This window comes from Fervidobacterium sp. 2310opik-2 (assembly GCF_011057735.1).
GTDB lineage: Bacteria > Thermotogota > Thermotogae > Thermotogales > Fervidobacteriaceae > Fervidobacterium > Fervidobacterium nodosum.
Genome location: NZ_LNGG01000004.1, coordinates 1 through 57,671, shown reverse-complemented (window position 1 = coordinate 57,671; position 57,671 = coordinate 1). Strand labels below are relative to the sequence as shown.

General features: G+C 34.4%; 56 protein-coding genes (1 of these 56 running past the window's edge). 47 read left to right on the top strand and 9 right to left on the bottom strand.

Annotation, left to right across the window (positions count from 1 at the left end):
• The 29 genes from leuS to AS161_RS02025 all read left to right on the top strand — a co-directional run.
• Nucleotides 1-118, top strand: partial view of a leucine--tRNA ligase gene (gene leuS, locus AS161_RS02165; RefSeq protein ID WP_164541635.1) — the final stretch only. 2,342 nt of this gene lie to the left of the window's left edge; only the last 118 of its 2,460 coding nucleotides appear in the window; the start codon falls outside the window, past its left edge; the stop codon is at nucleotides 116-118.
• A 44-nt stretch (nucleotides 119-162) separates the two neighbouring features.
• Nucleotides 163-1,149: a peptidylprolyl isomerase gene (locus tag AS161_RS02160; protein WP_164541634.1), complete on the top strand. Its 987-nt coding sequence runs from the start codon at nucleotides 163-165 to the stop codon at nucleotides 1,147-1,149.
• A gap of 60 nt (nucleotides 1,150-1,209) precedes the next feature.
• Nucleotides 1,210-2,253 (top strand): potassium channel protein, encoded by a 1,044-nt coding sequence (locus tag AS161_RS02155; protein WP_241241313.1) that lies wholly within the window; start codon nucleotides 1,210-1,212, stop codon nucleotides 2,251-2,253.
• A 31-nt stretch (nucleotides 2,254-2,284) separates the two neighbouring features.
• On the top strand, nucleotides 2,285-3,337 hold the full coding sequence (mtnA, locus tag AS161_RS02150; RefSeq protein WP_164541633.1) for an S-methyl-5-thioribose-1-phosphate isomerase: 1,053 nt from the start codon (nucleotides 2,285-2,287) through the stop codon (nucleotides 3,335-3,337).
• Entirely contained in the window at nucleotides 3,337-4,617 is a 1,281-nt protein-coding gene (gene serS / locus AS161_RS02145) for a serine--tRNA ligase (protein ID WP_011994666.1), read from the top strand. The genes mtnA and serS overlap by 1 nt, the downstream gene beginning before the upstream one ends.
• Before the next feature lie 45 nt (nucleotides 4,618-4,662).
• Complete coding sequence (gene dxs, locus AS161_RS02140) at nucleotides 4,663-6,558, top strand: 1-deoxy-D-xylulose-5-phosphate synthase (RefSeq protein WP_164541632.1); 1,896 nt, start codon at nucleotides 4,663-4,665, stop codon at nucleotides 6,556-6,558.
• On the top strand, nucleotides 6,555-6,884 hold the full coding sequence (locus AS161_RS02135) for an Asp23/Gls24 family envelope stress response protein (RefSeq protein ID WP_011994664.1): 330 nt from the start codon (nucleotides 6,555-6,557) through the stop codon (nucleotides 6,882-6,884). The genes dxs and AS161_RS02135 overlap by 4 nt, the downstream gene beginning before the upstream one ends.
• A gap of 69 nt (nucleotides 6,885-6,953) precedes the next feature.
• Entirely contained in the window at nucleotides 6,954-8,525 is a 1,572-nt protein-coding gene (locus AS161_RS02130) for a DAK2 domain-containing protein (RefSeq protein WP_206518747.1), read from the top strand.
• Nucleotides 8,526-8,545: 20 nt separating this feature from the next.
• Nucleotides 8,546-8,998, top strand: a complete 453-nt coding sequence (locus tag AS161_RS02125) for a SoxR reducing system RseC family protein (protein ID WP_164541631.1) — start codon at nucleotides 8,546-8,548, stop codon at nucleotides 8,996-8,998.
• 38 nt (nucleotides 8,999-9,036) lie between these two features.
• Nucleotides 9,037-9,789, top strand: coding sequence for an alpha/beta hydrolase (locus tag AS161_RS02120; RefSeq protein WP_011994661.1), 753 nt, complete (start codon nucleotides 9,037-9,039; stop codon nucleotides 9,787-9,789).
• A 55-nt stretch (nucleotides 9,790-9,844) separates the two neighbouring features.
• A complete protein-coding gene (gene fliW, locus AS161_RS02115) occupies nucleotides 9,845-10,285 on the top strand; it encodes a flagellar assembly protein FliW (RefSeq protein ID WP_164541630.1) in 441 nt (146 codons plus the stop codon).
• Nucleotides 10,286-10,306: 21 nt separating this feature from the next.
• A complete protein-coding gene (gene csrA, locus AS161_RS02110) occupies nucleotides 10,307-10,558 on the top strand; it encodes a carbon storage regulator CsrA (protein WP_011994659.1) in 252 nt (83 codons plus the stop codon).
• Nucleotides 10,539-10,826, top strand: a complete 288-nt coding sequence (gatC, locus tag AS161_RS02105; RefSeq protein WP_011994658.1) for an Asp-tRNA(Asn)/Glu-tRNA(Gln) amidotransferase subunit GatC — start codon at nucleotides 10,539-10,541, stop codon at nucleotides 10,824-10,826. The genes csrA and gatC overlap by 20 nt, the downstream gene beginning before the upstream one ends.
• 1 nt (nucleotide 10,827) lies before the next feature.
• Nucleotides 10,828-11,220 carry a YraN family protein gene (locus tag AS161_RS02100; RefSeq protein ID WP_238374582.1) on the top strand — a complete coding sequence of 131 codons (393 nt, stop codon included), beginning with the start codon at nucleotides 10,828-10,830 and terminating at the stop codon, nucleotides 11,218-11,220.
• Nucleotides 11,217-11,666, top strand: a complete 450-nt coding sequence (gene smpB, locus AS161_RS02095; RefSeq protein ID WP_011994656.1) for an SsrA-binding protein SmpB — start codon at nucleotides 11,217-11,219, stop codon at nucleotides 11,664-11,666. The genes AS161_RS02100 and smpB overlap by 4 nt, the downstream gene beginning before the upstream one ends.
• A 45-nt stretch (nucleotides 11,667-11,711) precedes the next feature.
• Entirely contained in the window at nucleotides 11,712-12,437 is a 726-nt protein-coding gene (gene deoC, locus AS161_RS02090) for a deoxyribose-phosphate aldolase (protein WP_011994655.1), read from the top strand.
• Between the two features lie 60 nt (nucleotides 12,438-12,497).
• A complete protein-coding gene (gene glgD / locus AS161_RS02085; protein WP_011994654.1) occupies nucleotides 12,498-13,613 on the top strand; it encodes a glucose-1-phosphate adenylyltransferase subunit GlgD in 1,116 nt (371 codons plus the stop codon).
• 13 nt (nucleotides 13,614-13,626) lie between these two features.
• Complete coding sequence (locus AS161_RS02080; RefSeq protein ID WP_164541629.1) at nucleotides 13,627-14,874, top strand: glucose-1-phosphate adenylyltransferase; 1,248 nt, start codon at nucleotides 13,627-13,629, stop codon at nucleotides 14,872-14,874.
• Between the two features lie 34 nt (nucleotides 14,875-14,908).
• Nucleotides 14,909-15,895 (top strand): DUF4899 domain-containing protein, encoded by a 987-nt coding sequence (locus AS161_RS02075; RefSeq protein ID WP_164541628.1) that lies wholly within the window; start codon nucleotides 14,909-14,911, stop codon nucleotides 15,893-15,895.
• 42 nt (nucleotides 15,896-15,937) lie between these two features.
• Nucleotides 15,938-16,918, top strand: a complete 981-nt coding sequence (locus AS161_RS02070) for a 2-C-methyl-D-erythritol 2,4-cyclodiphosphate synthase (protein WP_164541627.1) — start codon at nucleotides 15,938-15,940, stop codon at nucleotides 16,916-16,918.
• A gap of 26 nt (nucleotides 16,919-16,944) precedes the next feature.
• Entirely contained in the window at nucleotides 16,945-17,499 is a 555-nt protein-coding gene (gene frr, locus AS161_RS02065) for a ribosome recycling factor (protein WP_011994650.1), read from the top strand.
• Nucleotides 17,499-18,215 (top strand): isoprenyl transferase, encoded by a 717-nt coding sequence (locus tag AS161_RS02060; protein ID WP_164541626.1) that lies wholly within the window; start codon nucleotides 17,499-17,501, stop codon nucleotides 18,213-18,215. The genes frr and AS161_RS02060 overlap by 1 nt, the downstream gene beginning before the upstream one ends.
• A 1-nt stretch (nucleotide 18,216) precedes the next feature.
• Nucleotides 18,217-19,074, top strand: a complete 858-nt coding sequence (locus AS161_RS02055) for a phosphatidate cytidylyltransferase (RefSeq protein ID WP_164541625.1) — start codon at nucleotides 18,217-18,219, stop codon at nucleotides 19,072-19,074.
• A gap of 37 nt (nucleotides 19,075-19,111) precedes the next feature.
• Nucleotides 19,112-21,715, top strand: a complete 2,604-nt coding sequence (gene alaS, locus AS161_RS02050) for an alanine--tRNA ligase (protein WP_164541624.1) — start codon at nucleotides 19,112-19,114, stop codon at nucleotides 21,713-21,715.
• Nucleotides 21,715-22,728: a rod shape-determining protein gene (locus AS161_RS02045; RefSeq protein ID WP_164541623.1), complete on the top strand. Its 1,014-nt coding sequence runs from the start codon at nucleotides 21,715-21,717 to the stop codon at nucleotides 22,726-22,728. Before alaS ends, AS161_RS02045 begins: the two co-directional genes overlap by 1 nt.
• Entirely contained in the window at nucleotides 22,725-23,432 is a 708-nt protein-coding gene (locus tag AS161_RS02040) for a hypothetical protein (protein ID WP_164541622.1), read from the top strand. Before AS161_RS02045 ends, AS161_RS02040 begins: the two co-directional genes overlap by 4 nt.
• 2 nt (nucleotides 23,433-23,434) lie before the next feature.
• Nucleotides 23,435-24,016, top strand: coding sequence for a diguanylate cyclase (locus tag AS161_RS02035; protein WP_011994644.1), 582 nt, complete (start codon nucleotides 23,435-23,437; stop codon nucleotides 24,014-24,016).
• A 42-nt stretch (nucleotides 24,017-24,058) separates the two neighbouring features.
• Complete coding sequence (gene murA / locus AS161_RS02030; RefSeq protein ID WP_164541621.1) at nucleotides 24,059-25,330, top strand: UDP-N-acetylglucosamine 1-carboxyvinyltransferase; 1,272 nt, start codon at nucleotides 24,059-24,061, stop codon at nucleotides 25,328-25,330.
• Nucleotides 25,327-27,147: a nucleoside-diphosphate sugar epimerase/dehydratase gene (locus AS161_RS02025; protein WP_164541620.1), complete on the top strand. Its 1,821-nt coding sequence runs from the start codon at nucleotides 25,327-25,329 to the stop codon at nucleotides 27,145-27,147. The genes murA and AS161_RS02025 overlap by 4 nt, the downstream gene beginning before the upstream one ends.
• An 11-nt stretch (nucleotides 27,148-27,158) precedes the next feature.
• Here the strand turns inward: AS161_RS02025 and AS161_RS02020 are convergent, their stop codons facing one another.
• Complete coding sequence (locus AS161_RS02020; RefSeq protein WP_164541619.1) at nucleotides 27,159-28,028, bottom strand: Hsp33 family molecular chaperone HslO; 870 nt, start codon at nucleotides 28,026-28,028, stop codon at nucleotides 27,159-27,161.
• A gap of 127 nt (nucleotides 28,029-28,155) precedes the next feature.
• Here AS161_RS02020 and AS161_RS02015 point away from each other — a divergent pair, with 127 nt between their 5' ends.
• The 11 genes from AS161_RS02015 to AS161_RS09300 all read left to right on the top strand — a co-directional run bounded on the left by AS161_RS02015 (nucleotide 28,156) and on the right by AS161_RS09300 (nucleotide 40,456).
• Nucleotides 28,156-28,764, top strand: coding sequence for a hypothetical protein (locus tag AS161_RS02015; protein WP_164541618.1), 609 nt, complete (start codon nucleotides 28,156-28,158; stop codon nucleotides 28,762-28,764).
• Between the two features lies 1 nt (nucleotide 28,765).
• Complete coding sequence (locus tag AS161_RS02010; protein ID WP_164541617.1) at nucleotides 28,766-30,304, top strand: capsule assembly Wzi family protein; 1,539 nt, start codon at nucleotides 28,766-28,768, stop codon at nucleotides 30,302-30,304.
• A gap of 199 nt (nucleotides 30,305-30,503) precedes the next feature.
• On the top strand, nucleotides 30,504-31,223 hold the full coding sequence (locus tag AS161_RS02005; protein ID WP_011994638.1) for a response regulator transcription factor: 720 nt from the start codon (nucleotides 30,504-30,506) through the stop codon (nucleotides 31,221-31,223).
• 7 nt (nucleotides 31,224-31,230) lie between these two features.
• The gene (locus tag AS161_RS02000) at nucleotides 31,231-32,499 is read left to right on the top strand and encodes an ATP-binding protein (protein ID WP_164541616.1); all 1,269 of its coding nucleotides are present in this window, start codon (nucleotides 31,231-31,233) and stop codon (nucleotides 32,497-32,499) included.
• A gap of 27 nt (nucleotides 32,500-32,526) precedes the next feature.
• A complete protein-coding gene (locus AS161_RS01995; RefSeq protein WP_164541615.1) occupies nucleotides 32,527-33,831 on the top strand; it encodes a pyrimidine-nucleoside phosphorylase in 1,305 nt (434 codons plus the stop codon).
• A gap of 86 nt (nucleotides 33,832-33,917) precedes the next feature.
• Nucleotides 33,918-35,504 (top strand): phosphodiester glycosidase family protein, encoded by a 1,587-nt coding sequence (locus AS161_RS01990; protein WP_164541614.1) that lies wholly within the window; start codon nucleotides 33,918-33,920, stop codon nucleotides 35,502-35,504.
• Between the two features lie 161 nt (nucleotides 35,505-35,665).
• A complete protein-coding gene (locus tag AS161_RS01985; protein WP_164541613.1) occupies nucleotides 35,666-36,025 on the top strand; it encodes a metalloregulator ArsR/SmtB family transcription factor in 360 nt (119 codons plus the stop codon).
• A gap of 88 nt (nucleotides 36,026-36,113) precedes the next feature.
• Entirely contained in the window at nucleotides 36,114-37,295 is a 1,182-nt protein-coding gene (locus AS161_RS01980; RefSeq protein WP_164541612.1) for a permease, read from the top strand.
• A gap of 32 nt (nucleotides 37,296-37,327) precedes the next feature.
• Nucleotides 37,328-37,567: a thioredoxin family protein gene (locus tag AS161_RS01975; protein WP_164541611.1), complete on the top strand. Its 240-nt coding sequence runs from the start codon at nucleotides 37,328-37,330 to the stop codon at nucleotides 37,565-37,567.
• Nucleotides 37,568-37,791: 224 nt separating this feature from the next.
• Nucleotides 37,792-39,228 carry a glycosyltransferase gene (locus AS161_RS09305; protein ID WP_241241312.1) on the top strand — a complete coding sequence of 479 codons (1,437 nt, stop codon included), beginning with the start codon at nucleotides 37,792-37,794 and terminating at the stop codon, nucleotides 39,226-39,228.
• 205 nt (nucleotides 39,229-39,433) lie between these two features.
• On the top strand, nucleotides 39,434-40,456 hold the full coding sequence (locus AS161_RS09300; protein WP_241241311.1) for a class I SAM-dependent methyltransferase: 1,023 nt from the start codon (nucleotides 39,434-39,436) through the stop codon (nucleotides 40,454-40,456).
• Nucleotides 40,457-40,778: 322 nt separating this feature from the next.
• Here AS161_RS09300 and AS161_RS01965 read toward each other — a convergent pair whose 3' ends face one another.
• Both AS161_RS01965 and AS161_RS01960 read right to left on the bottom strand, forming a co-directional pair.
• A complete protein-coding gene (locus AS161_RS01965; protein WP_164541610.1) occupies nucleotides 40,779-41,753 on the bottom strand; it encodes an AI-2E family transporter in 975 nt (324 codons plus the stop codon).
• A gap of 6 nt (nucleotides 41,754-41,759) precedes the next feature.
• Nucleotides 41,760-42,170 (bottom strand): methylglyoxal synthase, encoded by a 411-nt coding sequence (locus tag AS161_RS01960; protein WP_164541691.1) that lies wholly within the window; start codon nucleotides 42,168-42,170, stop codon nucleotides 41,760-41,762.
• Between the two features lie 161 nt (nucleotides 42,171-42,331).
• On the opposite strand from AS161_RS01960, the gene AS161_RS01955 reads away from it, so the two are divergent.
• The 7 genes from AS161_RS01955 to sdaAA all read left to right on the top strand — a co-directional run bounded on the left by AS161_RS01955 (nucleotide 42,332) and on the right by sdaAA (nucleotide 51,515).
• Nucleotides 42,332-43,087 (top strand): acyltransferase, encoded by a 756-nt coding sequence (locus tag AS161_RS01955; protein WP_164541609.1) that lies wholly within the window; start codon nucleotides 42,332-42,334, stop codon nucleotides 43,085-43,087.
• Between the two features lie 139 nt (nucleotides 43,088-43,226).
• Nucleotides 43,227-44,396: a flagellin gene (locus AS161_RS01950; RefSeq protein ID WP_164541608.1), complete on the top strand. Its 1,170-nt coding sequence runs from the start codon at nucleotides 43,227-43,229 to the stop codon at nucleotides 44,394-44,396.
• A gap of 224 nt (nucleotides 44,397-44,620) precedes the next feature.
• Nucleotides 44,621-45,784, top strand: a complete 1,164-nt coding sequence (locus AS161_RS01945) for a flagellin (RefSeq protein WP_164541607.1) — start codon at nucleotides 44,621-44,623, stop codon at nucleotides 45,782-45,784.
• A gap of 179 nt (nucleotides 45,785-45,963) precedes the next feature.
• Nucleotides 45,964-48,597, top strand: a complete 2,634-nt coding sequence (locus tag AS161_RS01940; RefSeq protein ID WP_164541606.1) for a glycosyltransferase family 2 protein — start codon at nucleotides 45,964-45,966, stop codon at nucleotides 48,595-48,597.
• Nucleotides 48,598-48,642: 45 nt separating this feature from the next.
• Nucleotides 48,643-49,818, top strand: a complete 1,176-nt coding sequence (locus tag AS161_RS01935) for a flagellin (RefSeq protein ID WP_164541605.1) — start codon at nucleotides 48,643-48,645, stop codon at nucleotides 49,816-49,818.
• A 165-nt stretch (nucleotides 49,819-49,983) separates the two neighbouring features.
• Nucleotides 49,984-50,646, top strand: a complete 663-nt coding sequence (sdaAB, locus tag AS161_RS01930) for an L-serine ammonia-lyase, iron-sulfur-dependent subunit beta (RefSeq protein ID WP_164541604.1) — start codon at nucleotides 49,984-49,986, stop codon at nucleotides 50,644-50,646.
• Nucleotides 50,643-51,515, top strand: a complete 873-nt coding sequence (gene sdaAA, locus AS161_RS01925; RefSeq protein ID WP_164541603.1) for an L-serine ammonia-lyase, iron-sulfur-dependent, subunit alpha — start codon at nucleotides 50,643-50,645, stop codon at nucleotides 51,513-51,515. The genes sdaAB and sdaAA overlap by 4 nt, the downstream gene beginning before the upstream one ends.
• A 56-nt stretch (nucleotides 51,516-51,571) precedes the next feature.
• Here sdaAA and AS161_RS01920 read toward each other — a convergent pair whose 3' ends face one another.
• The 6 genes from AS161_RS01920 to AS161_RS01895 all read right to left on the bottom strand — a co-directional run bounded on the left by AS161_RS01920 (nucleotide 51,572) and on the right by AS161_RS01895 (nucleotide 57,504).
• Nucleotides 51,572-52,282: an ABC transporter ATP-binding protein gene (locus AS161_RS01920; protein ID WP_164541602.1), complete on the bottom strand. Its 711-nt coding sequence runs from the start codon at nucleotides 52,280-52,282 to the stop codon at nucleotides 51,572-51,574.
• Entirely contained in the window at nucleotides 52,269-53,135 is an 867-nt protein-coding gene (locus AS161_RS01915) for an ABC transporter ATP-binding protein (protein ID WP_164541601.1), read from the bottom strand. Before AS161_RS01915 ends, AS161_RS01920 begins: the two co-directional genes overlap by 14 nt.
• Entirely contained in the window at nucleotides 53,132-54,193 is a 1,062-nt protein-coding gene (locus tag AS161_RS01910; RefSeq protein WP_164541600.1) for a branched-chain amino acid ABC transporter permease, read from the bottom strand. The genes AS161_RS01915 and AS161_RS01910 overlap by 4 nt, the downstream gene beginning before the upstream one ends.
• An 11-nt stretch (nucleotides 54,194-54,204) precedes the next feature.
• Nucleotides 54,205-55,116 carry a branched-chain amino acid ABC transporter permease gene (locus AS161_RS01905; protein ID WP_164541599.1) on the bottom strand — a complete coding sequence of 304 codons (912 nt, stop codon included), beginning with the start codon at nucleotides 55,114-55,116 and terminating at the stop codon, nucleotides 54,205-54,207.
• Between the two features lie 80 nt (nucleotides 55,117-55,196).
• Nucleotides 55,197-56,309, bottom strand: coding sequence for an ABC transporter substrate-binding protein (locus AS161_RS01900; protein ID WP_164541598.1), 1,113 nt, complete (start codon nucleotides 56,307-56,309; stop codon nucleotides 55,197-55,199).
• A gap of 85 nt (nucleotides 56,310-56,394) precedes the next feature.
• Nucleotides 56,395-57,504, bottom strand: coding sequence for an ABC transporter substrate-binding protein (locus AS161_RS01895; protein WP_164541597.1), 1,110 nt, complete (start codon nucleotides 57,502-57,504; stop codon nucleotides 56,395-56,397).
• Nucleotides 57,505-57,671 lie beyond the last annotated feature (167 nt).

Genomic DNA, 57,671 nt, shown 5'->3' with positions numbered 1-57,671 from the left:
TTCTGAAGAAGAAATCAAAAACAGAGCTGTTGAAAATGCTGGTAAATTACTCGAAGGAAAGACTATAGTTAATACCATATATGTCAAAGGAAAATTGGTTAACATAGTAATCAAATAAAAGACTGATAAATATTTAATCAAAAGTGTAAAGGGGGGCTTAATGTGAAAAAAGTATCTGTTTTTCTAGTTTTATTGATAAGTCTTTTTGCTTTCGCTCAGCAAGAGGTTGTAGCAATTGTAAATGGTCGTAATATAACAATGGATGAGTGGAACAGAGAGGCAAATGTGCAGAAACTTCTGTTAGAAATTCAAAATTCAAACGAAACATTCTATCAAATACTTATGACAACGCAAGAAGGTCTTGTTTTGATTGAAAAATACAAACTTAAGGTGCTAGATACATTGATAAGAAAAATAGCCTTCATACAATTTGCTGAAAGTTTAAAAGTTCAGCCTGATCCACAAACTGTTAAAAACGATGTCGACAACGAAATTAAAAAGATGCTGAACGATCTGAAAATGACTGAAGCTCAGTTAAACGATTATTTAATTCAGCTTGGAATGGGGCAATTGGAAGATTTTAGGCAAAAACTTTATTTACAGCGAACTTACTCATTATCTCTAGCAAATGTGTATACATACTATTTGAAAACTGCAACGGTTTCGGAAGAAGAAATAAAAGCTTATTACGAAAAAAACAAGGCAAAATACACCGTACCTACACAGTACGACTTGCTTATTTTCAAAACGAAAGATAAGGCCATGGCTGATAGTATACGTCAAGATGTAGCAAAAAATATTTCGGTTGAAGAAATATCAAAAAAATATAATCTAAGTCCACATGTTAATGGCTTAGTAACACAAGGTGATATGGAAAAAATTCCACAAAACTTGTGGGTTATAATCACAAGCGTTCCAAAGGGAACTATACTACCTGCACAATTAATAAATAACGAATACTATATCATAAGGGTAAGAGATGTAAAACCAGGTAGTCAAAAATCTTTAGATGAAGTGAAAGAAGAAATTAAGAAGGAACTTGTCTCAACTAAACAAGAAGAAGTAAAAGATAAAGTCGCAAAAGATTTTGAAGATTTCTTGAAAAAATCCAAAATAGAAGTCAAATACAAAAGCCAGATTGTTAAGTAATTTTTAGAAACAACAATTATAAACTTAATAAATTTACTCGAATTGGACTTGGTGTAAATAATGAATACTAATAGCTCTCAAGAAAAAACTTTTGAAAAAACATTTTTAAGAAGAATAACGATCTCAATAATTGGTATTCTTGTTGTATTCTTAGTAGGGACTTTCTATTATTTTTTCTTCGAAAAGTACTCACTCTTAGAGTCGATCTTTTTTACTGCTATAACACTTTCAACAGTTGGGTACGGAATACCAAGGGAATTATCTGCATTTGGCAAGATATTCACAATATTTCTTATTTTAATAGGTTTATCTTTCGTTCTGTACAGTATATCTTATATAACAGCCATACTCGTTGAAGGCGAACTTAACAAATTTTTTAAAACGAAAAGAATTGAAAGAAGGGTATCAAAGATGAAAAACCATATCATAGTAGTTGGTGTTGGAAATATCGGCACGCATGTCGTCAACCAACTATTAAGGTACGATGAAAAAGTTGTAGCTATAGATAAAGCAGTAAATGAAAATGCATTTTTTGAAAGAATACATGGTAATAAAGAAAAACTAATACTAATAAATGGTGATGCCACAAACGAAGAAACTCTTTTAAAAGCAGGAATTCGCGAAGCTCGAGCGCTCATAACTACTCTTCCGGACGATTCGCTAAACGTATTTGTTGCGTTAACTGCTAAGAATTTGAACAATAAAATTTATATCGTATCTAACATAAATAATCTTGCTAATTTAACAAAGTTCATTTACGCAGGAGTTGATTATCCAATAGCCACAGCAGAAATAGCGAGTATTAGAATTGTTGAAACGGTGATTGGAAACAAGCCTAAAGAAAACGTTATTGACATTCTTAATATAAAAGATAAGACTTTCAGGGTAGAAATTGTAGATGTCGAGAACACAAAACTTTCCGGTGGAAAAATTGAAGATTTAAAGTTAAAAGAAAAATACAACATTTTTATCGTAGGTGTTATAAACAACGAAAAATTTTTAATGGGACCGTCAAAAGACTATATTATAAATCCAAAAGATAAAATAATATTATTTGGTGAAAGTTCTGGACTTGAAAATTTTAGGAAGGATTTTCTACAATAATCAAAGTTCAAAGAATAAGGAGGGCAAACACATGAAACTTAAAACAATGACTATGGAATGGACTGGAGATAGTCTAATACTTATTGACCAGAGAAGATTGCCATTTGAAGAAGTTTATGTGACTTGCGCAGATTACAGGGCTGTCGCCCTTTCAATAAAAGAAATGGTTGTTAGGGGTGCACCAGCTATAGGTGCCACAGCAGCTTTCGGTTATGTTCTTGGTGCAAAGGAAATACTTAAAAAAAGTCATAATTACGAACAAGTGGTAATGCAGATGAAAAATGTAAAAGAAACACTTGCAAAAACAAGGCCAACGGCAGTTAATCTTTTCTGGGCTCTTGAACGAATGGAGAAAAGATTAATTCAACACGGAAAATACGAAGGACTCGTGAAAGTATTAGAAGATGAGGCATTAAAAATCGCAAAAGAAGACATTGAAGTCAATAAAGCAATAGGAAGAAACGGTGCACAATTACTCCAAGATGGTTTTACAGTATTAACCCATTGCAACGCAGGCGCACTCGCTACCGTCGATTATGGTACAGCGCTTGGTGTTCTTAGAGCAGCAAAGGAACAAGGTAAAAAGATTAAAGTGTACGCGGATGAGACAAGACCATATCTCCAAGGTGCACGCCTAACAGCTTGGGAATTAATGAAAGATGGTTTCGATGTAACATTAATTAGCGATAACATGGCTGGTTGGGTTATGAAGCAAGGAAAGATAAATGCTGTTATAGTTGGTGCAGATAGAATAGCTGCAAATGGTGATGTTGCTAACAAGATAGGAACATATATGGTCGCTGTTTTGGCAAACAGACATGGTATACCATTTTACGTTGCCGCTCCATTGAGCACAATTGATATGTCAATAAAAAGTGGAAAAGAAATTCCAATTGAAGAACGGTCACATGAAGAAGTTTTAACTTGTGGTGGGAAGAGAGTTGCACCAAATAACGTAAACGTTTATAACCCCGCTTTCGATGTGACCGACCATGAATTGGTAACTGCCATAATAACAGAAAAAGGTGTTGTTTATCCACCATACGAAGAGAACATTAAAAAATTATTTGAGGAGGGAATTTAATGATAGATTTAAAACTTTTAAGAAAAGATCCACAGCATTTTTACGAAGCTCTCAAGAAACGAAATTATTCAACTGACATAATTGATGAAATAGTTAATTTAGACAAAGAATGGCGAAATCAACTAAACATTGTCAATAATCTCAAAGCAAAAAGAAACGAACTTTCAAAACTCGTCGCAAGGTATAAAGCAGAGGGTAAAAACCAAGAAGCGGAAGAAATCATTGCAGAGAGTAAAAAAATAGGTGAAGAAATAGCACAATATGAAGGTAAACAAAAGGAATTAGAAGAGAAAATGTACAATCTCGCATTGTACATTCCTAATCCTCCACACGAAAGCGTACCTGTAGGAAAAGACGAAACAGAGAATGTTGAAATAAGACGCTGGGGAGAACCAAGAAAATTTGACTTTGAGCCAAAAGCACATTGGGACCTTGGTCCTGAACTTGGCATGCTTGACTTCGATAGAGGTTCAAAACTCAGTGGCTCAAGGTTCACAGTTATGTTTGGAGCAATTGCAAAACTTGAAAGGGCAATTGCTCAATTTATGCTTGATGTACATACAAAGAATGGATATATCGAAGTCAATGTGCCACATCTTGTAAAAAGAGAAACAATTACCGCAACTGGTCAACTTCCAAAGTTCTCTGAAGAACTTTACACATGTGAGAGAGACGACCTTTTCTTAATTCCAACTGCGGAAGTCTCACTTGCAGCACTGCATATAGATGAAATTCTTGAGGAAAATAAATTGCCTAAAAAATATACAGCATTTACACCATGTTACAGAAGAGAAGCAGGAAGCTATGGTAAAGATGTTAGAGGATTGATAAGACAACACCAATTTGAAAAAGTTGAACTTGTTTGGTACACAACACCAGAACGTTCTTTTGAAGATTTGGAACAGCTAACACAAGACGCGGAAAGAATACTTCAACTTCTCGGATTACCTTACAGAGTAGTTACATTATGTACAGGTGATCTTGGTTTTGCCGCAGCCAAAACATATGATATCGAGGTATGGTTGCCATCGTATAATTCTTACAAAGAAATCTCCTCGTGTAGTAACGTTACTGATTTCCAAGCAAGAAGAGGAAATATAAGATATAGAGCAAAAGATGGAAAACTAAACTATGTTCACACACTTAACGGTTCAGGACTAGCAATAGGAAGAACACTTGTAGCTATAATGGAAAATTACCAAAATCCAGATGGAACGATAACTATACCGGAAGTTCTAAGACCATATATGGGAACAGATATAATAAAGCCTATGGAGTAAAAGTGGGCGAATTCAAAAATAAAAGAATACGAAAGGTGTGGATTAATGCTTGATTTCTCAGCGAAACGAGAATTATTGGACAAAGTAAAAAATATGAATTACGATGAGCTATATGAATTTTCTGAAAAGATAAGAAATTATATGATAGATGTCGTCTCAAAAAACGGTGGGCATCTTGCAAGTAATCTCGGCACAGTGGAGTTAACAATTGCTCTTTACCGTGTCTTTGATCCATTTGAAGACTATATAATTTGGGATACAGGTCATCAAGCATATACTCATAAACTGTTAACTGGTCGTTGGGAAGAATTCAAAACATTAAGGAAATTCGGAGGTATCTCCGGATTTACTAATATATTCGAAGATTCAGTTGATAGATTCGGCGCTGGGCATGTTGGTACTTCTATAGCAGCTGCATTAGGAATCGAAAAAGCACTTAATTTATCGAAAAAAGAAGCCAATGTTGTTGTTGTAATTGGTGACGGGGCACTTACAAGTGGACAAGCTCTTGAAGCTTTAAATCAAGTAAAGAGTCAAAATTCGAAAATAAAAATAATATTAAATTCAAATGGTATGAGTATAGCAAAGAACGTCGGCGGCTTATCTATACTTCTTGAGTCACTAAGAACCAGCAAGTTATATATAACATTAAAAGAAAGAATAAAAAAAGGTATGAATGAAGGAGTCGAATTTGAATTAAAAAAGATAAAAGAAGCGCTAAAAGTAGCATTAGTTGGTGAAGACTTCTTCGAATCAATAGGCCTTAAACATTTCGGTCCTATAGATGGCCATGATATAAGAACACTTGAAGAGGCTCTAAAACAAATAAAAGCATATCCTTATCCAACAGTTCTCACAGTTTTTACAACAAAAGGGAAAGGTTACCATTACTCAGAAGCTAATCCAACAAAATACCATGGTGTGGAAAAATTTGATCCCGATACTGGATACTTTGAAAAACCAGAGAATTCATACTCATATAGTGAGGTTTTTGGAAAAACATTGGTTAAGATAGCTGAAGAAGACGACAAGGTGGTTGCACTTACAGCCGCGATGCCTGATGGCACAGGTTTAACACCATTTTCAAAAGAATTTCCAGACAGGTTTGTAGACCTTGGAATAACCGAACAGTCAGTTGTTACATACGCTGGCGGTCTATCAACAATTGGGTATAAACCCGTTGTTGCTATATATTCGACATTTTTGCAAAGAGCGTACGACCAAATAATTCACGACATAGCTCTTCAAAATTTAAATGTTTTATTCGCAATAGACAGAGCAGGACTTGTTGGAACAGATGGACCAACTCACCACGGTGTTTTTGATATATGTTATTTAAAATCAATCCCAAATATGAAAATATTAACTCCGATTGATGCAAAAGATTTGGCTAATATGTTGTACATAGTAATCAAACAACGCAATAAATACAATGGTCCCATCGCAATAAGGTACCCACGCGATGTAGAATTTGGAAATTTAGACGAAATTTATGGTAAAATAGAATATGAAAGTCCATTTAAATGGAAATATATTAACATTGGAAAAGATATAGCACTGTTAAGTGTTGGAACACTCACAAAAGAGTATATAGAGATGTGTAAAGAAAAAAATTGGACATTAGTTGGTGTTAGAAGTGTGAAACCCCTGGATGAAGAGTCATTAAAAGAAATAATTTCAAATCATAGTTTTATCTTCACAATTGAAGAAGGTATGATTAATGGTGGCTTTGGAGAAAGTGTTCTAAGTTATATCAACGAAAATCTTTCTGATGAAATTACCAATGTAAAGATTAAAAATATAGGCATTAAAGACGAATTTATAACTCATGGTACCCGCTATGAACTCATCAAGTTAGTTGGACTAGATAGTGAAAGCATTAAAAAATATGTTGAAAAATACGTAGAAAAATTCGATTTGAAAGGAGTGAAAAGACTATGAAATTTCAAACAGAATACGGTGAAGTTGAAATAACAGTTAATGCGCTAAGAAAATTGACATACTTAGCAGTTATGGAAACTTACGGACCTATAAGTATAGGTTCAGATAATTGGTTCTCGAAATGGTTTTCTTCTGAAGAAGGAAAGATAAAAGTCGAAGAAGATGAATACGGCCACATAAATATTGATATTTTTGTCGAGGTAGAATACGGCACAAAGGTAACAGAGGTAGGAAGAAACATCGAAGAAAACGTAAGGCACAAACTGCAATATTTAGCGAATTGTGAGAACGTAGACGTCAACGTTCACATCATAGGTGTGAAGTAATAACGGTAAGCGAAATGAGGTGGTAATTTGACGACAGTAATAAATGGTGCAGAAATGAAAGGCATCTTTATGAAAGGTGCCGAAAATTTGTTGTCTCATAGGGATGAAATTAACGCACTTAATGTATTTCCTGTGCCAGATGGTGATACAGGCTCAAACATGAGCTCAACAATGCTTGAGGCATGTAAGTATCTTGAAAACATAACTGACACAAAGTTAAAAAACGTACTTGATGCCATAAAAAAGGGCACCTTGATGGGAGCAAGGGGAAATTCAGGTGTTATACTCTCTCAAATATTTAGAGGTTTTTGTGAGACTTTAGATAAAAAAAACAAATTAACAGTTTCAGATTTCGTCAAAGGCATAAAAGGCGCTAAAGAAATTGCGTATAAAGCTGTTTTGAGACCAGTGGAAGGGACTATTCTCACAGTTGTCAGAATTTTAGATGAGCATTCGAAGGAATTATCAACACTTGAAAGTTTTGAAGAGCTTTTTGAAAAAATGGAAGAAATATCATTCGATGCAGTTAAAAAGACACCTTCTCTGCTTCCAAAGTTAAGAGAAGCAAATGTTGTTGATGCAGGAGCTAAGGGACTTTACTATATTATTCAAGGGTTTAAAATGTATATTCTTGGTGATAAAAAAATAAACCTTGAGGGAGTAGAAACGAGGCCAGCTGATGAAATATCAATAGCTCTTGAAGAACTTAAGTTCCAATATTGTACAGAGCTTATATTGCAATCTAGGAAAAAAATAAACGAAGACGATAAGCAAAAAATGGAATCATATTTAAACGAAATCGGGGATTCTGTGGTATTTTTTGTGCAAGATGACATAATAAAATTGCATGTTCACACAAATAATCCAGGTAGTGTAATTGAAAAGTTCCTTGAGTACGGTGACCTTGTAAAAGTTAAAATAGACAATATGAAGATGCAACACGAACATGTGGTAGGAGAATATACAAAAAAAGAAAGGAAAAAAATCGGTTTCGTCTCAGTTTCACCGGGTAATGGGTTATCAAAAGTACTCAAAGACTTGGGAGTAGATGAAATCATATCCGGTGGGCAATCAATGAATCCCAGCATGGCGGATATATTGAATGGAATTAGGAGAGTCAACGCAGAAAACGTAATAGTATTCCCAAACAATGCTAATATCATACTTGCTGCAGAACAAGCTTCCAAAGTTGCTGAAAGTGAAGGTATAAAGGTTTATGTAATCAAATCAAGAAATGTACAGGAAAATATAATGGCAATGATTTATAGAACAGGCGAAGAGATTGAAGATATAGTCAAAAGCATAAGTGAAAGTATAGCGAAAACTATAGCGATTTCAATAACCATAGCGGTTAGAGATTCAAAATATGCCGGAGAAAAAATAAAGAAAAACGAATATCTTGGATTTATTGGAAAAGAGCTTGTAGCACATCACAGAAACTTGGTGAATGTCCTTGATAAGATATACCAAAAGTGTAATTTACAGGAACGAGAAATACTCACTGTATTTATAGGCTCAGATGCCACCCCAATAGAACAGAGTATCGTTGAAAAATACACAAAGAAAAAATATCCGAATATCCAAATTGAATTTCTTGATGGTGGTCAACCACATTACCCATTTTTAATGATGGTTGAATGATTTTTGAAAGGAGAACAAGAATGAAAGAATTAATGCAAGTAAGAAATGTTGATGATAGGTATGTATATTTAACTTTAATGGTAAACGAAGTAACTTGTTCCGCTTGTGCACTCTCAGGAACATGCTCAGTAAAAGGAAACGAAAAAGATATAAAAATTCAGAAAAAATCCATAAAATCAGAACTTTTACCAATATTACCAGGAGATATTGTTGTTGTTGATTTAAAGTACAACGAAGCTGTGCTTTCGTTAATAGTTTATGGAATTCCGCTACTTGGTTTTATAATCGGCGTTTTATTTAGCTATTTAATGAAATTCAGCGATATTATATCATTTGCTGTAGGAATAGGTTTTGCTGGTGCAGGATTCTTACTAACAAGATTGTTCGATAAGAAATACAAAATAGAGATAACAGATGTAAAAAGATCTGTTGGAACACAATTATTCCAAAACGAAAAAGATGAAAATTTATAGTAAATCTTCTTGAGTAAATATTCTTAGGGGGGAGTATTTTGATTTACACATTCAGAAGGGGAGAACCAATTAATGGTTGGGTGGTCATTGTACATGGTTTGGGCGAGCATATAGGTCGGTACGAAAAATTGATTAATATAGTTACGAAAGAAGGTTACGGTGTTGTTGGTTTTGATTTGCCAGGTCACGGTAAAAGTTCCGGAAAACGTGGTCATACTTCAATAGAAGAAATATTAAATTTAATAGACGAACTTACAAAAGATATAAATACCTTCATACTATTTGGCCATAGTCTCGGAGGGTTAATAAGCATTCGCTACACTGAGACGAGACCTCAAAAAGTAAGCAAATTAATTGTTTCTTCGCCAGCATTATATCTTAAACCAAAAACTTCACAAAAAGTAATGGTAAACATTTTTTCCATAATTATGCCTTCTTTGACGGTTAGCAACGGAATAGATCCAAATTTACTCTCACGAAACAAAGAAGCTGTTCAAAAATATATATCCGATCCATTTGTTCACGATAGAATCTCTATCAAACTTGGTAAGAGCATGTTAAAAAATGTTGAATTAGCTCATCAACAAGCTGAAAGAATAGTATGCCCGACAAGCATACTAATAGGCACAGAGGATAAAGTTACACCTCCAGAAGGTGCGAAAAGATTTTACGAAGAATTAAAAACTAACAAGTATATAGAAGAATTTGAAGGAGGGTATCACGAACTCTTCGAAGACCCAGATTATGGTGAAAACTTCCATCAAAAAATTGTTGAAATTATAAAACAATAAACACTGATATCAAGCACTATATTATAATTTTTTATAATTTAGGAGAGTGGTCCACATGTACAAAACACGATTAGGAGAATTTGAATTAGAAGATAATGAAATCATAACATTCCCTAACGGTATTCCAGGATTTGAAAGTCTTAAAAAATTTGCTGTCATATCACTTGAAGAAACTAAACCAATATTTTGGTTGGTAAGCTTAGAAGATGAAACTATCGCTTTACCAATCATTGATCCATGGCTAATCAAAGAGGATTATGAAATAGAACTTTCGGAAGACGAACTTAAAATACTTAGTGTAGAAGATCCTAGTGATATAGTTATTTGGAGTGTTGTTACGATACCATTTGGCAAACCTCAAGAAGCTACAGTTAACTTAAGAGCACCGATAATTATTAATCTTAAATCAGGCCTTGGCATGCAAATAATACTAGAAAATTACGACTTGAAATATCCAATAATTTCCCCTAATACCAATAATGATGAATTGAAATAATTTTTGAAAAGTGGTGGTTATATGTTGGTTCTTTCTAGGAAAATTGGAGAAAGTATAATTATAGGTGATAATATCGAAGTAAAAGTTTTAAAAATAGAAAGCGGAACTGTAAAAATAGGAATAATAGCACCAACAAATGTAAAAATATACCGGCAAGAGATTTATCAAACAGTTGCTGAGCAAAATAAAAAAACTATTAGTGAAATAGTAAATAGTCCTGATGATTTGAAACATCTAAAGGAGGTACTTAAAAATGTCAATAAAAATAGATGATAAACTTATCGATCATCTATCAAAGCTTTCAAGATTAACAGTTTCAGATACGGAAAAATTAAAAAAAGACTTGCAAAAAATCATTGACTACTTTGAGATACTTTCAGAAGTTAACACCGAAAATATCGAACCTATGTACACTCCAATTGAAGAACCTTTTGAACCAAGAATAGCAAATCCAACAACAAATGAAAATATAAATGAAATCATCGAAAATTTCCCTGAAAAAGTCGATAGACTTATAAAAGTCCCGGGAATATATGGTTAATATGTTTAAACACATTAAAAAATCAAGCAATAATTCAGAAAGCTGGAATAAGAAAGAGTGGCAAATCGCAGAAGAATTAGCCGTAAAATATTTAAAAGAAAAAGGATATAAGATCCTTGAAAAAAATTTTAAAACTCCTTACGGAGAAATCGATATAATTGCCAATAAAAAAGACATTATTATTTTTGTAGAAGTCAAATCGGGAAAAGGAATAAGAATACAACCATCTGAAAGAGTGGACGATAAAAAATATTTAAAGATAGTTAAGAGCGCTGAGTTTTATCTTGAATTTTATCTCAAAAATAAAAATTACAAAATTTCACAAATAGACGTAATTGAAATAATTAATGGAAATATAAAGCATTATGAAAATGTAGGGTGGGATTTCACTTGAGGATAATAGCTACGAATAAAAAGGCTTATACTGATTATATAATCGATGAAACATATGAGGCTGGAATCGTGCTTGTTGGAACAGAAGTCAAATCACTGCGCGAACACGGTGCTAGCTTCAAAGATTCTTTTTGCAGAGTTAAAGAAGGAGAGATTTGGTTGTTAAATCTTCATATTCCGCCATACCAACACGGTAACATTTACAATCACGATCCAGAAAGACCACGAAAATTACTTTTACATAAAAAGGAAATAGATCGCATTTGGAGCAAGTTAAAACTGGAAGGCTATACTGTCATACCAACAAAAATATACTTCAACAATCAGGGAAAAGTAAAAGTCGAAATAGCAATCGCAAAAGGCAAGAAAAGCTATGATAAGAGAGAAGAAATAAAGAAAAAAGAAACACAAAAAAGGATTAAGGAATATCTAAAATATAACAGATGAAGATATAAAGTTAGGAAATAAAAAAGTGAAGGGAGAATGAGAATTATGGATATTGTTAAATTTGTAGAAGAAAAGATAGAAAAATTTCTGAAAGATTATCAGCCAAAAACATTGAGTATTGATTTAGATAATCTAAACATAAATCGATATATAGACCATACAAATTTGAAACCAACTGCCACATCTGATGATATAAGGCAATTTTGCAATGAAGCACTTGAATACAAATTCAAAGGAGTTTGTGTTAATCCATCTTTTGTCCCTCTTGCTTCTGATATTCTAAAAGGCAGTGGCGTTTTAACAGTTACAGTAGTTGGTTTCCCGCTTGGAACCACAAGTACCGCTTCAAAAGTCTCTGAAACAAAATGGGTAGTCGAGAATGGTGCACAAGAAGTTGACATGGTGATACACATTGGCAAACTAAAAGAAAAGGATTATGAATATGTCTACAACGATATCAAAGCTGTTGTCGATGCCGCAAAAGTACCTGTAAAAGTAATAATAGAAACATGCTATTTGACAGACGAAGAAAAGGTTGCGGCCTGCGTACTTTCAAAACTTGCTGGCGCGAAATTTGTAAAAACATCGACTGGCTTCGGAACAGCTGGAGCAAAAGTTGAAGATGTACAATTAATGTATTGGGCAGTAGATGGCGAGATTGAAGTAAAAGCATCTGGTGGAATTAGAACATACGAAGATGCCATAAATATGATAAAAGCCGGCGCAACAAGAGTTGGTACAAGCTCTGGTACTAACATAGTAAAACGCTAAATGTTGTTATTTTTGTTATTTATACGTGGGTAGAAACCCAAAGAAAGAAGGTGAACCCAAATGAAAGTTTTGGGGCTTATTTTAGCTGGAGGGAAAAGTGAAGCTCTTGGAAAACTTGTCTACAAAAGGGCAAGTGCTGCTTTGCCAGTTTTCGGAAAATATAGAGCTATAGACTTTACATTGAGTAACATGGTTAATTCTGGAATATACAAAGTTGGGGTCCTAACACAATATAATCCCAGAAGTCTTATGGACCATTTAGGTTCGGGTAAAGAATGGGACCTTGATAGAAAACATGGCGGTTTGTACATACTCCAACCGTATCTTAGCATGACTGGAGAGTATTGGTATCGTGGTACCGCTGATGCCATATTCCAAAATACAACTATGCTAAGGCGTGGTGATGAAGATTACGTATTAATTGGTTCAGGTGATCATATATATAAAATGCTTTACAACGATTTATTCAACTATCATTTTTCAAAAGGCGCAGATGTTACTTTACTAGTAAAAGAATTAGATGACACATATAATTACAAAGATTATGGTTTTGTTGTCACAGAAAGTGACGGTCGCATAGTAGAGATACACGAAAAGGTAGAAAATCCTCCTTCAAGAAAAGCATTTTTGGGAATTTATTTCGTAAACAAATATCTTCTATTAGATTTACTATACGATACTGTCCCAGCAGGTAAATACGATTTACTCTTAGATGTTATAGTCCCAAATCTAAAAAAACTCAGGGTATATGCATATGAATTCAACGGCTACTGGCGTAATGTAAAAAAAGGAATAAATGAATACTATAGAACAAACATGGAAGTTTTAAACAACAGAAAAATTAGGGAAGAGTTATTCTTAAAAAATGGTAAAGTATATACAAAACTTAAAGATTACCCACCAGCAAAATTTACAGGCACAGCCAAAGTTTCAAACTCGATAATATCCGATGGTTGTATTATATCTGGAAGTGTTAAAAATTCTGTAGTATTCAGGGGAGTCGTTATTAGATCTGGTGCAAGAGTAGAAAATTCAATAATAATGCAAGATACAGTAATTGAAGAAGGCGCTTTTGTAAAGAATGCGATAATAGACAAGAACTGCGTGATACGTGCAGAACAAATGCTCGTTGGCGATTTTGAACCTGTCATTTTGGAAAAATGGATGGTTGTTTAAAGGGGGGAGATATATGAAAAACGTTATAGGATTGATTCTTGCAGGTGGTCAAGGAACCAGACTTGGAGTATTGACCGAGAAAATCCCCAAACCAGCAGTTCAATTTGGTGGAAAATATAGAATAATAGATTTTACTTTAAGTAATTGTGTTAATTCTGGTATTTATAGAATAGGTGTCCTCACTCAGTATAGACCACACCTTTTAAATAAGCATATCGGCATAGGTAAACCTTGGGACCTTGATAGAAAAGGTGGCGGTGTTACTATACTTCAACCATATTCAACACTTACAGAAAGCGTATGGTACAAAGGAACAGCTGATGCAGTTTATCAAAACATCGAATTTGTAGATGAATACAACCCTGAGTATATTGTAGTATTGTCTGGTGATCATATATATTCAATGGATTACAGTGAATTTGTTTACTACCATATATCCAAAGGTGCTTTAGCTACAATCGCTTGCATGGAGGTACCTATAACAGAAGCACATAGATTTGGAATAATGGTAACAGATATCGAAAATAAAATTATCGAATTTCAAGAGAAACCAAAAAATCCAAAATCTAACCTTGCCTCACTTGGAATTTATGTCTTCACCTGGAATTTTATAAAAGAAGTACTCATAGAAGATTCTAAAGACAATTCAAGCGATCACGATTTTGGAAAAAATATAATACCAAAAATACTCTCAACAGAAAAGGTTTACGCATATCCATTCGAAGGTTACTGGCAAGATGTTGGAACAATACAATCTTACTGGGAAACCAATCTTGAACTTGTAAGACCAATACCTCCTTTCAATCTACACGATCCTAATTGGAGATTTTACACTCGTTCAGAGGAAATGAACCCAGCTTACATTTCAGAAAATGGTGAGGTTAGAAATTCTATCATTAGTGAAGGTTGTGAAATATACGGTAGTGTAGAAAATAGTGTAATTTCACAAGGAGTTTTTATTGATGAGAGAGCAATAGTAAAAAATAGCGTAATAATGACAAAAGTAGAAATTGGGAAAAATGTTGTCATTGAAGATGCAATCATCGCAGAAAACACAATCATAAAAGACGGATGTAAAATAGGCATTGGTCACTTCGCAGAAAGCAAATACGATAAAAAAGTCTATAACTCTCATATAACTGTTGTAGGAATGGATAGCATAGTGGAAGAAAACTGTAAAATAGGTAAGAATGTCGTTATTGGTAACGATAAAATCGTTTCAGCTAACACCGTTATAGACAGTGGTGGATATCTAATATAATATAATCTTTAAATAAATTAGAGGAGGAATACTCTTGGATCTTTATTTCATAAAGGTCAGAGCTAGAAGCAAGGGAACAGCAGAGGATATAGTTGGGTATTTTTTCGGAAAAACAAATAATGCTCCGGATTATGATTTTGTCGTAGTTCCTCTAAGATATTCAAATATATTAGAGGATATAACTTTAGAAGAAAACTTAAATGAATTTAAAGAAAAACTTGAAAATATAAAGAAGAAAATAAAAGAAATTCCGGGCATCTACGACATAACATTAGCGTTTTTAGCATACTTGAATAATATGCTGAATCGAAGGGGTAAAATTCCTCTAGGCATTGAATTTTCAACAGCGATAAAAGACGATGATGTAGAGGTTACCAAAACTATTCTCAGTGATTTACTTGAAGAATGGAGCCCGAAAATGGAGGTCTCAGTTAAATTTCACGCAATGAGCCTTGAAGAATATTCTGCCTTTACATTTATGAATCTTCAAGAAGATTTCTCAGATAGTTCTGTACTTGAGATATATTCAAGAGCAGATGTGGCAGACTGCGCTGAAGTTTTTCCCGTTATCGATCCCATAAATGGCACATCTATAATTCAATTCGATATCGGCGATAAAATACCGGTGGTAATTTTAAATTTTGGGAAATACGAAAAACAAATTAGAGAATTATATCCAGGGATCGACAAGCAAAAGTCTTCTTTAGAAGGCATAATAATTAGCAAAGAACTTGTCCGAGTTAAAGGCGGGAACTTATTTCTTGTGAAAATTGAAATCGGCGATGGAATTATAGGTAAAACACTAGTAAGTCCTGCGCTAAAAATACTCAGCGATGAAACTTACTTTTTAAAAAAGAGAAAATACAACACTCAACAACAAAAAGAGTCCCAGAAAGAACTACCTAAACATATAAAGGTTGAGATACCACCAACAACTGGTTCAGAGTTGTTGATATCTTTTATGACAACACTATTGATAACCGGGGCACTTCTTATAATAATTTATATTTTCACCAAATAAGAATTTAAATAATCTATCTATCTTTATAGAGGTGCAAACGTTATGAACATAATAAAAGCAACAAATGAAAATATACAAAAAATAGCAGAATTAATATATTCTGAAAAGTCTGAGTTTTTTGATGAATTATTTGGCAATAAAGCTATAGATTATATATCAAAGGCTTTAGAAGAAGATATACCACCTTTTATCAAGCAGAACATGTTACTATTGACAGATGGTAAAGAAATTAAAAGCGTTTTACTTTATGCAACAAAAGCTGGTTTTCGACATGGTTATCAAAAATGGTTTAAATTACTTGGCTTCAAGATAATTCCTGTTGGTTCGAAGATGATATACATTATAGAGAGAATATTGATGGATTTTTCTGTGGATGATCTTTACATAATATCTCTCTCAGGTGAAATGAAGGAATTTTTACTATATAAATTTATGAAAGAAAACAGATACAAGAGAATTATAGTTGATACGTTTAAAACATCTATATTCGAAAAATTCGGATTCCAAGAATCAAAATCTGTACATCCAAAAATGAAACGCTTTTCAAGAATAAGCGATTATCAGACTTTTACAGGTATCGGCTGGGATACACACCCTCTTGTTGAAAGCAGAAATTTAGTAATTGGCGGTGTTGATATAGAATCTAACATGGGATTATTAGGACATTCAGATGCAGATGTTTTGACACACGCAATAATAGACAGCATAGTAGGAATAACGCATAAAAAAGATATAGGTGTACTGTTTCCAGAAAATGAGTCAAATAAAGACAGAAGAAGTATCGATATGCTAGAAGAAGTAACAAAATATGTTATTTCATCAGGCTTCTTTCCATCTTCAATAGATTGTGTTATAATTTCTCCGATAAAATTAAAAGACTATAGGGAAAAAATTACTCAAAATCTTGAGAATATACTTAATTGTCAAGTTTCGGTTAAATTTAAAAGTGGGAACAATGTATATCCAGAATCGCAAAATAAAGGTATAACAGCAATATGCATAAGTAATATTGATAAAATATAAAACATATAACTTGGAGGTGCAGAGATATGGTAAATTCCTTTATAAAGACAACAGAAGAAAAGATGAAAAAATCCGTTGAAAAAATTGCTGAAGAACTTAAACATTTGAGAACAGGTAGGGCAACCCCTGCTGTACTTGAAGAAATCAAAATTGATTACTATGGAGTGCCAACACCCGTTCTCCAAGTCGCTCAAGTAACTACAGAAGAAAGACAACTCGTTATAAAACCTTGGGAAAGAAATTTGCTGAATGTTATTGAAAAAGCCATATTAGCAAGTGACCTCGGATTGACGCCTGTTAATGATGGTACAGTCGTAAGAATAAACTTTCCAACACCGACAACTGAGCAAAGACAAAAGTGGGTTAAAAAAGCCAAAGAAATAGTTGAAGAAGGTAAAGTTGCAGTGAGAAATATAAGAAGAGATATTTTAAAAGATATAAAAGATAAGAAAAAAGCAGGAGAAATTTCAGAAGATGATGAAAAGAGACTTGAGAAGGAAATTCAAAACTTGACAGATAAATATGTTGCGGAACTCGATAAACTCTTCGAGAAAAAAGAAAAGGAGATAATGGAATTTTGATGAACAATCCAACTAATAATGTACCAATACACATCGCATTTATAATGGATGGAAATGGCCGATGGGCAAAAAAACAAGGTAAACCAAGAACATATGGTCATTACGTTGGAGCATACAAAATAGAAGATGTTGTCAAATGGTGTGCAAATCGTGGTGTGAAATACACCACGTTTTACGCTTTTTCAACCGAAAACTGGAAAAGACCTATGGAAGAGGTAAATTTCATATTTGGCCTTTTGGAAAACAAAATTCACGAATTTTACGAGCGCATGGATAAAGAAGGCGTTAGGCTTAGATTCATAGGAAGAATAGATAAGCTCCCAAGTTCTTTAAAAGAGAAATGCTTAGAATACGAAGAAAAAACAAAAAATAACTCACGTATACAAGTAATAATGGCATTTAATTATGGTGGTCGAAATGAAATCATCGATGGTATAAAAAGATTAATAGAAGACACTAAAAAAGGCAATATTACACCAGATAAATTAGATGAAAACAGCTTTAGAAATTATTTATATGCGTCGGATGTACCTGACCCAGATCTTGTGATACGTACTTCTGGTGAAATGAGAATAAGTAACTTTTTAATTTGGCAAATAGCTTACAGCGAACTTTACTTTTCAAAACTTCTTTGGCCTGAATTTACCGAAGAAGAACTCCAAAAAGCCATCGATGAATACTCAAATAGAGATAGAAGGTTTGGGGGAATAAAGTAAAATGCCAGAAACAATTGAAAAAAACACCAATTCTCAGAAAAATCTAAAAAAGGAAACGATTCAAAGATTCATAAGCGCTATTATAGTTGCTCCATTTGTTGTATTGTGCTTTATATCTTACAGCAGTTTAGTAGGATTAGTCGCAACGATAGTTATGATAACTTCAAGTGAGTTATTTTTCACAACCATAAAACGCCATAGTACTTGGCTTTCGTTTACATACACAGCCATCGTAACGGTTTATCCGATATTGTACGGTGTTGCTTTTAGAAATCACCCTATGGAACTCCTTTCCGTAATTTATATAACTGGAATAATTGTAGCACTTTATAAAATCAAAAACCGGGAAATTATAACGGAAGTTTATTTCGCATATTCAACTGCTTTAATATACATATCATTTTTGCTTTCTTTCTTTATACCACTCTACGATATCTATGGACCAGCAATTGCTTTACTAACTTTAACGCTCTCTTGGTCTTACGATAGTTTTGCTTATGCATTCGGTATGTTATTTGGGAAGCACAAATTCGGAAGCTATTACAGTCCAAACAAGAGTTGGGAAGGTTTCTTTGGTGGTATTGGTGGAACATTTGTTTATATAATTATCTATCAGATAATTGCGAACACATTCTTCCACTCAGAAATGAAATTAACATTTTTTTTGGAACTTTTAATCGCTTTTCTTACAGGATTAATGGACTCTTTTGGTGATATATTTGAATCATCTATCAAGAGACATTACAACGTCAAACATATGGGAAATTTAATGCCAGGTCACGGTGGAATGTTAGATAGAATCGACGGTTTACTCTTTATCACTCCAGTTGTCTATATTATTTTAAAACTTTTCTATTAAGAAAAAATAGAATAAATAAATTTGGAGGTGCAAATAGATGAAATTCATGACAAGTGATGAAATTAGGGAAGCATATCTTAGCTTTTTTGAGAAAAAAGGGCACAAAAGATTACCAAGTGCATCTTTGATTCCAGACGATCCACAATTGATGTTTACAGTAGCAGGCATGGTACCATTTAAACCAATTTTCTGGGGCAAAGTTGATCCAGTATATCCAAGAGTTACAACTTGCCAAAAATGTGTAAGAACAAATGACATAGAAAATGTTGGTAGAACACCAAGGCATCATACTTTTTTCGAAATGCTCGGTAATTTCTCTTTTGGAGATTACTTTAAACAAGAAGCTATCGAATGGGCTTGGGAATTTGTGACCAAAGTACTAGAAATGCCAGAGGAAAAACTATGGGTTTCCGTTTACGAATACGATGACGAAGCTTACGAAATTTGGCGCAAACTAGGTGTACCTGAACGAAAAATAGTAAGAATGAGCAAAGAAGATAACTTTTGGGGACCTGCAGGTCCAACAGGTCCATGTGGTCCATGCTCTGAAATATTCTACGACACGGGTGTTGAAGTCCCGGTACCAGAAGGTCAGGAACCAACACCAGCAAATACAGATGGAAGATACATAGAGATTTGGAATCTTGTCTTTACTGAATTTTACCAAGATGAAGAAGGAAACCTTCATCCACTTCCAAGAAAAAATATAGATACTGGCGCTGGTCTTGAAAGAATCTCCGCAATGATGCAAGGAGTTTATTGGAACTTTGATACAGATTTGTTCAAACCCATAATAGAAAGCATTGAAAATGTACTTAAAGTATCTTATAAATCCGACAAAGTAAAAGACGTTTCTATAAGGGTTATCGCCGACCATGTACGGTCTGTCACATTTATGATTGCCGATGGCGTCTTACCTTCAAATGAAGGGAGAGGTTATGTATTAAGAAGAGTACTTAGAAGAGCTCTTAGGCACGGAGTATTATTAGGAGCAAAAGAACCATTCTTATACAAAATCGTCGACAGCGTTGTGCAAAAAATGGGGAAAATTTATCCAGAAATCGTTGAAAAGCAAGGCTTTGTGGAAAATATAGTAAAAGGTGAAGAGTTGAAGTTTATCAATAATCTTTCCAGAGGACTTGAAATAGTGCAAAAAATAGTCTCTATTTCTGGAAAAATAAGTGCAGAAGACGCTTTTAAATTGTACGATACATATGGTTTTCCAATTGATATACTCAGAGACATTGCTACAGAAAATGGATACGAACTTGATGAAAAAGGATTTGAAAAATACCTAGAAGAGCAAAGAGAAAGGTCAAGAAAAGCACAAGGTGAAATAGAATTTGCGCAAAAAACAGGGTATGAAAATTTAGGGATAGAAACCGTATTTGTTGGTTACGATACACTAGTATCAGAATCTTCTGTATTGAAAATAAGGGTAAATGGAGAATTTGTTGAAAAAGCCGAGGGCAACAATTTAGAATGCGAATTAATACTTGATATAACCCCATTCTATGCTGAGAAAGGTGGCCAAGTAGCAGATACTGGAGTAATAAAATCCCAGGATGGACTTTTCACAGTAGAATATGTTTATTCACCAGTTGAAGGTATAATCGTACATAGAGGTAAGTTAAATGGAAAAATATCGGTAAATGAAAAAGTACAATCTCAAGTTGATGAAATAAAGAGAAAATCAACGATGAGAAATCATACAGCAACCCACATTTTGCACTCAACCTTAAGAAAAGTTCTTGGCTCACATGTAAGGCAAGCTGGGTCTTTGGTTGAACCAACAAGACTAAGATTCGACTTTACACATTATCAAGCACTAACAAAAGATGAAATTACAAAAATAGAAAACATAGTGAACGAAGTAATTCTAAAAGCTATACCTGTAGTCACAGAAATTAAAAGCTACGATGAGGCTGTCAAAGAAGGTGCAATGGCATTATTCGAAGAAAAATATGGTGATTTTGTAAGAGTTGTAAAAGTTTCCGATTTTAGTGAAGAATTATGTGGTGGTACACATGTAAAAAATACCGGTGAAATAGGGCTATTTAAGATAGTATCAGAATCTGCTGTTAGTGCTGGGGTTAGAAGAATTGAAGCTATAACAGGTTTAAATTCTCTTGAATATTTGAGAACAGATGAGGAACTTTTCGAAAAATTAAAACTTTTGCTCGAAGCTCCAAAAAGTGAAATTGTCGAAAAAATACAAAAAATTTTGGAAGAGAAAAAGAACTTAGAAAAAGAAATACAGGAGATAAAGAGAAAACTCATAAATCCTGAAGAGATCGCTAAAAAAGTTAAAGAATACAACAATATAAAATATGTAGTCTCTGTCCTTGAAGATGTCGAACCTGATATCTTAAAAGATCTTATAGATAACATATCAGATAGAATAAAAGGTATTGTATTACTTATATCTAAAATGAGTGATAAAATAATTGTGACCGTAAAAGTTCCAAAAGAACTTACTCAAGATTATAACGCCGGAAACATAGCAAAATTGGTTTCAAAAGTACTTGGTGGTGGTGGCGGAGGTAGTCCAACATTTGCTCAAGCTGGTGGAAAGTTAATTGAGAAAATAGACGAAGCCACTGAATTATTCGAAAAAATAATCAGAAAGGAAGTGCAGTAATGTTTGGCAGATCTGATCTTGGAATAGATCTGGGAACCGCAAATACTTTAGTTTATGTGAGGGGTAAAGGAATAGTTATAAACGAGCCTTCCGTTATATCAATTAATGTTGACACAGGAGAGATAGTAAAAGTCGGTGCGGAAGCAAAGAAAATGATAGGTAAGACTCCATCTTTTATCCAAGCTATCAGGCCTCTCAAAGATGGCGTCATCGCAGATTACGATGTTGCATTAGCGATGTTGAGCTACTTCATAGGAAAGGCTCAAGAAAGTTTCTCGTTTTTCAAACCACGTGTAGTTATCGGTGTGCCTTATGGTGTAACGGAAGTTGAAAGTAGAGCTCTTTTAACAGCAGGGAAAGAAGCTGGTGCAAAAAAGGTTTTCTTAATAGAAGAACCCATGGCAACTGCTATAGGAGCAGGGCTTTCAGTTGAAGAACCGCAAGGAAATATGGTTATAGATATCGGTGGGGGGACAACGGAAGCAGCAGTTATATCTCTTGGTTCAATAGTTAATGCAACTTCCTCAAGAATAGCAGGAGACGAATTCGACGAAGCTATAATACAATATGTCAGAGAAGTTTACAGAGTTACAATCGGTGTAAGAACCGCTGAACGTGTAAAAATAGAAATTGGAAACGTTTACCCTCTGAAGGAATTTGATGAATTACAAACTGAAATAGTTGGTATAGAATTATCAAGTGGATTACCCAAAAAATTAACATTAACCGGAGGAGAAATACGTGAAGCAATAAGACCTACAGCAATGCAAATTGCCGAAACTGCAAAAGCTACTTTAGAGAAAACTCCTCCGGAACTGGTTGCTGATATAACAGAAAGGGGAATTGTTGTAGCTGGTGGTGGTTCATTACTCAAGGGCATCTGCGAACTACTTGAAAAAGAAACAGGTATAAAAGTAGTACGCGCAGAAGATCCAATGAGCTGTGTTGCAAAAGGTGCAGGAATGGTATTGGATAAAATGGATATACTTGTGAGGTTGAAGAGCGTAGAATGAAGTTAAATACATTAGTTATTGTCTTTCTTGTTCTCATGCTTTTACTATTTCTCGATATTTTTTCAAAAAACTTCATAGCTAACTCAATACATACAATACTGTATAAATCTTCTACACCAATTTACAGTTCAAAAAGGAATTTAGAAAAATTATTTGAAAAAGAAAAAATTACTCTAAATGTTACTTTATTCAAAGATACTACTACCAATGCTCTTGAAGTTTTAAGTGAAGACTCTAAAGGAATTTATGTTCTGAATCTAAAGAAAAAAGGTATTGTTGTTGACGCAACGACAGGTGAGCTAATTGGTTTTGTTGAAAAAACTGGTAACGTTGGATACGCAATAAAGTGGTGGGAGAAAGAATTCCCTGTAACTATTGAATCAATAGAGTCCACAAATGAGTCCACTCAAACACTGAAAGAATCAACAGACACACAAGTATACGAAACGTACACACAAAAAACGGTTGGTTATTATTCAAACTATAGAATAGATCTACCAGACCCAAATATTAAAATAAATGGCAAAGTCTATATCTCGGAATATATACCATACGGGCGACTATTAAAAAATAACAATATATCAATAGGTGAGTATAGCAATGGTATCTTCAGAATCAAAATTCCTACAATTCCTAAGTATGTAGTGCTTTTAGAAGATTACACCATAAATGATAGTTCAAATAATTCGAACGGGGGGAAATAACTATGGAATACGAAAAGCTTTCAAAAGAAGAGTTAATCCAAAGAGTAAGAGAGTTAGAAGATGAAATATCAAAATTAAAGATGCGTGAAAACGAGTTGGAAATGCTTCTCACCGAATATTCTTCTATTATGAAAAAACAGTTTGAAGTCTTTGATGATTTTATAAAAGACGTAGGAACAAAGAGAATGATAGACCCACTGACAAGAGTATACTCAAAAGAACATATGTTAAAGCTCATTTCGTACTATCATCAAAAAGCGTTTGAAGAAAATTTTGGCTATGCCATTATAACAGTAACCATTAGTAATTTCGACAAAATGGCACAGATAGAAAAAGAACAAAACTTATTGGGTGTTGGAAAATTACTAAAAGAACTTGTAAGAGTCCCTCTTGACAGCGTTGGAAGAAGCTCCGAAAATCAATTCATCGTACTCTTAACAGAAGTAAATAAGGAAAATAGTATGAAAGTTAAAGAAAGAATTGAAAATGCGCTCATACTACATAATATACCAGCGACAGTAAAAATTTCAAATTATCCAGATGATTCAACAAACATAGAAGAGCTAATGAAAATTGTAGAATAATGTAAAGTAACTATGTATAAAAAAGGAGAGAATGATTAAATTATGGGTTCAATAATAGTTGAAAGAAGTAAACTTTCTGGTGAAGTCGAGATATCGGGCGCAAAAAATTCTGCGTTGCCTCTTTTGGCTGCCGCTTTGCTCACAGAAGAAGAGGTCACACTTTACAAAGTTCCAGTTCTATCCGATGTTGAAACAATGATTGATATTCTCAGAACTACGGGTAAAGACGTCTTCTTTGACAAACATAAAGGTATTGTAAAGATTTCAGGTAAAATCTCAATAACACATATTCAGTACGAACTTGTTAGAAAAATGCGTGCATCATTTAATGTCCTTGGCCCCATTGCCGCATTAGTTGGTGAAGCAAGTACACCTCTTCCTGGTGGTTGTGCAATAGGGGCAAGACCTGTTGACTTTCATCTGGATGGTCTTAAAAAAATTGGTTTTGAAATAAGCTTTGACCATGGCGAGATACGTGCTAAGAGAGGGAAAAAAGAGGAAGAAAGTGTAGTTTATTTACCATTTCCAAGTGTTGGAGCAACAGAGCATATAATGAGTACCGCAGCTATACTTCCAGGTAAGACGATTATAGAGAACGCAGCGATGGAGCCTGAAATAATTGATTTACAAAATTTGCTGAACAAAATGGGAGCAAAAGTTTATGGCGCTGGTACAAGTAAGATAATAGTTGAAGGTGTAGAAAAGCTCCACGGATGTGAACATACAATAATACCAGATAGAATAGAAGCAGGGACATATATAATAGGTATACTTGCGACAAAAGGAGAAGGAATTGTAAAAAATATAATACCAGAACACTTAGACGCTTTATGGTTTGTTTTAGAAAAAACCGGTGCAATTGTTAAGAAGGGAAAAAATGAAGTAGAAATAAAATCACCGGATAAGTGGTATGGTTGCGATATAAATGTATTACCATATCCAGGTTTTCCCACAGACCTTCAGCCACAAATATTGGTTTACCTTTCACTTGCTGATGGTTCAAGCACGGTAACGGAAAATGTCTTTAAAACAAGGTTTGCTCATGTTGCGGAGCTTGTCAGAATGGGTGCAAATATGAAAATTATCGAGAATACAGTATTTATAAATGGTGTCGAAAAGTTATATGGTACAACAGTTATGGGCACCGATTTAAGAGCAACAGCGGCTTTGGTAATTGCAGGATTAGCTGCGGAAGATAGAACTGAGGTAACAAGCGTTGAACATATTTTCAGAGGTTACGAAAACGTGATTGAAAAGTTCTCAAAATTAGGTGCAAGTATAAAATACATCCCCGGAGGTGTTCCTGAAATTTGAAGTCTAAAAAAATTGATAATTTTCTAAAACTCTTTTCGAGTAGAAATTTTTTGCTCTTTCTAATAGATATCACGCTTTTAACATTAGCTGGCTTGAATGCATTGTTTGTAAGATTTGGATTCGACTTTTTAGAAATGTCAAAGTATTCATCCGGGGTTTTGGTACTTGTAATAATAACAATTATATCGAACCTTTTAAATGGCACTTACCGCATTGTCTGGCGTTACGCAACACCAAAAGATTTGATTGTTCTACTAAGAGGTCTGTTTATCGGTTATGCTTTTACATTAATATTCATACATTTCACAAGATTGGTCGTTCTTCCACGTTCCGTTGGAATGCTTACCTTCCTTGGTAGCTATTTTCTACTATTAAGTGCAAGGATAATATATCAATATATGTTAAGTTGGAAACGAAAAAGCGAAAAAAGAATAGCTATAATAGGCGCCGGTGATGCAGGTGTCATATTATTAAACGAAATAAAAAGAACAAACTACGGTTCCGTTGTCGCCTTTTTCGATGACGATACACAAAAAATAGGAAAATACGTTGCCGGTGTAAAGGTTTTGGACTCTGTAGATTCAGTAAATAATTACATCGATAAGCTTGAAATTGATGAAATACTAATAGCTATACCCTCTGCTTCAAAACAAGTCATGAGTAGAATAATCTCAACAATAGATACAGAAAAAGTTAAACTAAAAACTTTCCCTTCAATAACAGAATTTTTAGATAGAAATCCAACAATAACAGATTTACGTGAAATTTCCTTACAAGATATTGTTGGAAGGGAACCAGTAAATGTTGACATAAACTCTATAAGCAAATACTTAACAGGAAAAACAATTCTAATAACCGGCGCCGGTGGTAGTATCGGTTCCGAAATTTCAAGACAAGTTTGTAGGTTTTCTCCAAAAAAAGTAGTCTTAGTTGGGCGAGGAGAAAATAGCATATATGAAATTTACAATGAATTGAAAGAGAAATATTACGAACTCGATATAGTGCCAATAATATCAGACGTTACAGACAAAAACATGATGGAAAAAATTTTCAAAACTCATAGACCGGATATTCTCTTTCACGCCGCTGCACACAAACATGTATTTTTTATGCAAAACAATCTTTACGAAGCACTTAGAGTAAATGTATTAGGCACCATAAACCTTGCAAAATTATCTTGCAACTACAATGTTGAAAAATTCGTGTTTATATCCACCGACAAAGCAGTTCATCCAACTTCATATATGGGTACAAGTAAAAGATTAGCGGAACTTTACTTACTCTCAATACCAGATACATGCAAGACAGATTTTTCGATAGTAAGATTCGGAAATGTCATAGGCAGCAGAGGAAGCGTACTTTGGAAATTCAAAAAACAAATAGAAAACGATGAACCTGTAACAATAACTGATCCAAGAATGAAACGTTACTGGATGAGCATCCCAGAAGCCGTGTCACTTGTGATTCAAGCGGGAGCTTTATCCACAAATAGAGAACTATACGTTCTTGATATGGGAGAGCAAATTCCAGTCGAAGAAGTGGCAAGAGCCCTTGCCAAGATTATGGGAAAACAAAATATAAAAATAAAATACACTGGTGCAATTCCTGGAGAAAAACTTGAGGAAGAACTTTTCTACGAACACGAAAAACCAGAAAAAACGCAACATCCAAAAATAATGCGTGTAGAATATAATAATTTCAAAAAAATACCCCCTGAAGAATTTGAAAACAAAATCTTAGAAATTATGAACAAATACATAGAAGGCCATGAAAAGGAAGCAGAAAATATGATTTACGAAATATTAGAAATAAATTAAATAAAGCGCTATCACTCTTTTTTCTTTAGTTCTATAGCTTTCTCTATATCTTCCTTATCAAATAGATAAACTAAACCGCACCATTTACACGTAACTTCAGCTTTTTCCTCGGAGAGAAGTTCGTACAAGTCTTCCAATTCAAGTATCATAATTGATTCGAAAGCTTTTTCTTTACTACAATTGCATTTAAAAACAACATTTGTCTCCTCATAAATAAGTTTATTAACGCCAAGTACATAACTTGCTATTTCTTCTAAAGGAATGTTATCAAACAAATAATGAGTCATGGAAAAATTTTTAAGATTTGACTCTATTTTAATTATCACTTCATTTGGAAGATGTCTATCAAGGATTTGCACAGCAAGTCCACCTGATGTTAAAACACCATTTTTTTCCATAAGTACACCAAGAGCAAATGCCGATGGAATTTGTTCTGATTTTGTATAGTAATACGCTACGTCCTCCGCTATTTCTCCTGAAATCAAAGGCACTTTAGAGACATATGGAGTTCTTAAACCAACGTCTCTAACAACAGTCAATTCACCTTGACCAATTGCGTTTTTCACATCAAATTTTCCTATCTCATTTGGTTCTAATTCAAAATCTTTGTTTGTTATGTATCCTCTAACTGTACCTTTAGCACTCGATTGACTTACAACATTTCCAGCAGGTCCGTTACCTGAAATTACAAATGTTATCGTCTCCTTCTCCGACAACCATGGTATTACCAATCCTGCGGCAGTTGTTAATCTTCCAAGTACAACCGTAGGAAGATAACTTAATTTATGTCTCTCCCTTAACTCACTTACAATATCTTTAGAATCAATAAGTGAGAACCTTATCATCCCATCGTAAGCTGTACCGTATATCAATCTTCCCATCACAACACCTCCGAATTGCTTACCACTTAAAATATTATATCAACAACTTCAAATTTTGAAAAACAAAAATTCAGTGATATAATAATTATGCACAAAAATATTTATTAATTTAATCGGGGGGAATATTATGCCTACTGTGGATGTTTTGAAAATAGAAGAACTAATTTCAAAAGTACCCGGGGTTAAAGCTGTGAAAGTTGTAGGGGATAGTGGAAATTTAAGTGAAATCCACGTAATAACTTCAAGTGATAAAAGCCCAAAGCAACTTGTGAGAGATATAGAAACCGTTGTTTTGGCAAGCACAGGGATGAGGCTCGATAGAAAAATAATATCAATCGCACAAGTTGAAGGTGATATTAAATCACAAAAAATACTTCCATACCAACTTACAAACTTGAAAGTTGAACCCATCGATGAAAGAAACGTACGTGTTAACGTAACAATAGAACACGGCGAAGAAGAATTTTATGGAGAGTTTTCTGGTCCTAAGACAACGCGAAACATCCCAAAAGTCATTGGAAATGCTGTTCTAAATGCCCTCTCTGAAATCCACGATTTTGCATTATCATTTGATGATGTAGCAGAAGTTTATTTCGTTGGTAAAAAATACGTTTTAGTACACATAACTAAACAATACAATGGAATAGAAGAAAGCATAATAGGCACAGCTATTAACGAAGGAAATTTCGAAAGAGCGGTTGCCGAAGCTGTGCTAGATGCTTTCAGGAGGGTATAAAGTGCTAATTACCAGTAAAAATATAGTAAAATTTGTTATAATAACGATAGTTTTTTTAAACACATGGATTTTTGCGGATTCAAGCTTTTACTATAACAAACCAGAGTCATTGAAAGTTGTTGGAATCCTTCCGGTCCCATTAGAATGGGCAAGCAATGAAATTTCCAGTAAACATAATGTGAAATTAATTTTCTCTCCATGTTTTTATACAGCATCTTGGTCTTCACAATTTGTAACTAAGGGAGATAGATGGATAGGTGTCCCTACCAATCCTGCTGAGAATGTTTTCTATTTACAAGATGAAATACCAGCCTTTTTTAAATTAATTTTAAATTGGAAAATTCCAAACATCGGACTTTATATAGAATTACCTTTCGAAAAAGAAAAGAGAAACAAGTTGGCAACACTAAACCAAGGCAACAATATTCCATTTAGCATAACAAATCCCCTTGATTTTTCCAAAATATCTGTGGATTTGAATTTTCCAACGTACTCTTACCTATATTACGCGAATGATTGGCTTTTTGCTGCAATAGGTAGATTCCCATTAAAATGGGGAGATGCTCAATACCCAGTCCACATCTCTCCAACAACTTATCAGGACAACATTACAATATCTTTAAAATCAACAAACGCAAGCTATGCATTCCATGCTATTACTTCTTACCCTTTACTTTCACAACAAGAAGAGTACATACAAAAAAATTATTCCGATCAACACACAGCAGGAATATATTTCTCAGAACCATCAAAGTATATTTTCGCGCATAGATTTGATTTTCTATTAGACTTACCTTGGAATACAGACTTAAGAATAGGTCTTGGTGAACTTAATGTAGTTGGTGGCAAATTCCCCGATATAATAGATCTTAATCCTGTTACGATATTCCATAATACCTACGGCGAAGGATTCAGTAATGTAACTGGAAGTGTTGATTTTACTTTGAACCTTTCAAATATACTTAAAATATATGGTGAATTTGTACTTGATGATGCCAACAGTCCTACCGAAACAAGTTCGAATTATAAACCAGGAGCAAATGCCAAAAATATAGGACTATCTTTAAATTTATACAGCCAAAACATATGGTTCGAGTATTCAGAAACATCCGAGTGGATGTATGTCACTAACTATCTCCCATACTTGAAAATAAACGTTAGACACTTTGATTTAGAAAATAATCCTAGTGGTAGGCTCCTTTTAGATTATCCTCTTGGGTTTATTTACGGCCCTGACGCAAAAATGTTTTCATTTGGTATAAATGGCACACTGCAAAATTTAGATATTTCCTACGATTTTAGATACAATTATCTAATAAAAGGTCTTGTAAATGATAATGGTACTATAAGATGGAAATGGTTCTGGGATGGATGGACAGGAAACGTTTCAGAGTCTGGAGCAACAACTCCTGAAAAATCAGGTGAAGCTAGCTATCAAATATTTACTGCAAAAATTTCTTGGAAAAATTTCGCGATATTTTATAAAACTATAGATTTTCAAAATTACATCTTAGCACTAAATACTGAATTTTTGTTCTAATTTCTTTCAAAATTAAAATTTATTCATTTAAAAATTTAAATTAAAGGCAAAACACATTCGATGTTTTGCCTTTTTATTTTTTCCTTCAAATTGTTACATGTAATCTTTATTAAACTATACCAAAAAACTTTTTGACAAAAGGTAACTTTTGGTGATATAATTGTAAAAGAAGACAATTTTAATTTAAGGAGGAGTGGTTATGGCAAAAAAAACGATTATGATTATTGATGACCAACCAGAGATTCTGGAATTGGTAAGTTTTACGTTACAGAAAGAAGGATACGACGTTATCCCTGCAGAAGATGCTGAGAAAGCTCTTCAAGAATTAAAAGAAAAAGATGTAGATATGTTTATAGTCGATATAATGCTTCCAAATATGGATGGTTTCGAATTTGTTAGGACAATAAGAGCTAAGGACAAACATAAGTTAACGCCTGTTATCTTCCTTAGTGCAAAAGGTGAAGAATTTGATAAGGTACTTGGGTTGGAACTTGGCGCAGATGATTACATAGTAAAACCATTCAGCGTTAGAGAACTTCTTGCAAGGATTAGAGCCGTATTTAGAAGAATGCAACTTGGTACGGTTGTAAAAGAAGAAAAACCGAAGAAAATTGTTGCAAAAGATTTGGAAATCGATATAGACAAATATGAAGTAAGGGTAAAAGGGAAGAAAGTAAGTCTTACCCCACTTGAATTTGACCTTCTAAGATTCCTTGCCGAAAACGAAGGAAAAGTATTTTCAAGAGATGTTTTACTTGACAAACTGTGGGGGTATGACTACTTCGGCGATACAAGAACTGTTGACGTACACATAAGAAGACTCAGAACCAAAATTGAAGATGACCCATCAAATCCAAGGTATGTTGTTACAGTCAGAGGAAAAGGTTATAAATTTAGAGACCCAGGAAAGGAAGAATAATTGAAAAATGATTATTTACGCAATTGTTATAACAGTAATAGCATTAATTTTTTCGATATTATTTTTCCTTAATCGGAAAAATTTACGTATATATTCTCGTTATCTTGATAAAATTGCAATTACTATAGGGGAGGAGGTTGGCACACCTCCTCTATACATCTATGAAAGACTTAGAAAAAAGATAGAAGAACTTGAAAAAAGAATATTTGAAAGCGAAAAAGAAAGAAGAAATATTTTCACCATATTAAACAATATAACAGATCCAATAATCATCGTAAGAGGAGACGGAGTTATTACATTTGCCAATATTGCTGGTAGAGATATCACAAGACCTGGCATAGAAGGAAGAAAGGTTTATGACGTTGTAGAAAATTACTTCCTACTCGAGATGTTTGAAAAAGCACTGGAAACCGGGGAAATACAAAGTGGCGATGTAGTGATGCAAACAAATGGAGAAACACGATACTATGATGCCAAAGTCGTGCCTATAAAATTTGACCAAGAAAGCGAAAGGTATATAATCGTACTCCATGATACCACAAAAGAAAAGCAACTTGATAAACTGCGCAGAGAATTTATATCAAATGTATCTCATGAACTTAGAACCCCTCTGACATCCATTCACGGTTACGCTGAGGCCTTGCTTGATGATGACTTGTCAAATAAAGAGCTCGTTAGAAAATTTCTTGGTGTAATAGAAAGTGAATCGGCAAGGATGACGAGGTTAATAAACGATTTACTAGACCTTGAGAAGCTTGAATCTGGAGATGCGAAGTTTAACTTCTCAGATGTTAACATGTGCAGAGTTATAGAGAGAGTTGTAACAATCTTAGAACCTCTCGCTGAAGATTACGGTGTGGAGCTTTATACAAAATGTGAATGTAAATCAACTGTTTATGGAGATTTTGATAGACTTGTTCAACTCGTGTTAAATTTAGTTGATAATGCAGTTAAATACACATCGATAAAAGAAACAGGTGAAAAGAAGGTATTTGTAAAATGCCATGAAAAGGAAGATAAATTGATTTTTGAAGTGCAAGATACCGGTCCTGGAATACCAGAAGATGCACAAAAAAGATTATTTGAGAGATTTTACAGAGTCGACAAAGCTCGAAGCCGGAAAGTTGGAGGTACAGGCCTTGGCTTGTCAATTGTTAAAATGATAGCTGACAAGCATAATGCAACAATATCGTTCGAAAGTAAAGTAGGTGAAGGCACAACGTTTAGAGTATATTTCAAAAAAAGCTCACAGGAGACTACAGATGAAAACAAATAATGACAAAAATACCGAGGAGGAATAAAAATGCGCGCGTACGATGTAATACTGAAAAAGAGAAATGGTGGAAAACTTACAAAAGAAGAAATAGAATTCATGGTAAATGGGTACGTAAAAGGCGAAATTCCTGATTATCAAATGGCCGCATTTTTAATGGCCATTTATTTTAGACATATGGATAGTGAAGAAAGAGCAATACTAACAAAGGTAATGGCAGATTCAGGAGATAAAATAGACCTTTCACCTATTCCAGGTATAAAAATTGATAAACATTCCACTGGCGGTGTAGGGGATAAAACGACTTTAGTTGTTGGACCTATCGTTGCTTCACTTGGTGTACCCGTAGCAAAAATGTCTGGCCGAGCACTTGGACACACAGGCGGCACAATCGACAAATTGGAATCTATACCGGGCTTTAGAACATCTCTTAGCGAAGAAGAATTTTTTCAAAACGTTAGAAAAATAGGTATCGCAATAGTTGGGCAAACAGCAAACTTAGTTCCAGCAGATAAGAAAATATATGCACTTAGAGATGCGACTGCAACAGTTGACGAAGTATCACTTATCGCAGCAAGTATAATGAGCAAAAAGCTCGCCGGTGGAGCAGATGGATTTGTCCTTGACGTAAAAGTCGGCAGTGGCGCGTTTATGAAAACATTGGACCAAGCTAAAGAACTTGCGGAAGCGATGGTAGACATTGCAAAATCTCATGGAAAAAAAGCCGTGGCGGTATTAACCAATATGGACGTTCCACTTGGTAAAATGATAGGAAATTCACTCGAAGTACTGGAAGCTATCGAAACATTAAAATGTAAAGGACCCGATGACTTCACAGAATTGTGTTTAAACATATCTGCTTGGATGTGCCACTTGGCAGAGAAAGGCTCGTTTGAAGAATGCCTGAAAATGTCTAAAGAAGCTCTTGAAAGTGGAGCTGCATTGAACAAATTCCGCGAATTAGTAAAATACCAAGGTGGCAATCCTGAAGTTGTTGATAGACCAAGAGAAATTTTACCAATGACAGACAATATAGTTGAATTCAAAGCAAAAGTTGAAGGATATATAACGGATATCGATACCGAAAAAATCGGAATTGCTTCAAATTACCTTGGTGCAGGCAGGAAAACCAAAGAAGATACAATAGACTACAGAGTTGGAATAGAAATCACAAAGAAAATAGGAGATTATGTGCATCCTGGTGACACAATTGCAAAAATGTATGTTAGTGAGAAAAGCGAAATCAATGATGCTGTAAAATTACTCGAAGAAAGTTACAAAATCTCTCAAGAAAAACCTCAAGTAAAACCAATAATACTTTCGATTGTAAAATAATCACACACATGTTATAATTACTTACAGAAAATCAGACAGTTTTTTATGTAAAACTTACAACAAACGTAGATAAGGATGTTGATAAGATGTTGGCAAACGGAGCAAAAAAAATAAGATATTTGAATATTCTTTCCGCTATAATTGTCTTGTATTCAAGCATTATATTCTCTCAAGTCTTGCTTTTCAATAATAAAGTCTATACATTAACAAATGGATATATCACTGAAGACCAACTCAAAGATATTGGTTTTAACATAGTCAAAGCGGAGAGAATGTATCTTATTTATAACAAAAAGCTCATAATAGGCTCTTCTGGAGATTTCATAATCGATTTTGAACAGTACGTACCGAATGCATACACCACTTCAAATGGGAAATTATTAGTTAAAATTGACTCATTAATCAACGTACTGAAATTGCAAACCTCCAATAACATATTTTTCGACAAACCAGTTTCCATAAATTCTATTTCTTACACAAACGACGTAATAAGAATAGATACCTCTGCTCAATTAAATAAAGAACTTGTAAATATCAATCTTTTGGATAAGAAAATCACAATAAAACTTACACCTTTTGATTTACCAAAAAACATACCACAGGGTCTCAACATCTCCAAAAGTAACGGTACTTTAATTATATCAATTCCAAAAGATGTTGAAAAATACGAACTTTCCATAACAAATCAAACAATACAAATATTCCTTATACCAACATCTAAGAAAATAGATTACATAAAGAAAACAGAGACATTTGCTGGAAGGACTTTTACCGTCAATTATTTAATTCTAGACCCAAGATTTGTCGATTTAGTTCCAGTGTTACCTAAAAATGGTATTGGACATACCGCACAGCTCTCTTCCATATTATCGCAAAATGGTTTAATCCATGGTGTCAACGCAAACTACTTTGACCCAGCTACAGGAATGCCAATAGATATAATCATCTCTGGTGGTAAAGTTCTATCACATAGGTACGGACTTAGACCGATGTTCATTGAAACCACTGATGATAAAGTCTTTATCGGGAAAAATTACATCGATATAACCGTTAGAATAGGCGACACACTACTAATGGTTAAAAGTGTAAACACAAAAACCGTAAACGAAGTTAGCTTATATACAGATGATTATAAAATAAAAATCACGAAAGATGTTTCAAAAAATTACATAGTTGTTAAGAACGGAAAAGTAACGTCTGTTGGCTACGTTGAATATGTTCCAAATAATTCTTTAGTAATTGCTATAAGCAACGATATTCAAAAACAGTACCTTCCTAAAATATCGGTAGGAGCAGATGTAAGTGTTGAAATCTACACAGACAACGGTTATAAAGTAAAAAACGCTGTAGGTGCTGGACCGTTGCTTATCCAAGATAAGAAAATTATACAAGATGCCGCCGAAGAAAAATTACGTTACGGTGGTGGAATACCTACGACAAGAGCTTCACGAACAATAATCGCTATAAAGGACGGAAAGGTTCATCTAATAACGATAGAAGGCACAAATGGAACAGGCATGAATTTTGACGAAGCAGCTCAGTTCTTACTTTCAAAAGGATACGAATCCGCAATGATGTTAGATGGTGGTGGGTCCACTGGAATGGTGTATGCTGGAAAACTTGTAACAATCAATTCTCCAAGGAACATCCCCGTGGCTTTAGGTGTTAGATAAAAAGATTACAAAGCAATTAAACAAAAGCACACCTTTGAGGTGTGCTTTTGTTTTTTGTATTAAACTTGCATTTAAAAAAATCTTACTTGACATTTTTTATTTATATTATATTCTAATATTGGAATATAAGAAAAAAATCAAAAAGAAGGGAGAGGAAAAAAATGAAAGAAGATGCATATGAAATGTACGCTTCGATATTCAAAGCGTTAGCCCACCCAAAAAGAATAATGATTGTAGAACTTCTTTCAAAATATGGCGAATTATGTGTATGCAGCATCGCACAAAAACTTAATATAGATCAACCTTCTGTTTCAAAACATCTCAACATCTTGAAGAATGCAGGTATTGTGAGAAGTGAAAAGAAAGGGCTTACAGCAAATTACAAATTACAGACACCTTGCATATTGAATTCTCTCAAATGTGCTGCGAACATAATTAAAGAAGATTTAAAAGGCAAATTTTCTTTGTCAACAGAAATAGACTTTGAAATAGACGAACAAAAAATCAGAGAGGGAGACTAGAAAAATATCTCAGTGTAGAGGTAGCATTCTGTACAAGTGTAAGTATGAGGAACAGAAACTAAAACTTCAAAAAAAGGGGGAAGCAAAAATGAAAGAACTTAAAGAATGGCAAAAATTTGTATTAATAGTCGCTATTTTCCTTTTCGCTTACTATATGCCACTTTCCAACCAACGCTTTACAGGCGCTATTTTTGAATCACTTTACATGCTCCAAGAATACGCAAGGCTCCATGTCCTAACATGCCTTATACCTGCTTTCTTCATAGCTGGTGCGATATCTATATTTATCTCTCAAAATGCAGTTATAAAATATCTTGGAAGTAAAGCAAAAAAGTGGTTAGCGTATGCTGTTGCTTCAGTATCAGGTACAATTTTAGCCGTATGCTCATGTACAGTACTACCACTCTTTGCAGGAATTTACAAACGAGGAGCTGGAATTGGTCCCGCAATTGCGTTCCTCTACTCTGGCCCTGCCATTAATGTACTTGCTATTATCATGACAGCTCGTATTCTAGGTTGGAAATTAGGATTAGCTAGAGCGATCGGCGCCATAGTATTTTCAATAGTCATAGGGCTAATCATGGAATTTATTTATGGAAAAGAAGATAAAGAAAGAATGAACCAAATTAGTTCAAATTCCTCATCAGAAGAAAGTAAAGGAAGGAAATTGTATCAAGATATGATTTTCATATTCAATTTAGTGCTCATATTAATTTTCGCAGCTTGGAGTAAACCTGCTCAAGCAACCGGTTTCTTCAGCACGGTGTACAACATAAAGTGGTATATAACGGTATTTTTATTGGCAATCCTAGTGGTAATTATATACATATGGTTTAAAAAAGAAGAAATATCTTCTTGGTTTGAATCAACTTGGAGCTTCGCCAAACAAATTGTACCATTACTATTCATTGGTGTACTTTTAGCTGGCTTTTTCATGGGGCGCCCAAACACAGATGCAGGTATAATACCATCTAAATACATATCATCAATAGTCGGTAGTAATTCATTATTATCAAATTTCATAGCTTCAGTTGTTGGAGCATTCATGTACTTTGCAACACTCACTGAAATTCCAATACTGCAAGGTCTTCTTGGTGCTGGAATGGGTCAAGGTCCCGCACTTGCTTTACTATTAGCTGGTCCAGCTCTAAGTCTTCCTAATATGCTTGTAATAAACAGCGTCTTAGGATGGAAAAAAACAGCAACATATGTTGCTTTAGTAATCATAATGGCAACACTTACAGGTTACATATTTGGTATAATAGCATAAGATAAGATCGAAAAACAACGGAGGTGGAATTTATGGATATCAAAATCTTAGGTAAAGGGTGTCCAAAGTGCAAAGCACTTGAAAGAAACACAGAAGAGGCTCTAAAAGAACTTGGAATCAGTGCAAACATTGAAAAAGTACAAGACATAGACAAAATAATGGAATACGATATCATGTTTACTCCCGCATTAGTAGTCAACGGAAAAGTTAAAGTCTCGGGTAAAGTAGCAACAAAAGATGAAATAAAGAAAATTTTACAGGAATATATTTGATGACACGTGTGCATAAAATTCGCACAGTAATAATTTGCTGTAATTGATAATCAGGAAAAAAATACAAAGTCGAGCATAAAGCTCGCCTTTTGGTATTTTAATGTTTTAATGTATAATTCTTTAAACACATAACACTCAACAAATTTATATCCTTGTACTAAGGAACACCATATCTAATAGGAGAATAAATTAATTAGCATACTTGAAAGGAGTGAACAAACAGCATGTTAGATGAAATAAATAGGCTTCTCCAAAACAGTGAATTTGAAAAGGCAAAACAATACGCAGACAAGATAGAATCTGCTGTAGATAAACATAACGTACTCGGAATAATTTTCTATCAAGAAGGCAAACTAGATGATGCACTAAATCATTTCAAAAAAGCCTTAGAATTTGATCCAACACACGACGATGCTTTGTTCAACTATTCAAAAGTATTATTTGAAAAGCAAAATTACTTTGAATCTTGGAGATATCTGACACGAATAAAAAACAAAAGCTGGGAAGTATACGATCTTTTGGGAGACACTCAACTAAGGCAGAATAATCCTGCAATGGCAATACATTATTACGGAAAAGCCTGTGAACTCAATGCTCCAGAACAAATGAAGCAAAAATTTGAAGAAGCAAAGAAATTTTTCAAAAGAAATGAAAGGTTAGCCTTTTTTTGCCTTCCAGGTTTGGATCACTTCATAAAAGATATAGCTCAGATTTTGTCAAATATCTACGAAATAAAACTCGTAGTCACTACTGACGGAAGACAGATTCAAGAAGTTTACAACTGGGCGGACATTGTTTGGCTCGAATGGGCTAATGAATTGGCCATAGAAATTACAAACAAACTGCCAAAGGCAGGGAAGAAAATTTTGTGTAGACTGCATGGCTATGAGTCACTTCGCTTAGACTTCTTGAAAAACATCAAGTGGGACAAAATTGATCATGTTATTTTTGTTGCCGAAAATGTTTTGAAAACCACCATTGAAAACTGTTCTCAAATAAAATTTATTCCTCAATCGCTTGTCTGGAACGGCATTGACTTGACTAAGTTTACTTTCAAAATAAGGGAACCAGGTCCTAACATTGTTTTTGTAGGGCACTTCAACTACAAGAAAAACCCTGTTTTTGCTACTCAAATATTGAAAAAACTGACAGATATAGATCCAAATTATAGCTTGTTCTGGGCAGGTCAAATGCAAGATGAAAGAATGTATAGGTACGTGTCGTACATTCTTGAAAAGATGGAAATAAAAGACAAATTCAAGTTCGACGGATTTATCAAAAATGTTGAAGATTATTTGGAAGATAAAAACATTTTCCTTTCAACTAGCATACATGAAGGATACGGTGTAGCAATACTTGAAGCTATGAGTAAAGGAATTAAACCAGTAATTCATAATTTCTATGTAGCAGAGGAATTCTACCCTAAAGACTACATTTTCCAAACTATAGATGAAGCTGTAGAAATGATTGTATCGCCTAATTACAATTCCATAGAGTACCGTGAATTTGTGGAAAAGAATTCTTCCCTTGAAAAGCAAATTTTGAATATTCAAAATACAATTAAATCTTTGATGGAAATTAATTATACTTTACCATATATTAAGGATAAAAATAGCTCTCTTAGTAACGAAGTAAAAGATTATATTAATAATAATTACTGATATAAATTTAAAAAACTTATTATTTGTCGTTGATGATATCATTGGTAATTTTAATAAATTTTATATAAAGGAAACAATTGAAAAAGCATTTAAAACTAACTATGAATATATATTAATAGCTATACCAACTCTTGATCCATTAAAAGAATTTATGTTAGAATTACTAACAAACTTTAAAGATTTTTCACTTATAGATATATTCTCTTTGGAAAACATAAATGATTATGTATTCGGATTGTTTTCGAAAAAACAAATATTATTCACTCCTAATTCAATAACTCCTATAGAAAAGTTCTTTCACTACAATAACAAATTAATAAATAATTTCTCATTTGATAGTTCCAAAATAGTTGCTGGAAAGTTTGAACATATAAATGATAATATGTACATGTTAGATTTTATTTTAGAAAATGAAAATAATGGAATAATAATCTCAGGAATTATAATTGACATTTATTCAAATAAAATTATTTTGCCTGATTATGTAAGAAAATCACAAAAACCAGAAGAAATTCTAAATATAGTTAGGCAAATTTTACTAACAGAAAAAAATATTTTTCTATCACAAAAAATCTATGGTTTCATTTACGATAAAGAATTTAAAGAAAATGTTAATAAAAATAAAATTGCATATATGCGGGAAAGAGGCATTCCTGGAACAGAATTTATGCCTTTTGTTCCTTTTTTAATAACTATTTCAAAGTATGACCTTGCAGCATCATTTATAAAATCTTCGGACAACGTCTTAGAAGCCGCTAGCGGATTTGGATATGGAGCTGCCTATTTATCTACACATGCTGAAAAAGTTACTGCTGTTGACTTAGCAAAAGATTCTATTGAATTCGGAAAGAAATATTTCAAATTAGATAACATAGATTGGATTCAAGCTGATGTAACTAAGTTACCTTTTAATAATGAATATTTTAATGCATATGTTTCATATGAAACAATTGAACATTTACCACTAGAAAACGTAGAAGAATACATTAAGGAAGCATATCGTGTAATTAAATCAGATGGAAAGCTTATTATGTCTACTCCAAACAGAATAAATAGAAAACATATAAAAAATCCATTTCATATAAAGGAATATGATATTATAGAAATTTATAATCTACTAAAAAAATATTTCAAAAAAATTCAATATTTTTCAATTGATTCTATTTCAACAGTATCAGGAATTGCTAATTCGTCACATAATATGATAATAGTCGCTAGCAAAAAATAAATAATGCTTTTAATAAATTTAATTCTCACCTTGGCTAATGTAAAAACTATTTGTCAATTAATCTAATCATTTTTGGATGGGCAGAGAGTGTGTCTATAAATTCTCTGCTTTTTCTTTTTCCAAGGGCTTTATGTATACTTTCATTGCCAATATACTCTATCTGCCAAAAGCATCCGACTTCCTAGACTGAATATTAGTTAAACACACTAAGAGATAAAATCAGAGCAAATATGTAATTTGACACAAAGACAATTTTAGCAGATGTATTTTTTTATTCTAACTTAAGCCATTTTTCCAATTGGCCAGGTTCTGTATTTTTAAGTTAGTTGTTTTTCAAAACATAATATTTCCAAAATTTTCTAACAAAGAGCAACACAGGAATAGCTATTAAAACACCTACAAAACCTAAGACATCCCCAAGTAAGAAAATAGCCAGAATTATTACAAACCAATGTAATTTCAAATTATCACTTTGTATTCTTGGACCATAAATCCAAGATTCAGCTTGGTTAACACCAACAAGTAAAAAAGTTAGGAAAATAACAGATTTCAAACCACCTGTGGAAAAAGCAAATAAATACATAGGTACAGCAGAGATAAGTAATCCAACAAATGGGAAAAAACCCCCAAGAAACGTTAACACACCTAGTGTTAATGCCGAGGGAATATTTAATAATATCAATCCTAACGTTGTAAGGAAAGCACTTATAAAAGAAACAAGAACCTGACCTCTGATGTACTTTCTAATATCCCCAAAAAGTTCATAAACAAATTTTTTACCATAATCAGGATTTTCAACAAATAATATCGAAATATTTTTAGCAAGATAAGATTTTATACTTTCTATTCCTACCATGGTCACTAAAATAAACATCAGCATAGTAATCAGGGAAGGTAATACACCGACCACCTTGTTCAATATACTTAAAAGAATTGAAGAAATATTTGACTTCAGCTCATTTATAGCATTCACTAACCACGTCGGAAAATTCCCATTTATATTCAAATCTTTTGACGCCTGAAATAATTTATACACCTGATCAAATGTCTTCGGGAAAAATGAAATAATGGTATAAGCAAATATAAAAACAACAAGTATGTAAGAAATTACAGCTAAAAATTTTTTATTTGTCTTTTTTAAGACAAAATCGTATGGAACACTCAGAATTATGGAAAAATAGAAACCAAGAACAAGAGCGCCAACAACAAATGGCACTTTCCACACAAAAAATAAAAACAAAAGAAAATATATCAAAACAAGCAAAGCATCTTTGCTTACATTGTTTATTTTATTCATAATTATTCACTCACCAGTTTCTTCGTTTTTTTGGTTTTCTTGAAGTATTTTCTTTTGTATCTCCAAAACAAGAGCTTCTGCAGTTGCCAAATTTGTAGCTAAAGGAACATTATGCACATCACAAACCCTTAGAAGAGCACTAACATCAGGTTCGTGTGGCTGAGCTGTTAGAGGATCGCGGAGAAATATAACGAAATCAATCTCACCGTTTACAATCATTGAACCTATTTGTAAATCTCCACCGTATGGTCCCGACTCAAACTTATTAACTTTGAGTCCTATCTTTTCTTCGATAATCTTCCCTGTTGATTTCGTCGCATACAACTCACAATGTTCAAAAACATTTTTCCACTCTTTAACAAACATAGCAAGGTCCAATTTTTTCTTATCATGTGCAATAAGGGCTACTTTTTGAATAAGAATCCCTCCTCTCAAAGTAAACTTAAGATAACTTAGAAACGATAATTATAAAGAATTTTTTGATATTTTTCTTGTATTCATTATACCACAATTAGGTGTGTTATAATTAAATTAGAACATGAAGAAAAATTAAATTAATTTAAAGGGAGGAGAGCAAGATGATATCAAAAAATGCAAAATTAGGCAACAACGTTATTCTCGGTGAAAACGTAGTAATTGAAGACAATGTAATAATAGGCGATAATGTAACAATAGGTCATAACGTTGTGATAAGAAAAGATACAATAATCGGTGATGGATGTATTATTGGAGATAATACAGTGCTTGGGAAGAAACCATTCAAAGCTTCTGCGTCCGCAACAACTGAAGAAAAAGAACTTCTTCCATTAAAAATTGGAAAATATGTAACGATAGGTGCAAATTGTGTAATTTACAGAGGAGCTATATTAGGTGATTTTGTGTTTGTAGGAGACCTTGCAAGTATACGTGAAGATGTTGAAATAGACGAATATACAATAATAGGTAGGGGAGTAGCTGTGGAAAATAAAACAAAAATTGGAAAATATGTAAAGATAGAAACAAATGCTTATATAACAGCCATATCAACAATAGAAGATTATTGTTTTATAGCTCCAGCAGTTACGTTCACAAATGATAATTTTTTAGGTAGAACAGAGGAAAGAAAAAAGTACTTCAAAGGACCAATTCTGAGAAAAGGTGCGCGTATAGGTGCAAATGCAACTATACTGCCTGGCAAAGAAATAGGTGAAGATGCTCTCATTGCCGCTGGAGCAATACTAACAAAAAATGCAAAACCTGGAAAAATCTACGTTGGTTCACCTGCAAAAGAAATTAAAGATGTACCAGAAGAACAATTACTTAAGAATCAGTCATATTATAAAAACGATAAATAAATGAGCTATCAGCAACTAAAATTTCTCAAATTTATTCCGATAATAATTATGGCAACCAAGGATGCTTTTATAAACTTACGAGCACTAACTTGATAGAAAAATTATTAATGGAACAAAACCCACATGGAGGTGGAAAGATATGAGGATTAACCATAACGTCAACGCTTTGAACAGCTGGAGAAACATATCCATGACCAATATGGACATGAGCAAGACTCTTGAAAGACTTTCATCCGGTCTAAGAATCAACAGAGCAGGAGACGACGCAGCAGGGTTAGCTATCAGTGAAAAGATGAGAGGTCAAATCAAAGGTCTTGACATGGCAATTAAAAACTCACAAGACGCGATATCATTGATTCAAACAGCAGAAGGCGCATTAACAGAAGTACACTCGATACTCCAAAGAATGAGAGAACTATCCGTGCAAGCGGCAAGTGATACAAACACAAACGTTGATAGAAATCAAATACAAGCAGAGCTTGATCAATTAAGAGAAGAAATTGACAGAATAGCAAGAACAACAGAATTCAACACAAAGAAACTTCTCGACGGTAAACTCGAAGGATTTAGAAGTATCGCTGACGCTAAAGTCGTTACCGGAGGTAATATTAACGTAACTGTAGGTGGTTATTCAAAAACTGGTGCAACAGAAGGAACATATGTTATAGAGGTTGGACAATTCAATGGTGCTGTTACATCACAGCTTGATGTTAAAATTACCCAAATAGGTAACAATGGTACAGTATTAAATTCAACTACTGCAACAATAGGTGCTCTCTCCGCAGCGCTTGGTAACGTAACAATTAAGTGGCAAAGAGTATTCACCATTTCCGATTTTGGTGGCGCACTTCCAACAAACGAAGTAATAGACAGCGCAGTGATAAGAGTGGAAGCAAGATACACAGCAAACAATCAATTAGTCTTCCAAATCGGCGCAAACGAAGGTCACAACATGATCGCTGGTATCGACAATATGAGCGCGAAAGCTCTTGGATTGTCAACATCAACACTTAAAGTAACAAACCAAAGCAGTGCTGAAAAAACAATAATGGTAGTGGATGCAGCAATTCACAGAGTAAGTACGGCAAGGGCAGCTCTCGGTGCTGTTCAGAATAGGCTTGAACACACGATAGCAAACCTTGGAGTAGCAGCAGAAAACTTGACAGCAGCGGAAAGCCGAATAAGAGACGCAGATATGGCAAAAGAAATGATGCAATTTACAAAGCAACAGATACTGTTGCAATCGAGTATGTCAATGCTTGCACAAGCAAACGCTCAACCACAACAAGTATTGCAATTACTCAGATAATAATTTTAATAATTTACAAAATCATTTACAAAGTCAATTTGAATACAGTTCAAAACCAAAGCGGGCATTCGCCCGCTTTTGGTTTTTCTTATAATTTTTACCCTAAAAAAAAAATAAAATTTATCCGATAATGCTTATGGTATTAAAGTATCCTTTAAAAGCATCCTTGGTTGCCAAATTTTAAAAAATCTAAGGAAACAAAACCCACATGGAGGTGGAAAGATATGAGGATTAACCATAACGTCAACGCTTTGAACAGCTGGAGAAACATATCCATGACCAATATGGACATGAGCAAGACTCTTGAAAGACTTTCATCTGGTTTAAGAATCAACAGAGCTGGAGACGATGCAGCAGGATTAGCTATCAGTGAAAAGATGAGAGGTCAAATCAAAGGTCTTGACATGGCAATTAAAAACTCACAAGACGCGATATCATTGATTCAAACAGCAGAAGGCGCGTTAACAGAAGTACACTCAATACTCCAAAGGATGAGGGAACTCGGAGTTCAAGCGGCAAGTGATACAAACACAAACGTTGATAGAAATCAAATACAAGCAGAGCTTGACCAATTAAGAGAAGAAATTGACAGAATAGCAAGAACAACAGAATTCAACACAAAGAAGCTTCTCGACGGTAAACTCGAAGGGTTCAAAAATACTCCAGATGCTAAAGTCGTTACCGGCGGTAATATTAATGTCCAAATTTCAACAGTAACAAATGCAGTTAAAGAAGGTACATACGTTTTTGAAGTAGGACAACTTAATGGTTCTGCCACATCAGCACTTGATGTAAAAATCACATTAATAACAGCTAGTGGAAGCACAAGCAAAGTTACAAATATTGTAAATGGAACTCAAACATTTGCTGGAATAACTTTCACTTGGACTGGAACACAATTTGCACTCAGCGATTTTGGCGGCGCTTTACCAGTGAACGAAGTAATAGATAGCGCAGTGGTAAGAGTGGAAGCAAGATACACAGCAAATAACCAATTAGTCTTCCAAATCGGTGCAAACGAAGGTCACAATATGATCGCTGGTATCGATGATATGAGTGCGAAAGCTCTTGGATTGTTGACATCAACACTCAAAGTAACAGACCAAAACAGTGCTGAAAAAACAATAATGGTAGTGGATGCAGCAATTCACAGAGTAAGTACAGCAAGGGCAGCACTTGGTGCTATTCAGAATAGGCTTGAACACACGATAGCGAACCTTGGAGTAGCAGCAGAAAACTTGACAGCAGCGGAAAGCCGAATAAGAGACGCAGATATGGCAAAAGAAATGATGCAATTCACAAAACAACAGATACTGTTGCAATCGAGTATGTCAATGCTTGCACAAGCAAACGCTCAACCACAACAAGTATTGCAATTGCTCAGATAATAATTTTAATAATTTACAAAATCATTTACAAAGTCAATTTGAATACAGTTCAAAACCAAAAGCGGGCATTCGCCCGCTTTTGGTTTTTGTTTTTTATGATTTTTAGGATAATTATAGTCATATATTGAAAAATATGTTGAGAAAAAGTATAAATTTTTTATTACGAGGAGTGAATAAACGTGTCAAAGCAACCTGAAAATAAATGCTTACTAAGTGTTGCAATGATAATGAAAAATGAAGAGCACAACTTGGACAGGGCATTGGGCAGTATAAAGCCGTATGTTGATGAAATAATTGTTGTTGACACAGGCTCAACGGATAATAGCGTTGAAATTGCGAAGAAATATACTGATAAAGTTTATTTTCACGAATGGCGGGATGATTTTTCAGAAGCCAGAAACTATTCATTGCAATTTCCAACATGTGAATGGGTATTGATATACGACGCCGATGAAGAAGTTAAAGAAGATTTTAGTAAAATAAGAGAGTTTTTAGCAAGTTTACCAAAAGATGTAAATACTGTTTATCTTCCCACCATAAGTTATCTTGACTGGGATTTAAAAAGAACCGAAGTTGCATCAACCGCAAGAATTTTTAGAAATGGAACGGTAAGATATGAAAATATAGTCCATAACCAACCAATTTACAAAGGCAAAGTTGTTGAAGCTCCGTTTATAATATACCACTACGGATATATTTGGACAAGAAAATTAAAGCAAAAAAAGTACGAAAGAACAAGAAATCTTTTAGTTAAGCTTCTTAATGAAAAAAAAGATATGTCCAATATAGAAAGAATATATTATTTATGTCAACTTTACAAAACCGAGTCTATGTATGAATCCAGATATAACAAATATCCAATAGTTGAAGAAATATTCTCTCTTGTAGAAAAGGAGCAAAGAATAAATTCTATAGGTTTTGAGGTATTTTTCTTACATGGTTTGGACCTCATGTCAAAAGGTTTATACGATTTGGCAGAGCGAATGTTTAAATTAGTTCTTTCCCTAAATTCAAATAATCCCGATCCATATTACGGACTTCTTGGAATCGATGAGGCTAGAAAAGAATTTGATAAGCTTATACCACACGGCGAAAAATTCTTTGAACAAATAAAAGATGTTGAAGAGCACCCAGAAAAATATGGATGGACAATAATTACGATAAAATACAAGGCTTCAGCACGAACACTTCTCTGTATTGGTTATTTAAAAGCTAAAAGACTAAAAGAATTTAAGGAGAATTACTATTTAATATTTGAAGAAGCAAAAAAGACTGGCGAAGACCTCCCAAAGCTTTTGAAGTCGTTAGCTAAATACATTATTGAACTTGATAACGAAGATTACGTTTCGTTATCTGAAGAAATCGACAAGTTATTATTAGAAGCTTCTCAGTTAGGTGTTAGGCTTAACATACTTGACTTTATAGAAAAAGATTTAGAAAGTGGTAGAACATACAATGTGGAACTTTATCGTCCACACGTGAAAAGTAAATTTGAAGATTATGTTTTAAAAAGGCTAGAGAGTGGTAATGATTATCTTTTAGATTACATCCTTGGTGAAGACAAAATCGAAGGAATTAAAAAATATGGATTAGGCAGTTTGATATTTTATTTTGAAAATTTCAAAGGTGAAACAACGGAAAAATTGAAATTATTGAATGAAATACGTAAATCGGAAGATGAAACCTTAAAAGGAGTTTCACTTGCCTTAATAGGCGATACTTATTTGAAAATGGGGAATTTTAAACTTGCTCTTGATTACTACAAACGTTCAATTGATACTTTACCAGAACTCGGGAAATTTATAAAACCGGTGTTGGAGGATTTAAAAACAAAGTTGGACACAGAGATTGACGGTGCTTTTGAAGAGATAAAAGAGTATTATACAAAAGCTAAGGAATTCTTTACTGACCTTTCAAAAGAATTCAATGTCGAAGAACTCAAAAAGATTTACTTAATCTCAGATAGCGATTTTGCTAAATACGTAAGTTCGGTTTATCTTTACGATTCAAATATTGACAAAGCAAAGCAATTTTTGGAAAAAATCGAAAATAAAGATAAGTTCTATTTTTACAACTTTAGGCTTGCAAAGATATTCGAAAAATCTGAAAACCAAGAAGATTTAAGAAAAGCCTACGAATTGCATGTTGAAGCATGCAAAAAGAATTTCAATTTAGCTGACTTAGGTATTGGAATATATAAATTTGATGGGTTTTATCCTTCTGAAAATATCGGTTCACCCAATGATGAAATTGTGTGGGTTGGAAATATATCAGAAAAGCACTCTGGATTAGGGGTAATTTCACCAATACGTGCATGGAAAAAGGCGAACAACTATTACTATGCTTATCCATTCCCCAAGAGTGAAGTTTTGAAAGTTTACAAGGAAAGATTAAAAAGTTACAAATTGCCAAAATTCTCCGTTGGAATGGAAGACTTGCTAAAAAGCTTGAACGAATTGAATGTGAACGAAATTTCTCTGCTTGAAGATGATGAAGAATTGAAAAAAACTATTACAAGCGCTGTGAAAGAGATTGGGATAGAATATAAGGAAAACTCAGAAAGTATAGTTAGTTTTGAACTTTTGAATACAGAAATAGAAATCAGCAAAATTTTGAGTAAATACAAGAGTGGACTATTGTTCTATTTCGTTCCGAACTTTGAAAACAAAAGTGATATCGCTTGGTATTATCCATTGTTTAGAGTTTTCCGAAATAGAAAGGCTATAAACGATGAATTGGAAAAATTGGGTATTAAAAGAATTAAACATATTATTCTCACAGGTCACTTGAGAGCGGTTATATTTGAAAAATAAAACAAATAAAACAATTTATGTACTTATATCATTGGAGGTGAGGTTATGCGGATTAACCACAACTTGTCTGCTCTTAACGCATGGAGGCAGATTACATTAACAGATTCGGACATGAAAAAGAGTCTTGAAAGGCTTTCTTCCGGTTTAAGAATCAACAGAGCCAGTGACGATGCAGCAGGTCTTGCAATCAGCGAAAAGATGAGAGGACAGATCAAGGGACTTGAGATGGCCAGTAAAAACGCACAAGACGCTATCTCACTTATTCAAACTGCTGAAGGAGCACTAAACGAAATCCACGCTATACTCCAAAGGATGAGAGAATTAGCTGTACAAGCCGCAACTGACACAAACACAGACGTTGACAGATCAAATCTTCAATCGGAAATTGACCAACTAAGGGATGAAATCGATAGAATAAGCAGAGCGACAGAATTCAACACTAAAAAACTTTTAAACGGTAATCTTGAAGGTTTTAGAGCCGCGCCAGATGCAAAAGTCGTCGCTGAAGGTAATATTGATTTGAAAGTTTCAATCGCAAGTTCATACGTAAGTGTTGTTGAAGGAACTTATATAGTCGAAATTGGGCAATTCAAAGGTACAACAACGAGCAATCTTGATGCAAGAGTAGTCTTAATTAAAAACAATGGGACAACGGTTGCAACAGTTAAAAACTACACAGTAGGCTATGTAACAATTGGTGGAATAAAAGTAACATGGAATACCACAAGATTCAACATAAATCAATTTGGAGGAGCCCTTCCAAATGAAACAGTTATAGATACTGGTATTGCAAGAGTTGAGGGATTAAATACAACAGGAAATCAGCTTATTTTCCAAATCGGTGCAAACGAAGGCGCAAACATGGTAGCCGGAATTGATGCTGTAGATTCCAAAAACCTTGGGCTTATTACCACAGTTTTAAAAGTTACATCACAAAATGCTGCCGAAAGAACAATAAGTGTAATTGATGGAGCCATTCACAAAGTAAGCTCCATACGTTCGCAACTTGGTGCAATTCAAAATAGACTGGAACATACGATAGCAAACCTCGGAGTTGCCGCAGAAAACTTAACAGCAGCCGAAAGCCGAATAAGAGATGCAGACATGGCAAAAGAAATGATGGCGTTTACAAAGCAACAAATTTTGATGCAATCTGGTATGGCAATGCTTGCTCAATCCAATGGTTTACCACAGAATGTATTGCAATTACTCAGAGGATAATAATTAATAATAAGTTTAAAACAAAAGCCCCTAACGGGGCTTTTGTTGTTTGCTTAATATGATTGATATTAAATTCTAAAAATGGTATAATTCAATTTAGAAAAAAACTTTTAAACTAAGATAATTACAAAAAATTAATTATTTTAACTATTTGGAGGCTTTTATATGGGATTACTTGAAGTTTCAGGGCCCGTGATGACAGGGCCATCAAGTTCACATACATTAGGTGCTTTAAAAATTGCAAGGTTTGTCTATAAATTAATGGGAATACCTGAGCATGTTGTGTTTGCAATGCATGGTTCTTTCGCATTAACTTACCGCGGGCATGGCACGGATAGGGCTTTGCTTGCAGGGGTTTTGGGGATTAAACCAGATAGCCCAGATGTGAAAGAAGCTTATAATATTGCGAAAATGTACGGTCTACAATACGAATTTGAGGTACAAGATCTAGGAGATGTACATCCTAACACCGTTCTTATAAAAGCTTGGAAAGATAATATATACAATGAAATTGAAGGTTCTTCTATTGGTGGAGGAGCAATAAAGATAACAAAAATCAATGGTGTGGAATGCCAACTTACCGGTGATTTTCCAACACTGGTAATTGTAAATAAAGATAAACCAGGCGCCTTAAAGGATATACTTGATTGTATAAAAACAAACATAGCAAATGTTTATTTAAGAAGAATAAACGCTTTACAAGCTATAGCATTGACGATAATAGAACTCGATGAAAACGCTAGCGATGATGTTTTGAAATGCTTAAAAAATCTAAATAACGTTCTTGAAGTTTACAATGTTAGAATCGAAGAAGGTGAAGTAATGTGAAATATTCAGAACTTTTAGAAATTTGGAAAGAGACAAATCTGGAATTTAGTGAAATAATATTAGCGCACGAGATGATAGAAACGGGGAGAGATCCGGAAAAAGTTAAAGAAAAACTTAGAAGATTGATGAATGTAATTCTAGAAGAAGCTGAGAAAAATATTGGAAAAAAATTCGAAACTCTTACGGGTATGACGGGAGATAATGGATTAAAATTTTATAAAAACTCTCCGAAAATGGTAAGCGAGTTTAATCATTTAGCTACAACAGTAGCTATTTCAATGGGTGAATCGAATGCTTCTATGGGGCGTATCGTCGCATGTCCAACAGCTGGTTCGTGTGGTGTAGTTCCTGGAGCGCTATACGCTTTGAAAAAAATATACAACGCAAACGAGGAAGATTTATTAAAATCGTTTATCGTAGGTTCCGGGGTAGGAAACGTTGTAGCGAATAAAGCAACACTTTCAGGAGCTGCTGGTGGTTGCCAAGCAGAGATAGGTACTGCAACAGCAATGGCTTCTGCCATTTTAACTTACTATTTTTCAAAAGACCCTGTAAAAGTCGGACATGCTGCTGCGTTATCTTTCAAATCGCTAATGGGGCTTGTTTGTGACCCAGTAGGAGGGTTTGTTGAAGTACCATGTGTTAAGAGAAACGGTTCTGCAGTTAACGTGGCAATTATTTGCAGTGAAATGGCATTAGCTGGCATTGAAAGTGTAATTCCATTCGACGAAGTTGTCGAGGCTATGTACAATGTTGGAAAATCTTTACCAGAAAGCCTTAGAGAAACTGGCATCGGTGGAATTGCCGGGACTAAAACTGCGCAGCAAATCGTTGAAAAAATCAAAGAAAATTGGAGTAAAAATACTTAGAAAATAAAAGGCTTCAGGAATTACCTGAAGCCTTTTGTTTTTATTTCACAAATATTTCACAAACCTAAGTACGCTCTTTTAACTTCTTCATTTTTTAATAACTCTTTTGAAGGGCCTTCCAGGGTTATATTCCCAGTTTCAAGAACGTAACCATAGTGAGATATGTTAAGTGCTCCTACTGCGTTTTGTTCAACAAGCAATATTGTTATTCCTTCTGAATTTAGTTTTTTGATAATCTCAAAGACTTCTTCAACCAATATAGGTGCAAGCCCGAGAGAAGGTTCATCCATCATGAGAAGTTTCGGACGATTCATGAGTGCCCTCGAAATAGCCAACATCTGCTGTTCTCCACCGGATAAAGTTCCACCAAGCTGATTTTTACGTTCAGCAAGCCTTGGAAATAGAGAAAATACCCATTCCAAGTCTTGCTTTATTCCTTCCTTGTCCTTTCGATTGTAAGCACCCATCATGAGATTTTCCATTACCGTCAAATTTGGAAATATACGTCTTCCCTCAGGGACCAACGAAATACCAAGTCTATTAATGGTATGTGGCGGAAGATTTTGTATTTCTTTACCTTCGAATATAATTCTCCCTCTTTTTGATTTTACCAGACCTGCGATTGTTGAAAGAGTTGTCGTTTTTCCAGCACCATTTGCGCCTATAAGTGTTATAACTTTACCTTTATCAACTTTAAAAGAAATTCCCTTAATTGCATGAATAGCTCCGTAAAAAACATGAAGACCATCTACTTCAAGCACCGGCATGTTCCCACTCCTTACCAAGGTAAGCTTCTATTACCTTAGGATTTCTGCTTATTTCTTCTGGTGTTCCTTCTGCGATAATCTTTCCAGAATCCATAACAATGATTCTTTCGCATACCCCCATAACAACTTTCATATCGTGCTCAATAAGTATAATTGTCAAATTAAACTCATCTCGTATATATTTGATAAAATTCAACAGTTCCTCTGACTCTTTTGGGTTCATACCTGCCGCTGGTTCGTCAAGTAATAACAGTTTCGGCTCTGTTGCAAGTGCTCTTGCAATCTCGAGCTTTCTTTGTTGACCATATGGCAATGATGATGCAATTTCATACGCAAGATGATCGAGCCCAACTTTTCTAAGTAATTCCATTGCACGTGCTCTCATTTCTTGTTCAACTTTACGATACCCAACTTTGAAAACAGACCTCCAAAACCATAATCCACCTTTTATTTTTTTCTCTTTCCCGTGTTTTTGTAAAATTTTATCAGCATCCCTTGTCGATAAAAGGTGGTGCTGAGCAACAAGCACGTTGTCTAAAACCGTTAAAGTATCGAAAAGCCTTATATTTTGAAATGTTCTAGCTATACCCAAATGTGTTATTTGGTGAGGTCTGTAAGGCGTAATATCTATATCATCAAACACAACTCTTCCTTTTGTTGGATAGTATATGCCTGTGATAACGTTAAAAGCAGTTGTCTTACCAGCACCATTCGGCCCAATAATCCCAAGAATTTCACCCTCGTACACTCCGTTATCAAAATCATCAACTGCGGTAAGTCCGCCAAATTGCATCGTCACATGTTCCATCCTCAAAATTACCTTCTTTGAATTTTTTGTCTCATTTTTTGTCATTTCTTACCACCTCTTGAGAACTTCTTGAAAATATTTATTATTCCATCCCAAGTTATTTCCGCTCGCCCAAATATTCCTCTCTTCCATACAATCATTGTAACGACAAACAAAACAGATAAAACCAACATTCTCATCCCTTGGATAGCTGGAAACTCTTTACCAAATAATGTAAATGGTTGCTCGAATGCTCTAAGCCATTCCATTAAAAATGCGAATACTATCGCACCAATTACTGAACCGCTTATACTTCCAAGACCACCGAGGACAACCATTATTAAAACATAATATGTAAGAATTGGGCCAAAAGTGGTGATTCTCGGGTCAATTGTCGTAAGCCAATGAGCGTACAAAGCACCACTCACACCAGCAAAGAATGCGCTTATAACAAAAGATAACAATGTATGTTTAAAAACATTTATCCCCATCGCTTCAGCTGCAATTGAGTTGTCCCTAATCGCTAATAGAGCCCGACCATAAGAACTTTTCACAAGACTAACTATGAATAGTATCGTTACAAACAACCAACCCCAACTCCACCAAATATTAGTATAATTCGGCAAACCTTTTAAACCAAGTGAACCGTTTGTGATAGATTGGAGATTCAATGCTAATATTCTCAAAACCTCTGAAAAGCCTAAAGAAGCAATTGCAAGATAATCACCTGATAATCTGAGAACTGGAAAACCGATTATAAAAGCTCCAAATGCTGCAACAAGCCCTCCAATTATCGTTGCTGTAAGAAAGTCAGTATGGAGATTCGCAATAAACGGACTAGGTGGTGCTATTATAAAAATCATTGCTTTCTGTTCTGGTGGTATCGTTAAAAGCGCTGAGGTATAAGCTCCAAGCAATATAAATCCAGCATGACCAAGTGAAAATACGCCAGTTATTCCATTGACTAAATTCAAACTTACAGCCATTATTCCGTAAATCGCCATAAGTGAGAGAATTTGTTTTTTATAAGTATCAAACTTAACATTCGCAATTTGGAGAAGGATAATGGCAAAAATGAGAAACAATACTGTTAGTGTTAAGTCTCTCTTTGTTTTACTCTTCATCATCTCTCACCTCAAACCTTTACAACTGAGCGTTTACCAAGAAGTCCTGCAGGCCTAATAAGGAGAATAACTATAAGGACAATAAATGCGAATGCGTCTTTGTATTGCATAAGTGTTGGGAAAAACGTTATTATCATCATCTCAAGAATACCAAGCAATATGCCACCAAGTACAGCGCCGCCAATTGAACCAATTCCACCGAATACAGCTGCAATGAATGCCTTCAAACCAGGCACAAAGCCTGTGTAAGGATAGAAACTTGGATATCTAAGTGCCCACATTACTCCAGCAAGTGCTGCAAGCGCTGAACTTATAGCGAATGTAAAGCCAATCACGTTATCAACATTTATCCCCATCAACGATGTTGTTGGGATATCTGCAGAAATAGCACGCATAGCCATTCCCATTTTCGTTTTATATACAATCAAGAACAACGTTACAAGAGCAACAGCTGTTATACCTAAGATTATGAATATTATTTTTGGTAAGTAAACTCCACCTATAATAAACGATTCAAAAGCTATTGTTTTGTTCTCAAGCGCTTCAAGAAACGCTTTGTAATTCGGCCCGAAAAACACTACAGCGAAACTTTCAATAAAAAACGAAACACCTATTGCTGTTATCAAAGCAGATATCCTTGGAGCGTTTCTCAATGGCTTGTAAGCAAGTCTGTCTATTAACACACCCAAAATGGCAGTTACTAAAAGGGAAAATGCAACTGCAAGAGGAAAACTAAAACGTATGAGAGTAGCACCGTAAAAGGCAAAGTAAATTCCCATAACCATGACATCACCAAACGCGAAGTTTATCAATCGCAAAATACCGTAAACCATTGTATATCCAACAGCGATAAGAGCGTACAACCCTCCAACCATCAAACCATTCAAAAGATTTTGAATAAAAATAGTAAAATTAAAGCTCAATCCGTATCCCTCCTCCTGTTTATTTAGAGAAATTGTGGATGATAACCGATATTTACACAGTTATCATCCACAATAAAAAATTATTTCAAATCTTCGGGACCTATGGTTGTTACATATGTAAATTTTCCACCTTTAACTTGTACGATAATTACATCTTTAACTGCATTACCGTTTTCATCTATATCTATATTCCCACTAACACCCTGGAAACCTTTTGTGGATCTAATTGCCTCATTAATTTTAACTGGGTCTTTTGACTTTGCCCTTTCAATAGCATTTACAATAAGCATATATGCATCGTAACCGAGAGCCGCGTTCATTGCGGGAAGAGTATTGTACTTCTTTTTAAACGCTTCTACAAAGTCTTTTGCAATCTTTGTCTTAGCTGCTTCTGGGACATAGTGTGTCGTGAAATAAAGTCCTTCAACTGCTTGTCCACCTATTTTTATAAGCTCTGGAGCATCCGCGCCATCTCCAGCGATAAAGTAACCTTTATACCCCATAGCCCTAGCCTGCTGTGCAGCGAGAGCTATTTCGTTGTAATATCCAGTGAACATTATCACATCACTATTAAATGCAAGTGCTTGAGCAAGTTGAGCGCTAAACTCCTGATCACCAGATTTGTAACGAACTTCCAAAATTTGCCCTTTGTATTTCTTTTCAAACCTTTCTTTAAAGTAATTTGTCAAACCCACACTGTAATCTTGTTCAATATCAACTAATATCGCTACTTTCTTTGCTTTTAAAGTTTTACCAGCAAATTCTGCAAGTGCGGTACCTTGTAGCGGATCAATAAAACACACACGTGAGACAAATTTCTTTCCTTGTGTTACCAAAGGATTTGTTGAAGTAACTGCAACTTGTGGTACTTTTCTCGCTTCTGCAATTTCTGCTGCCGCAATTGAATTACTACTTGCAATCTCACCAATTACAGCTACCACTTTTTCTTTATCTATAAGTCTCGCCATAGCGTTTGCCGCTTCTGTTTTTTCACTTCTGGTATCAGCGTAAACAAGTGTTATCTTCTCACCAAGAACTGTTGATTTTTGGCTGTACGCAAGTTCTATACCTTTCTTTGTCCAATCACCAAAAGCAGAAATTCCACCGGTGAGTGGAAGAAGTACACCAATCTTTATTTCTGAGAAAACAAAAATACTAAAAATCAAAAATAAGATCAACAAAAATCGTTTCACAACGACCCACCTCCTATGAAAATAATATGAATAACAATATGCAAAGTGAGTGGCTTGTCACCACTCACTTTGTATGAAACATATATTATTTCAAAACACTAGCAGAAATTTTCGCCGCAAAGGCAAATTGTCCATTCTTAACGGTTAATATAACAACATCTTTTGTCGCATTGCCGTTTGAATCTATCGTTATTGTACCTGTCGCTCCCTCAAAGTTTTTGATACTTCTGATAGCCGCTGCTATAAGTTCAGGTTTCGTTGTTTTTGCTCTTTCAATTGCCTCTACTACAAGCATATATGCATCGTACCCTAATGCTGAAAGTGTTGATGGTTTCACTCCATATTTTTTCACAAATGCATCAACGAAAAGCTTTGACCTTTTTGTTACCGGCGCATCTGGGTGGAAGTGGCCAGAGAAGTAAATTCCCTCAACTGCTTGTCCACCGATTTTTATTAGTTCTGGCGCATCGGCTCCGTCACCGGTAAGTATGTAACCTTTATATCCAAGAGCTCTTGCCTGCTGGGCAACAAGCGCTATTTCGTTGTAATAACCTGTAACCACTATAGCTTCACTACCAAATGCTAATGCTTGTGAAAGTTGTGCGCTAAATTCTTGGTCACCTGATTTATACTGTAATTGTAATACCTGTCCTCCTAATTTCTTGAACCTTTCCATAAAGTAATTCGAAAGACCTACACTGTAGTCTTGCTCAACATCCGTAAGTACCGTTGCTTTCTTTACTTTCAATGTCTTTGCTGCAAATTCTGCAAGTGCGGTACCTTGGAGCGGATCAATGAAACAAACCCTTGAAACAAACTTTTTACCTTGTGTTACAAGCGGATTTGTAGAAGAAGGACTAACCATTGGTATCCTCTTTTTCTCAGCAATTTCTCCAGCAGCAATAGAATTACCACTTATAACTTCGCCAATAACAGCAACGACCCCTTCTTTATCAATAAGCCTCGCGATACCGTTTGCAGCTTCTGTCTTCTCACTTCTTGTATCCATATAAACAACTTCAATCTTCTCACCCAAAACGGTGCTCTTCTCCTCAAAAGCGACTTCTATACCTTTCTTTACCAATTCACCAAATGCAGAAACACCACCTGTTAAAGGCAAAAGCGCACCAATCTTAACACCAGCGAATAAACTAAGACTAACTAACAGCAACAATCCCAAAAAGACTTTTCTCATAGTCTCTCCCTCCCTCGTATAATAAGTTCGGTAAAAATTAAAATTGGTCTTTGAAAATTGAATGCATATTTTTTAACACCTCTGGTAAAATAGTTTCAGGTTGCCCCTCCTTGAGACTTTGTTCTCTTAAATAAGATTGCCTAACTAGAGTACAGCTTTTTACTTGC

Excerpts from the sequence above, each read along its gene's own strand:
- glgD (WP_011994654.1), top strand. The coding sequence starts at position 12,498 with ATGAAAGTTTTGGGGCTTATTTTAGCTGGAGGGAAAAGTGAAGCTCTT.
- AS161_RS01935 (WP_164541605.1), top strand. The coding sequence starts at position 48,643 with ATGCGGATTAACCACAACTTGTCTGCTCTTAACGCATGGAGGCAGATT.
- AS161_RS01945 (WP_164541607.1), top strand. The coding sequence starts at position 44,621 with ATGAGGATTAACCATAACGTCAACGCTTTGAACAGCTGGAGAAACATA.
- gatC (WP_011994658.1), top strand. The coding sequence starts at position 10,539 with ATGTCAATAAAAATAGATGATAAACTTATCGATCATCTATCAAAGCTT.
- AS161_RS02005 (WP_011994638.1), top strand. The coding sequence starts at position 30,504 with ATGGCAAAAAAAACGATTATGATTATTGATGACCAACCAGAGATTCTG.
- AS161_RS02020 (WP_164541619.1), bottom strand. The coding sequence starts at position 28,028 with ATGGGAAGATTGATATACGGTACAGCTTACGATGGGATGATAAGGTTC.
- AS161_RS02035 (WP_011994644.1), top strand. The coding sequence starts at position 23,435 with ATGGAATACGAAAAGCTTTCAAAAGAAGAGTTAATCCAAAGAGTAAGA.
- AS161_RS02060 (WP_164541626.1), top strand. The coding sequence starts at position 17,499 with ATGAACAATCCAACTAATAATGTACCAATACACATCGCATTTATAATG.
- AS161_RS02125 (WP_164541631.1), top strand. The coding sequence starts at position 8,546 with ATGAAAGAATTAATGCAAGTAAGAAATGTTGATGATAGGTATGTATAT.
- AS161_RS02100 (WP_238374582.1), top strand. The coding sequence starts at position 10,828 with ATGTTTAAACACATTAAAAAATCAAGCAATAATTCAGAAAGCTGGAAT.
- AS161_RS02040 (WP_164541622.1), top strand. The coding sequence starts at position 22,725 with ATGAAGTTAAATACATTAGTTATTGTCTTTCTTGTTCTCATGCTTTTA.
- AS161_RS02045 (WP_164541623.1), top strand. The coding sequence starts at position 21,715 with ATGTTTGGCAGATCTGATCTTGGAATAGATCTGGGAACCGCAAATACT.
- AS161_RS01980 (WP_164541612.1), top strand. The coding sequence starts at position 36,114 with ATGAAAGAACTTAAAGAATGGCAAAAATTTGTATTAATAGTCGCTATT.
- deoC (WP_011994655.1), top strand. The coding sequence starts at position 11,712 with ATGGATATTGTTAAATTTGTAGAAGAAAAGATAGAAAAATTTCTGAAA.
- AS161_RS01950 (WP_164541608.1), top strand. The coding sequence starts at position 43,227 with ATGAGGATTAACCATAACGTCAACGCTTTGAACAGCTGGAGAAACATA.
- AS161_RS01915 (WP_164541601.1), bottom strand. The coding sequence starts at position 53,135 with ATGACAAAAAATGAGACAAAAAATTCAAAGAAGGTAATTTTGAGGATG.
- fliW (WP_164541630.1), top strand. The coding sequence starts at position 9,845 with ATGTACAAAACACGATTAGGAGAATTTGAATTAGAAGATAATGAAATC.
- AS161_RS02000 (WP_164541616.1), top strand. The coding sequence starts at position 31,231 with ATGATTATTTACGCAATTGTTATAACAGTAATAGCATTAATTTTTTCG.
- AS161_RS02070 (WP_164541627.1), top strand. The coding sequence starts at position 15,938 with ATGAACATAATAAAAGCAACAAATGAAAATATACAAAAAATAGCAGAA.
- murA (WP_164541621.1), top strand. The coding sequence starts at position 24,059 with ATGGGTTCAATAATAGTTGAAAGAAGTAAACTTTCTGGTGAAGTCGAG.
- AS161_RS01995 (WP_164541615.1), top strand. The coding sequence starts at position 32,527 with ATGCGCGCGTACGATGTAATACTGAAAAAGAGAAATGGTGGAAAACTT.
- AS161_RS02015 (WP_164541618.1), top strand. The coding sequence starts at position 28,156 with ATGCCTACTGTGGATGTTTTGAAAATAGAAGAACTAATTTCAAAAGTA.
- AS161_RS01920 (WP_164541602.1), bottom strand. The coding sequence starts at position 52,282 with ATGCCGGTGCTTGAAGTAGATGGTCTTCATGTTTTTTACGGAGCTATT.
- alaS (WP_164541624.1), top strand. The coding sequence starts at position 19,112 with ATGAAATTCATGACAAGTGATGAAATTAGGGAAGCATATCTTAGCTTT.
- csrA (WP_011994659.1), top strand. The coding sequence starts at position 10,307 with ATGTTGGTTCTTTCTAGGAAAATTGGAGAAAGTATAATTATAGGTGAT.
- AS161_RS02055 (WP_164541625.1), top strand. The coding sequence starts at position 18,217 with ATGCCAGAAACAATTGAAAAAAACACCAATTCTCAGAAAAATCTAAAA.
- frr (WP_011994650.1), top strand. The coding sequence starts at position 16,945 with ATGGTAAATTCCTTTATAAAGACAACAGAAGAAAAGATGAAAAAATCC.
- AS161_RS01965 (WP_164541610.1), bottom strand. The coding sequence starts at position 41,753 with ATGAATAAAATAAACAATGTAAGCAAAGATGCTTTGCTTGTTTTGATA.
- AS161_RS09305 (WP_241241312.1), top strand. The coding sequence starts at position 37,792 with ATGTTAGATGAAATAAATAGGCTTCTCCAAAACAGTGAATTTGAAAAG.
- AS161_RS01955 (WP_164541609.1), top strand. The coding sequence starts at position 42,332 with ATGATATCAAAAAATGCAAAATTAGGCAACAACGTTATTCTCGGTGAA.
- AS161_RS02080 (WP_164541629.1), top strand. The coding sequence starts at position 13,627 with ATGAAAAACGTTATAGGATTGATTCTTGCAGGTGGTCAAGGAACCAGA.
- AS161_RS01990 (WP_164541614.1), top strand. The coding sequence starts at position 33,918 with ATGTTGGCAAACGGAGCAAAAAAAATAAGATATTTGAATATTCTTTCC.
- AS161_RS01895 (WP_164541597.1), bottom strand. The coding sequence starts at position 57,504 with ATGAGAAAAGTCTTTTTGGGATTGTTGCTGTTAGTTAGTCTTAGTTTA.
- mtnA (WP_164541633.1), top strand. The coding sequence starts at position 2,285 with ATGAAACTTAAAACAATGACTATGGAATGGACTGGAGATAGTCTAATA.
- AS161_RS01975 (WP_164541611.1), top strand. The coding sequence starts at position 37,328 with ATGGATATCAAAATCTTAGGTAAAGGGTGTCCAAAGTGCAAAGCACTT.
- AS161_RS02155 (WP_241241313.1), top strand. The coding sequence starts at position 1,210 with ATGAATACTAATAGCTCTCAAGAAAAAACTTTTGAAAAAACATTTTTA.
- sdaAB (WP_164541604.1), top strand. The coding sequence starts at position 49,984 with ATGGGATTACTTGAAGTTTCAGGGCCCGTGATGACAGGGCCATCAAGT.
- dxs (WP_164541632.1), top strand. The coding sequence starts at position 4,663 with ATGCTTGATTTCTCAGCGAAACGAGAATTATTGGACAAAGTAAAAAAT.
- AS161_RS01985 (WP_164541613.1), top strand. The coding sequence starts at position 35,666 with ATGAAAGAAGATGCATATGAAATGTACGCTTCGATATTCAAAGCGTTA.
- serS (WP_011994666.1), top strand. The coding sequence starts at position 3,337 with ATGATAGATTTAAAACTTTTAAGAAAAGATCCACAGCATTTTTACGAA.
- AS161_RS01910 (WP_164541600.1), bottom strand. The coding sequence starts at position 54,193 with ATGAAGAGTAAAACAAAGAGAGACTTAACACTAACAGTATTGTTTCTC.
- AS161_RS02135 (WP_011994664.1), top strand. The coding sequence starts at position 6,555 with ATGAAATTTCAAACAGAATACGGTGAAGTTGAAATAACAGTTAATGCG.
- AS161_RS02130 (WP_206518747.1), top strand. The coding sequence starts at position 6,954 with ATGAAAGGTGCCGAAAATTTGTTGTCTCATAGGGATGAAATTAACGCA.